Annotated in this window: 63 protein-coding genes and 3 pseudogenes (1 of these 66 only partly in view); 25 read left to right on the top strand and 41 right to left on the bottom strand. The window is 50.9% G+C overall.

Translation table 11 applies throughout. The features are described from left to right. The 6 genes from ACQG22_RS24000 to ACQG22_RS23975 all read right to left on the bottom strand — a co-directional run. Window positions 1-923, bottom strand: the 5' portion of a protein-coding gene (locus ACQG22_RS24000) for a type II toxin-antitoxin system HipA family toxin (RefSeq protein ID WP_000088044.1). Its footprint begins 403 nt before the window's first position; the window shows 923 of its 1,326 coding nt (coding positions 1-923); its start codon is at window positions 921-923; its stop codon lies beyond the left edge, outside the window. 4 nt (window positions 924-927) lie between these two features. Continuing rightward, entirely contained in the window at window positions 928-1,221 is a 294-nt protein-coding gene (locus ACQG22_RS23995; RefSeq protein WP_012477377.1) for a helix-turn-helix transcriptional regulator, read from the bottom strand. A 400-nt stretch (window positions 1,222-1,621) separates the two neighbouring features. Then, the gene (locus ACQG22_RS23990) at window positions 1,622-3,010 is read right to left on the bottom strand and encodes a hypothetical protein (RefSeq protein ID WP_000083579.1); all 1,389 of its coding nucleotides are present in this window, start codon (window positions 3,008-3,010) and stop codon (window positions 1,622-1,624) included. A 4-nt stretch (window positions 3,011-3,014) separates the two neighbouring features. After that, the gene (locus ACQG22_RS23985) at window positions 3,015-3,512 is read right to left on the bottom strand and encodes a membrane protein (RefSeq protein WP_000340139.1); all 498 of its coding nucleotides are present in this window, start codon (window positions 3,510-3,512) and stop codon (window positions 3,015-3,017) included. A gap of 202 nt (window positions 3,513-3,714) precedes the next feature. Beyond that, a complete protein-coding gene (locus ACQG22_RS23980) occupies window positions 3,715-4,371 on the bottom strand; it encodes a trypsin-like serine protease (RefSeq protein ID WP_000462754.1) in 657 nt (218 codons plus the stop codon). A 658-nt stretch (window positions 4,372-5,029) separates the two neighbouring features. Then, window positions 5,030-5,422 (bottom strand): hypothetical protein, encoded by a 393-nt coding sequence (locus ACQG22_RS23975; protein ID WP_000341066.1) that lies wholly within the window; start codon window positions 5,420-5,422, stop codon window positions 5,030-5,032. Between the two features lie 920 nt (window positions 5,423-6,342). Between ACQG22_RS23975 and ACQG22_RS23970 the strand changes: the two genes are divergently transcribed. Together ACQG22_RS23970 and ACQG22_RS23965 are read left to right on the top strand one after the other, a co-directional pair. Next, a complete protein-coding gene (locus ACQG22_RS23970) occupies window positions 6,343-7,329 on the top strand; it encodes a hypothetical protein (RefSeq protein WP_000211823.1) in 987 nt (328 codons plus the stop codon). Next, window positions 7,326-9,086, top strand: coding sequence for an ATP-dependent helicase (locus ACQG22_RS23965; RefSeq protein WP_031942310.1), 1,761 nt, complete (start codon window positions 7,326-7,328; stop codon window positions 9,084-9,086). Before ACQG22_RS23970 ends, ACQG22_RS23965 begins: the two co-directional genes overlap by 4 nt. Window positions 9,087-9,267: 181 nt before the next feature. Here the strand turns inward: ACQG22_RS23965 and ACQG22_RS23960 are convergent, their stop codons facing one another. From ACQG22_RS23960 to ACQG22_RS23915, 10 genes are all read right to left on the bottom strand, one after another. Beyond that, window positions 9,268-10,272, bottom strand: coding sequence for an IS110-like element IS4321 family transposase (locus ACQG22_RS23960; protein WP_000427623.1), 1,005 nt, complete (start codon window positions 10,270-10,272; stop codon window positions 9,268-9,270). A 78-nt stretch (window positions 10,273-10,350) separates the two neighbouring features. Continuing rightward, on the bottom strand, window positions 10,351-10,908 hold the full coding sequence (locus tag ACQG22_RS23955; protein WP_003100847.1) for a recombinase family protein: 558 nt from the start codon (window positions 10,906-10,908) through the stop codon (window positions 10,351-10,353). Next, window positions 10,902-11,273, bottom strand: coding sequence for a hypothetical protein (locus ACQG22_RS23950; protein ID WP_021243030.1), 372 nt, complete (start codon window positions 11,271-11,273; stop codon window positions 10,902-10,904). Before ACQG22_RS23950 ends, ACQG22_RS23955 begins: the two co-directional genes overlap by 7 nt. Then, on the bottom strand, window positions 11,270-11,770 hold the full coding sequence (locus ACQG22_RS23945) for a hypothetical protein (RefSeq protein WP_003100856.1): 501 nt from the start codon (window positions 11,768-11,770) through the stop codon (window positions 11,270-11,272). Before ACQG22_RS23945 ends, ACQG22_RS23950 begins: the two co-directional genes overlap by 4 nt. Further along, complete coding sequence (locus ACQG22_RS23940) at window positions 11,767-12,093, bottom strand: hypothetical protein (RefSeq protein ID WP_003100858.1); 327 nt, start codon at window positions 12,091-12,093, stop codon at window positions 11,767-11,769. The genes ACQG22_RS23945 and ACQG22_RS23940 overlap by 4 nt, the downstream gene beginning before the upstream one ends. A 254-nt stretch (window positions 12,094-12,347) precedes the next feature. After that, window positions 12,348-12,704 (bottom strand): cupin domain-containing protein, encoded by a 357-nt coding sequence (locus tag ACQG22_RS23935; protein WP_000215515.1) that lies wholly within the window; start codon window positions 12,702-12,704, stop codon window positions 12,348-12,350. Next, a complete protein-coding gene (locus tag ACQG22_RS23930) occupies window positions 12,694-13,095 on the bottom strand; it encodes a HepT-like ribonuclease domain-containing protein (RefSeq protein ID WP_001293886.1) in 402 nt (133 codons plus the stop codon). Before ACQG22_RS23930 ends, ACQG22_RS23935 begins: the two co-directional genes overlap by 11 nt. Continuing rightward, entirely contained in the window at window positions 13,092-13,382 is a 291-nt protein-coding gene (locus tag ACQG22_RS23925) for a nucleotidyltransferase family protein (RefSeq protein ID WP_001247892.1), read from the bottom strand. The genes ACQG22_RS23930 and ACQG22_RS23925 overlap by 4 nt, the downstream gene beginning before the upstream one ends. A gap of 444 nt (window positions 13,383-13,826) precedes the next feature. Beyond that, on the bottom strand, window positions 13,827-14,831 hold the full coding sequence (locus ACQG22_RS23920; RefSeq protein ID WP_000427614.1) for an IS110-like element IS5075 family transposase: 1,005 nt from the start codon (window positions 14,829-14,831) through the stop codon (window positions 13,827-13,829). 78 nt (window positions 14,832-14,909) lie between these two features. Next, the gene (locus tag ACQG22_RS23915; protein WP_010981353.1) at window positions 14,910-15,344 is read right to left on the bottom strand and encodes a mercury resistance transcriptional regulator MerR; all 435 of its coding nucleotides are present in this window, start codon (window positions 15,342-15,344) and stop codon (window positions 14,910-14,912) included. Window positions 15,345-15,411: 67 nt separating this feature from the next. Between ACQG22_RS23915 and ACQG22_RS23910 the strand changes: the two are divergent. The 5 genes and pseudogenes from ACQG22_RS23910 to ACQG22_RS23890 form a co-directional block, all read left to right on the top strand. Further along, window positions 15,412-15,627 (top strand): annotated as a pseudogene (locus ACQG22_RS23910) (mercury(II) reductase); the annotation flags it as partial. A 14-nt stretch (window positions 15,628-15,641) separates the two neighbouring features. Then, entirely contained in the window at window positions 15,642-16,280 is a 639-nt protein-coding gene (merB, locus tag ACQG22_RS23905; RefSeq protein WP_000761850.1) for an organomercurial lyase MerB, read from the top strand. Window positions 16,281-16,391: 111 nt separating this feature from the next. Further along, on the top strand, window positions 16,392-16,757 hold the full coding sequence (merD, locus tag ACQG22_RS23900) for a mercury resistance co-regulator MerD (protein WP_031942307.1): 366 nt from the start codon (window positions 16,392-16,394) through the stop codon (window positions 16,755-16,757). Next, the gene (gene merE, locus ACQG22_RS23895) at window positions 16,754-16,990 is read left to right on the top strand and encodes a broad-spectrum mercury transporter MerE (RefSeq protein WP_005413392.1); all 237 of its coding nucleotides are present in this window, start codon (window positions 16,754-16,756) and stop codon (window positions 16,988-16,990) included. Before merD ends, merE begins: the two co-directional genes overlap by 4 nt. 132 nt (window positions 16,991-17,122) lie before the next feature. After that, entirely contained in the window at window positions 17,123-17,326 is a 204-nt protein-coding gene (locus ACQG22_RS23890) for a DUF3330 domain-containing protein (RefSeq protein ID WP_005413391.1), read from the top strand. Window positions 17,327-17,364: 38 nt separating this feature from the next. On the opposite strand, the gene ACQG22_RS23885 is transcribed toward ACQG22_RS23890, so the two are convergent. From ACQG22_RS23885 to ACQG22_RS23870, 4 genes are read right to left on the bottom strand one after another with little or no spacing between them, the layout of a single operon-like run. Beyond that, window positions 17,365-17,979 (bottom strand): recombinase family protein, encoded by a 615-nt coding sequence (locus ACQG22_RS23885; RefSeq protein WP_010981357.1) that lies wholly within the window; start codon window positions 17,977-17,979, stop codon window positions 17,365-17,367. 60 nt (window positions 17,980-18,039) lie between these two features. Further along, the gene (locus ACQG22_RS23880) at window positions 18,040-19,257 is read right to left on the bottom strand and encodes a TniQ family protein (protein ID WP_011405615.1); all 1,218 of its coding nucleotides are present in this window, start codon (window positions 19,255-19,257) and stop codon (window positions 18,040-18,042) included. Continuing rightward, window positions 19,254-20,162, bottom strand: a complete 909-nt coding sequence (locus ACQG22_RS23875; protein ID WP_000393453.1) for a TniB family NTP-binding protein — start codon at window positions 20,160-20,162, stop codon at window positions 19,254-19,256. The genes ACQG22_RS23880 and ACQG22_RS23875 overlap by 4 nt, the downstream gene beginning before the upstream one ends. 2 nt (window positions 20,163-20,164) lie before the next feature. After that, on the bottom strand, window positions 20,165-21,847 hold the full coding sequence (locus tag ACQG22_RS23870; RefSeq protein ID WP_010791757.1) for a Mu transposase C-terminal domain-containing protein: 1,683 nt from the start codon (window positions 21,845-21,847) through the stop codon (window positions 20,165-20,167). Between the two features lie 149 nt (window positions 21,848-21,996). On the opposite strand from ACQG22_RS23870, the gene ACQG22_RS23865 reads away from it, so the two are divergent. Both ACQG22_RS23865 and ACQG22_RS23860 read left to right on the top strand, forming a co-directional pair. Next, window positions 21,997-23,001, top strand: a complete 1,005-nt coding sequence (locus ACQG22_RS23865; protein ID WP_000427623.1) for an IS110-like element IS4321 family transposase — start codon at window positions 21,997-21,999, stop codon at window positions 22,999-23,001. A gap of 111 nt (window positions 23,002-23,112) precedes the next feature. After that, window positions 23,113-23,658 (top strand): 3'-5' exonuclease, encoded by a 546-nt coding sequence (locus ACQG22_RS23860; protein WP_306307854.1) that lies wholly within the window; start codon window positions 23,113-23,115, stop codon window positions 23,656-23,658. Window positions 23,659-23,660: 2 nt separating this feature from the next. Here ACQG22_RS23860 and ACQG22_RS23855 read toward each other — a convergent pair whose 3' ends face one another. Next, entirely contained in the window at window positions 23,661-23,915 is a 255-nt protein-coding gene (locus tag ACQG22_RS23855; protein ID WP_000880375.1) for a hypothetical protein, read from the bottom strand. Between the two features lie 140 nt (window positions 23,916-24,055). Continuing rightward, a pseudogene (locus ACQG22_RS23850) lies at window positions 24,056-24,276 on the bottom strand (type I restriction-modification system subunit M N-terminal domain-containing protein); the annotation flags it as partial. A 625-nt stretch (window positions 24,277-24,901) separates the two neighbouring features. Between ACQG22_RS23850 and ACQG22_RS23845 the strand changes: the two are divergent. Then, window positions 24,902-25,243 carry a hypothetical protein gene (locus tag ACQG22_RS23845; RefSeq protein WP_001151572.1) on the top strand — a complete coding sequence of 114 codons (342 nt, stop codon included), beginning with the start codon at window positions 24,902-24,904 and terminating at the stop codon, window positions 25,241-25,243. Window positions 25,244-25,334: 91 nt separating this feature from the next. After that, window positions 25,335-25,526, top strand: a complete 192-nt coding sequence (locus tag ACQG22_RS23840) for a DUF7706 family protein (protein WP_000398479.1) — start codon at window positions 25,335-25,337, stop codon at window positions 25,524-25,526. Window positions 25,527-25,766: 240 nt separating this feature from the next. On the opposite strand, the gene ACQG22_RS23835 is transcribed toward ACQG22_RS23840, so the two are convergent. From ACQG22_RS23835 to ACQG22_RS23800, 8 genes are all read right to left on the bottom strand, one after another. Continuing rightward, a complete protein-coding gene (locus ACQG22_RS23835) occupies window positions 25,767-26,222 on the bottom strand; it encodes a hypothetical protein (RefSeq protein WP_000374058.1) in 456 nt (151 codons plus the stop codon). A 90-nt stretch (window positions 26,223-26,312) separates the two neighbouring features. Continuing rightward, a complete protein-coding gene (locus tag ACQG22_RS23830) occupies window positions 26,313-27,554 on the bottom strand; it encodes a vWA domain-containing protein (RefSeq protein WP_001053340.1) in 1,242 nt (413 codons plus the stop codon). 428 nt (window positions 27,555-27,982) lie between these two features. Then, a complete protein-coding gene (locus ACQG22_RS23825; protein ID WP_000301247.1) occupies window positions 27,983-28,558 on the bottom strand; it encodes a TerD family protein in 576 nt (191 codons plus the stop codon). Between the two features lie 68 nt (window positions 28,559-28,626). Then, window positions 28,627-29,205 carry a tellurium resistance membrane protein TerD gene (gene terD / locus ACQG22_RS23820; RefSeq protein WP_000116680.1) on the bottom strand — a complete coding sequence of 193 codons (579 nt, stop codon included), beginning with the start codon at window positions 29,203-29,205 and terminating at the stop codon, window positions 28,627-28,629. 48 nt (window positions 29,206-29,253) lie between these two features. Then, window positions 29,254-30,294: a tellurium resistance membrane protein TerC gene (terC, locus tag ACQG22_RS23815; protein ID WP_000255079.1), complete on the bottom strand. Its 1,041-nt coding sequence runs from the start codon at window positions 30,292-30,294 to the stop codon at window positions 29,254-29,256. Window positions 30,295-30,316: 22 nt separating this feature from the next. Continuing rightward, window positions 30,317-30,772, bottom strand: coding sequence for a tellurite resistance TerB family protein (locus tag ACQG22_RS23810; protein WP_000007449.1), 456 nt, complete (start codon window positions 30,770-30,772; stop codon window positions 30,317-30,319). A gap of 22 nt (window positions 30,773-30,794) precedes the next feature. Next, a complete protein-coding gene (locus ACQG22_RS23805) occupies window positions 30,795-31,952 on the bottom strand; it encodes a TerD family protein (protein WP_001054786.1) in 1,158 nt (385 codons plus the stop codon). Then, entirely contained in the window at window positions 31,952-32,533 is a 582-nt protein-coding gene (locus ACQG22_RS23800) for a tellurium resistance-associated protein TerZ (protein WP_000254137.1), read from the bottom strand. The genes ACQG22_RS23805 and ACQG22_RS23800 overlap by 1 nt, the downstream gene beginning before the upstream one ends. Window positions 32,534-32,853: 320 nt before the next feature. On the opposite strand from ACQG22_RS23800, the gene ACQG22_RS23795 reads away from it, so the two are divergent. From ACQG22_RS23795 to ACQG22_RS23735, 13 genes are all read left to right on the top strand, one after another. After that, a complete protein-coding gene (locus ACQG22_RS23795; RefSeq protein ID WP_012695441.1) occupies window positions 32,854-33,912 on the top strand; it encodes an ATP-grasp domain-containing protein in 1,059 nt (352 codons plus the stop codon). 9 nt (window positions 33,913-33,921) lie between these two features. After that, window positions 33,922-35,064: a phosphoribosyltransferase domain-containing protein gene (locus tag ACQG22_RS23790; protein WP_001280115.1), complete on the top strand. Its 1,143-nt coding sequence runs from the start codon at window positions 33,922-33,924 to the stop codon at window positions 35,062-35,064. Next, the gene (locus ACQG22_RS23785; RefSeq protein WP_001040058.1) at window positions 35,057-35,830 is read left to right on the top strand and encodes a hypothetical protein; all 774 of its coding nucleotides are present in this window, start codon (window positions 35,057-35,059) and stop codon (window positions 35,828-35,830) included. Before ACQG22_RS23790 ends, ACQG22_RS23785 begins: the two co-directional genes overlap by 8 nt. A gap of 1 nt (window position 35,831) precedes the next feature. Beyond that, the gene (locus ACQG22_RS23780; protein ID WP_001585166.1) at window positions 35,832-36,911 is read left to right on the top strand and encodes a cysteine protease StiP family protein; all 1,080 of its coding nucleotides are present in this window, start codon (window positions 35,832-35,834) and stop codon (window positions 36,909-36,911) included. Then, window positions 36,911-37,867 (top strand): HpcH/HpaI aldolase/citrate lyase family protein, encoded by a 957-nt coding sequence (locus ACQG22_RS23775; protein ID WP_031942304.1) that lies wholly within the window; start codon window positions 36,911-36,913, stop codon window positions 37,865-37,867. Before ACQG22_RS23780 ends, ACQG22_RS23775 begins: the two co-directional genes overlap by 1 nt. A gap of 10 nt (window positions 37,868-37,877) precedes the next feature. Next, window positions 37,878-39,086 carry a DUF4236 domain-containing protein gene (locus ACQG22_RS23770; protein ID WP_011152964.1) on the top strand — a complete coding sequence of 403 codons (1,209 nt, stop codon included), beginning with the start codon at window positions 37,878-37,880 and terminating at the stop codon, window positions 39,084-39,086. A gap of 17 nt (window positions 39,087-39,103) precedes the next feature. Beyond that, entirely contained in the window at window positions 39,104-39,571 is a 468-nt protein-coding gene (gene terW, locus ACQG22_RS23765) for a tellurium resistance protein TerW (protein ID WP_001176767.1), read from the top strand. Between the two features lie 462 nt (window positions 39,572-40,033). Beyond that, complete coding sequence (locus ACQG22_RS23760) at window positions 40,034-40,672, top strand: vWA domain-containing protein (RefSeq protein WP_001253657.1); 639 nt, start codon at window positions 40,034-40,036, stop codon at window positions 40,670-40,672. A gap of 22 nt (window positions 40,673-40,694) precedes the next feature. Further along, on the top strand, window positions 40,695-41,336 hold the full coding sequence (locus tag ACQG22_RS23755) for a TerD family protein (protein WP_000116681.1): 642 nt from the start codon (window positions 40,695-40,697) through the stop codon (window positions 41,334-41,336). Further along, window positions 41,336-41,974 carry a vWA domain-containing protein gene (locus ACQG22_RS23750; RefSeq protein WP_001253658.1) on the top strand — a complete coding sequence of 213 codons (639 nt, stop codon included), beginning with the start codon at window positions 41,336-41,338 and terminating at the stop codon, window positions 41,972-41,974. Before ACQG22_RS23755 ends, ACQG22_RS23750 begins: the two co-directional genes overlap by 1 nt. An 84-nt stretch (window positions 41,975-42,058) precedes the next feature. Beyond that, on the top strand, window positions 42,059-43,099 hold the full coding sequence (locus tag ACQG22_RS23745) for a TerY-C metal binding domain-containing protein (RefSeq protein WP_001253656.1): 1,041 nt from the start codon (window positions 42,059-42,061) through the stop codon (window positions 43,097-43,099). Further along, window positions 43,099-44,736, top strand: a complete 1,638-nt coding sequence (locus ACQG22_RS23740) for a PP2C family serine/threonine-protein phosphatase (RefSeq protein ID WP_000081060.1) — start codon at window positions 43,099-43,101, stop codon at window positions 44,734-44,736. The genes ACQG22_RS23745 and ACQG22_RS23740 overlap by 1 nt, the downstream gene beginning before the upstream one ends. Before the next feature lie 25 nt (window positions 44,737-44,761). Beyond that, a complete protein-coding gene (locus ACQG22_RS23735; RefSeq protein WP_001284318.1) occupies window positions 44,762-46,261 on the top strand; it encodes a helix-hairpin-helix domain-containing protein in 1,500 nt (499 codons plus the stop codon). A gap of 165 nt (window positions 46,262-46,426) precedes the next feature. Here the strand turns inward: ACQG22_RS23735 and ACQG22_RS23730 are convergent, their stop codons facing one another. Then, window positions 46,427-47,509 (bottom strand): hypothetical protein, encoded by a 1,083-nt coding sequence (locus tag ACQG22_RS23730; protein WP_001232447.1) that lies wholly within the window; start codon window positions 47,507-47,509, stop codon window positions 46,427-46,429. Window positions 47,510-47,869: 360 nt separating this feature from the next. Beyond that, entirely contained in the window at window positions 47,870-48,082 is a 213-nt protein-coding gene (locus ACQG22_RS23725; protein ID WP_001285422.1) for an Hha/YmoA family nucleoid-associated regulatory protein, read from the bottom strand. Window positions 48,083-48,251: 169 nt separating this feature from the next. Between ACQG22_RS23725 and ACQG22_RS23720 the strand changes: the two genes are divergently transcribed. Beyond that, entirely contained in the window at window positions 48,252-49,427 is a 1,176-nt protein-coding gene (locus ACQG22_RS23720; RefSeq protein ID WP_000795949.1) for a tyrosine-type recombinase/integrase, read from the top strand. Window positions 49,428-49,728: 301 nt separating this feature from the next. Here ACQG22_RS23720 and ACQG22_RS23715 read toward each other — a convergent pair whose 3' ends face one another. The 9 genes and pseudogenes from ACQG22_RS23715 to ACQG22_RS23675 all read right to left on the bottom strand — a co-directional run. Further along, window positions 49,729-50,634 (bottom strand): hypothetical protein, encoded by a 906-nt coding sequence (locus tag ACQG22_RS23715; protein ID WP_001198595.1) that lies wholly within the window; start codon window positions 50,632-50,634, stop codon window positions 49,729-49,731. A 9-nt stretch (window positions 50,635-50,643) separates the two neighbouring features. Continuing rightward, a complete protein-coding gene (locus ACQG22_RS23710) occupies window positions 50,644-51,606 on the bottom strand; it encodes a DNA replication terminus site-binding protein (RefSeq protein WP_000119428.1) in 963 nt (320 codons plus the stop codon). Window positions 51,607-51,696: 90 nt separating this feature from the next. Then, window positions 51,697-52,143, bottom strand: coding sequence for a hypothetical protein (locus tag ACQG22_RS23705; protein WP_000549069.1), 447 nt, complete (start codon window positions 52,141-52,143; stop codon window positions 51,697-51,699). A gap of 16 nt (window positions 52,144-52,159) precedes the next feature. Then, a complete protein-coding gene (locus tag ACQG22_RS23700; protein WP_000107167.1) occupies window positions 52,160-52,696 on the bottom strand; it encodes a hypothetical protein in 537 nt (178 codons plus the stop codon). 73 nt (window positions 52,697-52,769) lie between these two features. Continuing rightward, window positions 52,770-53,027, bottom strand: a complete 258-nt coding sequence (locus tag ACQG22_RS23695) for a hypothetical protein (RefSeq protein ID WP_001371933.1) — start codon at window positions 53,025-53,027, stop codon at window positions 52,770-52,772. 7 nt (window positions 53,028-53,034) lie between these two features. After that, window positions 53,035-53,625, bottom strand: a complete 591-nt coding sequence (locus ACQG22_RS23690) for a hypothetical protein (RefSeq protein ID WP_369706997.1) — start codon at window positions 53,623-53,625, stop codon at window positions 53,035-53,037. A gap of 44 nt (window positions 53,626-53,669) precedes the next feature. Continuing rightward, complete coding sequence (locus ACQG22_RS23685) at window positions 53,670-53,945, bottom strand: hypothetical protein (protein ID WP_001004201.1); 276 nt, start codon at window positions 53,943-53,945, stop codon at window positions 53,670-53,672. A gap of 263 nt (window positions 53,946-54,208) precedes the next feature. Next, on the bottom strand, window positions 54,209-55,165 hold the full coding sequence (locus tag ACQG22_RS23680; protein WP_000149830.1) for a hypothetical protein: 957 nt from the start codon (window positions 55,163-55,165) through the stop codon (window positions 54,209-54,211). Window positions 55,166-55,336: 171 nt separating this feature from the next. Next, window positions 55,337-55,521: pseudogene (locus ACQG22_RS23675) on the bottom strand (hypothetical protein); the annotation flags it as partial.

The following is a 55,521-nucleotide window of genomic DNA, read 5'->3' as shown; positions in this document are numbered from 1 at the left end:
ATCCAGAAAACTATCTGCGTCATAAAAAACTGCGCTTTGTCACGCTCAGCACGGTCTGAATTACTCAGAACTTCCATAATTTCCGATATACCTGGCCCGCCGTCCGCCTGATATTTTCGTAATGGCGAAATGCCCAGGGCCTGACACATATCCTCCTGGGGTAAACGAATGATCCATTGTCCGTTTCCTGACCATTTTCGGTCAAAACGTTCTACCACCAGCGCTTTCTGATCTTCAAAGTGAGCAATCTGCGTTCTTGCCACGGGGAGCCCGTACTGTTCGAGAAGTACCGAGCAGAGCCATTCATTTTCAACCGACGAGCGCATGTCGGCTTTCATGTTCCCCACAAGTCCGAGCGGTAGCTTGAATATATGCGTCGTTGGTGTATTACCCTCCGGCATACACCACCGATCTTCATGCCACAGTAGGGCTGTTTTCTCCTGAGCACCGGCAATAGATAAACGTAAGTCGTCGTTATCTTCTGGCCTGCCCGGTAGCAATGTCTCCGTGGTATTACGCAAAGTTGCCGCAATTTCTGATTCAGTAAGCGGGTGATACTTCACGGAATATAAATCTGTGGGTTCATCTCCGTCATGAAGCAGCTGTATCGCGCCCACGCAGTCTTTTCCCAGCTCCGTCAGAAGATCAAAAGGCTCCAGGCTATCGGCCTTGTAACGCATTGCCAGACGTCTGCGTATGCCTTCGCTGTCCGGGAGTAAATTATCAAAATAGTCACGTACCACATTTCCACGCCAGACCTGGTTCCCGGGAGTAAAAGGAAGGGACAATGACAGCGGCCTTCCCTGTTCGTCTGCACTCCAGTCAGGAAGGTATTGTAAGCTGTCTACCCCTTTACTTTTTTCCCAGTATCCGACTTTGATTCCGTTCATCCAGATTGCCAGACGCTGCTGTTTCCGGCTCATATCGTTACCATTTCTCCTGTCGTGCAGGTGAGTTTGATTTAAGCATTTCTTCCGTCTGCTTCCCCTCTGAAGAGGCGGTTGTCGAGGAGAAGCTGATTTTTACGCCCAGGATAGAAAACACCTTGAATAGCCGTTCAATGCTCGCACTGGCAGGGTTGGCTTCCAGACGTGAGTATGTCTGTTGAGTGACCCCTAACCTTTCGGACAGGTCTTTTTGCGTCAGGCCATTCGCCTTGCGAAAACCAATGAGCAAGGGACGCAACTGGTTGAGCGTGTTTAACGGGTAATCATTATTGATCATAAGCTGGCCTCAGTAGTTCCTCTGATACACCTTGTACGCTGTTTTCTAAACATACACCCTAAAAGCTGTAATATCAAATTAACAGCCTAAAAGCTGTTAAATAGAGAGTACAACCTTTAGGCTGTTACTAAGTGGCAGCATAAATCTTTATGAGGTTTGATATGAGAGAACTATCAATAATAAGCCGTTACGCTCGTACAGCATCCGGTAAGAGAGCTGACAGATCAGGATCATCGGTAAACGAGAAGCGGAGTATCTTATGGCCCTGTTGTGAGCTGTATAAATAACTACGAGCTACTCTCTGCCTCGGGGAGGAGGCAGAGAGAGTATTAAAAGCAAAGGCAGACATTTTTAGCAGCTGGTGGGCTATGGGGTTCCGGAGGTGCTCCGGTGAATGTTACTTGACTGGCAAGTTTCCTGCTCTGATGGTCAATGCCTCGATGCTGTCTATATTGTTCTGAAGCCGTTCCAGTTCTGCCTTTTCAATACCGGCCCAAAGCTTTAAGTGTCGCTGATAAAGGGACCACTTGAGTGAGTGAAAACCATTCCAGGCCAACCCCATCCAGGAGGCGTAATTCGCATTGAGAATATTGCCGGTGATATACATTTTACCTGCGTTAACAGCACTGGAAGTTCCATAACCCAGGGCAAGCATCATCCGGAAGCGTGGATTTAGCCGCAACGGCATGGTATCCAGTAAGGTCTCCCCAAAAGCTCCTTTTCCCAGCGATACCTGTTTCGCCACATAGAAAACCCGCATCAAAACTTCCATTATGCTCATCGGAATACTTGTCACGATAAACTGACGAAAGTCATACCCGTTGACATACATGTACTCTATTTGTTTGCCGAAGTTAGAACTCCCCACAGGGATCCCCTCAAGCATACGAAGTAGCCCCATAAAAGGAGCCGGTAACCCCATGCCACGGTTTCCTTTTGCTGAGGGGGCATTAACATCCGATGCCAGGTGTCCAAACATTCTGGCGATGAGCCTGAAAATATTGGTTTCGTCTGTAACGCCTTTACTGGAAGGATAAACCACGATCTGTCCATTCTGAACCACCGTACAGGTCCCGTTCAGCATATCCTTTATACCGAAAATAATGCCCAGTACGGGATCGTGTGACAAAGCTCTTAAGCGGTGATTTGTGGGAGACAAAACGCCACCGGCCGCACCCACTAAATCGCTGCTGATCGAACTGTCTGGTGCCCCTATAGGGAACAAATCTGAGAGTTTTGTACTCAGGTCCTCCGGCAAAATGGCATTGAAGGCTTTCTGCACCTGTTTATTGAAAATACCATCCACTTCTGCCGTAAAGCTCACCGTAGGTTTTGGCGGGGCTCTGACGCAAAGTAAATCCAGCATGGATGCTATGAGCCCGCATCCGCAGGCAATAGCATAATCCCAGGCGTCGAGTGCGTAGCGATCATTAAATTCTTTAATATGATTCTGGATCCGGGCATCTACAACAGCCAAGTCATCCGTGGAGAGTATTGTGGCCAGTCCAATATCACCGCATACACGCTGGTTAGCCTCGCTATATATAGTCTTGAGACCAGTAGAATGCATGGCAGTATCTGAAGGGGTCATTTCTCGCAGATGATGTTCTTTAAGCGCCAGATGCTCCGCTTCATCAAGTTCAGTGCCGCTGATTAGCCCGGTCAACTGTGCCTTAAGGCTCTCTATATCACTGTTAATTGTCTCGTGAGCGTTCGCGATATCCTGACCACGGAGCTGAATATAACGGATGGCCCTGAACTCATCATCATAAGGAGACTGACTCATGTGTTTACCTCACCGCGACCAGGCTACCTTTTGGAGCTTTCTTAGTAAGCATGTCGATTGTTGCCTTGATGCCAGCAATTTCTGCCTTAAAATATTCCGCATTCGACATCAACCTTTCCTGAACTTCGTAGAGCTTTTGGATGGCCTGACTAAGGGCGGCTGTCAGTTTCGCATTTTTTTTGTGTTTCACTATCGCGTACCCGCCAATCCCTAACACAGCTACAGGTGCGGCCAATACCGCAATGCCTGCAACCATACCGCCACCGACGATAGACCCTGCTGTAGCGAGCCCGGAGGTTATGCCTGCTGCTGACACTCCCGTTGTACCAAGCGTATAGAGAGCACCGAAGGAAGCCGCTGCGCCTACGCCTGACCCCGCCAAAGCTGCTGCGCCCTCAGTAATACCCGGGAACTTATTTTCAAGCGCCTGAAGAGCACTTGTAACTTCATCCATTGCCTTCTTGCGAATTTTTTCGAGCTCTTCAGTTTCGGTAGCGTCCATTACAGGCCTCGTATTCATAACTTGCTGTGTGATAGGTGAAAAAGAGCACCATAAAAGTGATGAAGAAATCATGACTTACTATTGTGGCACTTTCGAGTTCATGTTTGTCAGTTTCAATGCTGTTGCTGTTAGTAAGGGCAGACGCCATATCGGGCAGACCCAAAATAACTATCGTGCCAGCGTCATTTTGGAACTGACTTTGCTAAAAATCAGTAGCGGACTGAACAGACATGTGTGGATTTGAATCTGGGCAGGTTCCAGACATTATTCCAACCAGACTTCCAATGACAAAATGCTCGTCATTCTCGGAGACGACATAGGGTCCACCAGAGCAACCATCGGTGTTGAAATGTGCTATTACAAAGCGAGTTGTGAGATGTTGGGGAGAATGATTTGAGCAATTTAAAGGCCAAATGCCTGAAACTTCACCAGGGAATGTCGAAATTGTTGTCTCATTCATTGGATATCCGACACCCAATGTACCCATGCCAGCTGCGGGAGCCAGGACCTTAAAGTAACTACTTACAGGCTGTTGTATTCCAGCTGGTAATACGATTTCTGCACTGTCAACAAACGGAATGCCGTCTTTAAAGTCTGCCCTGTCATTAGCCTCATTGAGAATGAAATCGACTAGAACAGGCTCTTCGTTCACCAGTCCTTGATGGTTAAGAAATTTGACGTAAAGTTTAAGTGTATTGCTGACGGGATAAATTTTTCCAAGAGCATTGGTAACAACATGGGCTGCGGTGAGAATCTTTTGCTGCTGACCATTATCGAAACCAAACGCAGTTGCTTCGAGATGGCTACTAAAATGAGGATCATTGCTTACATAGATTTTACAAACGTAGTTTTCAAACATTATTTCCTCCTTTTGCCGGTACCTAATCAGTTACACGGCTGCATGTTATAAACAACTAAACTCGCTTCCTGATATTTGAGTTTGTATGTTTTGCCAGGCACCAGCTCACCTCTGAAACACGGTTAGTCTCCTCCATGACATGGTTATGGCGATGGTCAGAAACTGTTATCGACGAAAGGCTGGAATTCCTTTAATGGCATTATCCATTTCAAGTCGTATGTCCTGAACGGGAGCGTATATTTTTATGATTCCAGATCTTAACCCTGAAACATTCCCCGTATCAAAACTGACCCGTTACAGATAAGTCACCACCGGTGCTGTCGATTAATTTAGTGAATTGCATGTCCTCATCCCATAAAGGGTAGGGCCTACCCCCGGCATCGAGCAAACCTGACCACCCTGCCCTTATTAAGACCCCACATGCGGCAATGGTGCCCTGTCCACGCCGCCCGCGAACTTTGAGGAAATGGGGAGAAAATAAAAAGAAAACAAAAAGTTATCGGCTGAAGTACCGGCGCAGATCGGGAATCAGGCGAAGCCTGACAGCACGTTAGGGCCTGGCAGGGGGCTTGAGGGATGAGGACATGCAATTGTGATAACCTTCCCGCCACGGGGTCGGTTAAATTCGTATCCTGCCGGTGCAATTCCAACGGCCGCGTTACCAGTTCGCCGGGTAGCATGGCCAGCAAAGCCAGGCATCGAGCACCCGGGTTTCACTGACGGCCGCTGCATAGACGCCGGTATCCGGGAAGAAATAAACCGGGGTGGCGTTGTTCAGCTGGTCGCCTTCATCGGCCAGAGCGCCGATCACCTCATGAGGCTTAAGCAGCATATCCGTTAAATATTCATCCGGGTGGATGGCATTCAGCGATATGGCCATCTCCAGAAATTCATCCAGGGTATGGCGGGTACGATACCCCCGGAAAACCTCGTATGAAGGCGTGACGCATTCACCATCCAGGGAACAGGCATCGTAACCGGCCAGCTGCTCTTCGGTGAGTCCGGAGGCATGCTTTGCCACAAGATTCGTAAATTGCTCTTTATCGTCCATCACAATCCTTACGCTGTAGGGGCCTGTTTGTGTTATCACTGCTTCCGGTTTTTACTTCGCACAACCCGGCAGGTATCCGGTCGCCCGGGCGTCCTTTGCGGTCTTGTTCGCCCTTCGCCTGAATTACGTCAAATCCCTTTCACTACCCGGCCGCAGGGTGACACCTCCCCTTTTCTCCGGAAGCGAAAGAGGAAGAACAGTTTAACAGCCCGGATCCTCAATAATTTTCGCGTAACGGACTAAATAACCGGTTTATGCAGCTTCTGATAACCACAGACCGCGATAGAATAAAACGTCTGGTGAGGAACCGGAGTGTTATGTAAGCGGGGGGTTTAACTGGGTATCTGTGTAGTCCTATTTAGCCAGATATCCCGAATAAAAACCTCAACGATTAGGTAAACGAAATGGATGGATTCTGGTCGATGTTCTGTTTGTTTGTCGTGGTAGTTTCACTGCATAAAGCCCTTTCTGTAGCAGCAGCACGAGCAGACGCAGCAAAATTAAATATGCTTCTCAGAATGAGAAAGTTTAAAAAGTAGCTTTCAAGACATCTGAGAATTCTTTTAAATCCTCAGAGGAAGTTATATGTTTAGGCTATTTGCAAACTAAGGTTGGAATTCCATCATTCTAGCCTTAGATCTTTGATCAAGTGAAGTTGCTCACTTGGTTGGATTTTACCGTTTCCTGACGGCTTTTCAGAAGCGAGGGCTGGTTGGAATGCCTTCCAGCTAGAAGTCTTGCAGATGCTCTCCGGGCATTAACTCATTGTCGAATCTGCACCAGTATCACTAGGTTGTTGAGCGGGCGATTAGCTTTTTCACTGAGCCGCTGTACACTCGACTGCTTCAAGAAGCACTACTTACCATTTGCCTGCCGTAAGGTCTGTTCTTAGCTGGATTTTTTTGGGAGGATACGCAGTCATGACAACTCAATCCAGCTCAATACAATACGCTTACGCGCTAGACGGCGAGGGCACCCTCACGCACATTGGCGCTGCCCTGCGCTCACATACTTACACCTGCCCAGGTTGTAAGAGCCCCCTGACCCCGGTAATGGGCGAGTTCAACGCTAAGCACTTTCGCCATTCGGAAGAATGCTGTGCCCTTGAAACCTATCTTCACAAGTGCGGCAAAGAAGCATTCTTCTATCGCTACCAACAAGCTCTCAGCCGTGAAATGCCTATTAGCCTTGAGCTGGAGCGCCGGGTTGCCTGTAATGGTTCTCGTTTAGCCTTGGTTAGAGACGAAGCACGTCAGTGCGTAAAATCCGTGCCTGCACGCTACAACTTGACTCAATTTTTCGATCAGGCAGAGCTGGAAAAACACGATAAGGTCACAGGGCTGCGACCAGACGTGATGTTGTATGATACGACTGGCGAAAGGCGTTGCTACGTAGAGATTTGTGTCACACACCCCTGCTCTCAAGACAAGATCGAAGCCGGTATCCCGATTCTTGAGTTTAAGGTCCAATCTGCCTCTGATATTCAGATGTTGCTTACCGGGGCCTACTCGATCAAGGAGAAGATCCTGAGAGTATTCAACTGGCTTCCCCCGTTTCAATCTGTGGACACCTGTAGCGGCGTCTGCTCAGTAGGTAACGTGGATATGTCTGTCTGGAGTTTAAGTGGTTCCGGCCGACTCAACGAACAAACGATGCCGCTCGCTGAAGTGGATTTAACAATCAATTCTGACGTGAACACATGGCCTAGATCGTTAGGGGCCGCTGAGCTGGCTGATAACTTACGAGCTTTTATCCGTCACGCCGATCCTCATTCACTATTTCCCAACTGCATTATGTGCGAGCAAGCAGGCCGATGGGAGGATGGCTATCTGCAATGTCACAGTAAGGCAAAGATCGTTCCCTACACCGAGGCCCGTCAGTGCGCCAATTACAAGGTTAAGGCATGACCAAAAGACTGACTTGGGAGCAGAAAAGTATTGTCAGCCATGACACCGGACATGCGTTGGTAAAAGCCGTACCTGGTAGCGGGAAAACAACCACACTTGTAAAGCGCGTTGAGCGGCTGGTCAAGACGGGAACTGATCCTCGCTCCATTCTGATCCTGATGTACAACAAGTCGGCGCAGGTGAGCTTCACGGAGAACTTGAAGACGGCACTGATGTCGAGCGTGATTCCAGAAATCCGCACGTTCCACAGCTTGGCCTTAAAGATTGTTGGTTACGGAGAACGCCAACAGATAATCAAGAAGAAAGACCTCATTACTCCAAGCGACTACCGCTATGAGCAACTGGTAAAGCAAGCCTACCGCTATGGCTTTGACCATGAGGCGAATTATATTGACCCCAATGAAATTGAAAACTTCGAGCTGTTTATTGCTCGCTGCCGGGCGGCGGCCGTAACTCCTGTTGATGCTGCCAATGATCCAACGTTCAGCAACATCAAACGGGAGTTTATTCACGCCTATGGCCGCTATTGTGAGCTGCTGGAGGAAAACAGTCTGCGAACCTTTGATGACTGTTTGATTGAGGCTGTCGCACTGTTGCGTAATGACAGCAGCCTTGGTGCCCACTTCAAGCACATCATTGTTGATGAATATCAGGACGTTAACCTGATACAGCATGACATGACCCGCTTGCTATCTAAGTCGGATACGTCGGTTATGGCTGTTGGTGATGTTAACCAGTGTATTTATGAGTGGCGTGGTGCTCGACCAGACTTTATCGGCGGACTGTTTGAAAGGCACTACCCGAATACGAAGGTGTTTCAACTGTCATGCACGTTCAGATTTGGCCATGAGCTTTCCTTGATGGCTAACTCGGTAATTCGGCGCAACTCTACAAAGCTGACCAAGCTTTGTGTCAGTCATCCTAGCACCCCCAAAACAGAGGTCAGATTGCACTTTGATAACTGCCTATCCAAGGTGCTATCAAACCTCTCGGTGAGCAGTGGAACACAAGCCATATTGTCCCGCACTAAGGCGAACCTTGCTGAGGCGGAAATTGCTTTACGCCTGTGTGGGCTACCTTATCGCTACCTCAATGGTTCAAGCGCATTACACACCCGCACCGAAATCGGGATACTGGTAGTTGGCGTCTTGCTGTCTGTGTACGGCGATCTGCGGCTACTGGAAAACCATCCCAACAAACAAGCGATTGTTTACGGCTTTCTGAAGGAGGCTGGTTTTAGATGGCAGAAAGGGCAATTCAAAGCGGCGCTCAGTGGATTGATGGCTCCGCACGCCGACCTATGGTCTGCTCTAGGTCAGTTATTCGAGGGCGCACAATACCAAAAAGATCGGCTGGGCAGGCTCGCCACTATCTGCCAGAAAGACGGAGAGGAAACGCCTGCTATCGATGTGTTACGACGCCTGAGTATGGAGGGTTTCATTGATAGTGTTGGCTCTGAGGGTGTAACTCGCACTGGATCGAACGACCAGCAACGAGGGGTCGTGAGGATCGGGGAGCTACTTGACTCCAGTAAGATCGATTCCCGCACGTTTTTAAACCTTATCTTGAATCCAGGCGAGGCTGCTACTGACTGCGATCCCTTCATCCTTTCCACACTGCATGGTTCCAAGGGGCTGGAGTGGGATAACGTAATACTGATCGGGGTCGTCTCAGAAAACGGAATCTATGGTCACTCCCGTTTTTGCAACACCGATTTTGACGACAAGTTGGCTTGCTTGAATCTATCCGGCGTCTGAATGGGATTTTATTCCCGCGCCTTGATGAGTTCCGCGCCTGATGAACCTCCAGAAAATATACGGCTTCAATGAGCCTTTCCGTTTTACAGGTTCCTCAACAGGCCGGTGGGCCGTTAGTATCATCAATATCAGTATTCGCAAAACCAGATCAGTAATTCTTTAAACCGGTGTATTTCTGCCGTTATGCTACATAAGTTTGCTGTCGTGCCGTTAGGGCCCAGGCTATTCTGGCCAGCTTGTTTGCCAGAGCACAAGTGACGACAAAGTTGCTTTTCCGGCACAGTAAATCCCTGACCCAATCGGCCAATTTGCCAGACTGGTGTTCCAGTTTTTGTATGAATACCCTGGCACATTGAACCAACAAAGTTCGGATCTTTTTATTACCTCGCTTACTAATTCCCAGCAATGTCGTCCTACCTCCCGTGCTGTACTGCCGAGGTACAAGCCCTGTTGCCGCCGCAAAGTCACGGCTGCTGGCGTACTGCTTCCCGTCGCCAATCTCAGTTGAAATAGTACTCGCTGTCAGTGTTCCGACGCAGGGAATGCTCAGCAAGCGCTGTCCAACCTCATCTTCGTCCAACTTTCGTTTCAACTGGGATTCCAAATCTTTAATCTGCTCAACAAGATAGTGATAATGCTGTTGTAATTTCAGCAATAACTGGCTGAGGTAAAGAGGCAAACTATTATCCTCAAGAATGGTACTCAGTCGGCTAATAACGGCAGCTCCTCGGGGAACGCTAATGCCAAATTCCAGCAGAAAAGCATGCATTTGATTGGTTGTTTTTACCTTATCCTGAACCAGGGATTCACGGACACGATGCAGAGCCCGCATTGCCTGCTGAGATTCCGTTCTGGGCTGCACAAAACGCATAGACGGACGCGATGCAGCTTCACAAATAGCTTCGGCGTCGACAAAGTCGTTTTTATTGCTTTTAACGAACGGGCGGACAAATTGTGGTGATATCAGCTTTGGGGAATGCCCCAACTCTTCCAACTTGCGTGCCATAAAGTGAGAACCGCCACAGGCTTCCATTGCGATGGTTGTAGCGGGGCATGTCGCCAAAAATTCGATCAACTTTGGCCGGGTAAATTTTTTACGGTAAACAGCCTTCCCGCGACGATCCTGGCAATGAATATGGAAAGAGTTTTTACCCAGATCGATACCAATGAGCGCAATGTTTTCCATGATAGTTCTCCGAATGAAAGCCTGTCCTCAGCATAGTACCGGGAAGGAGGGAGTGACCATCTCATTAAATAAAGCACGCTAAGCGTGCGTGGAGGCTGGCACCCAGCGGTACAGCGTCGGAATGGACACGCCGAGGTTCTTGGCCACGTCCTTGGGCGGCACCCCGCTGGCCAGCAGCTTCTTGGCCGACTCGATCTTGCTGTCGGTCATCTTCGGCTTGCGGCCGCCTTTGCGGCCGAGCTGCTTGGCGACTTCCAGCCCGGCGCGGGTGCGCTCGACGGTCAGCTCGCGCTCCATTTCGGCAAGGCTCGCCATGACGTGGAAGAAGAACCGCCCGGATGGTGTGCCGGTGTCGATGGAGTCGGTGAGGCTCCTGAACTGGACACCGTGCTTGTGCAGATCGCCGACCAGATCGACCAGTTGCTTGACCGACCGGCCCAGCCGGTCGAGCTTCCAGACGACCAAAGTATCGCCTTCGCGCAGCATTTCGAGCGTCTTGGCCAAGCCAGGCCGGTCTGCCCGCGTGCCACTCACCTTGTCCTCGAAGACCTTTTTACATCCGGCCTTGCTCAAGGCTTCGCGTTGCAGCTCCAGGTTCTGATCCTGCGTCGAGACGCGCGCATAGCCAATCAACATGGCTTGTCTCGCGCCCGGTCGATGCGTTCCTGCATCGCCTGCATCACTTCTTCGTGGGTGTACGATCTGGCGTTGGCGTCGGTGGCTTGCCGCAGGGCTTCCTCAACCTCGCGCGTCATCCGCTCGTAATCCTCCGGCCACAGCGCTTGCTCCATGCGCAGCGACGCCTGACTCAGCAGGTGCAGCAGGCTGAACAGCCGCATGTCGTTGGTGGCGACGATGCGCTCCCGAATCTGCTCCTGAATAGCTTCGCTAGCCCGATGCGCTTGTGGTGTGGCAGTCCCCTCGTAGTCAGCGGGGAATTCCGCTTCCTCGGCAATCCTTGCCCAGGCGCTGGCCAGCGCCTCGATGGTTGACGTGCTCATTTCCGCCGCTCCTGTGCTCTTTGGCGAATCAACCGGCCAAGGGGCCTCGACGCGAAAACCAGCAGCATCACGCCTATCGGATACCAGGTCGAGAAGACCACCAAGGCATCGAAGGCTGGCCGTCCGGTGTTGGTAGGCAGTACGGCGGTCACAGCCATCAACCCGCCGACCGTCCAGATGATGCGCCACACGTAGGGCATCACGCGGGGCACGTAGCCGTCATCGAAAGCGGTCTGGTAGTAGCGGCGCAGGCCGCGCTCGGCAAGCGCCTGGCGCTGCCGCTCCGACAGCGCATCCGTCCGGCCATACCAGCGCCGGAATGGTGGACAGCGCAGCAGCAAAGGGGTGAAGAGGATCATCACCGCCACGATCGCGACACCCCACGCCATGACGGCGCCGGCATCGGGCCGCTTGGCGTTCTCGATCACGGGCGCGAAGACGCCCGGAGCACCGATCATCCAGAACAGCGCAATGTGCTGATGGAAGGAGAGCTTCATTTGCTCATCCACTTGCGCAGCAGGCGCTTTTTCAGGGAGGCGCGTTCTTGCGGGTTGCGTCCCTTGTGATTGGCGATGCGATCCGCCGTGGCGGCCTGGCGCTTGACGGGCCAGTAGGAGCGGCCATCCTTGCCCATCGACCAGACGCTGCTGGCCTGGTTTTCCAGCAGGGGCAGATGGGCGCTCAGGGCTTCGGGCGACGCGCTGGTCAGCGCCGTGCGCTCACGGGTGCGCCAGCGCTGATGCCAGAGCTTCTTGTCCTCGCGCTCGCTGCCGCAGGTCGTGTGCCCGACGATGGGTGTTTTGCGGCGGCTGCGGCTCATAACGTAGTGGTCTCCAAGAACATTCAGGACTGATCCCAGGCGTCGATGGTCAAGACCTGATCGGCAGGACAGGCGGCTACGCGGTCGGGAACTGGATGGTGTTCAGTCTCATGCCGACCCCATTCGATTGATCGCGTCGCTTGCGGCACGCTGCGACGCAAGGAGGTTTGCGACCTGGTTTAGCAGCCGTGTCCGCTGCATGTCTGTTACCTATCTCCCCGACCGCTCATTGGACCAACTCCAGAGATTGGGCTCTATCGCTCAGCCAATACGAAACCGGCATTGGCTGATGCCACAACCGAGACTAACACAAATGGCTCGGTACCTGTATTTCGCGCCCCGTGCACTTGGCCCGGTCTTGCCACGGCTATCTCACCTTCCCTGAGGGCACGAACAATCCCATTGCCCTGAAAGTAATCAGCCATTCCCGACAAAACAGTCCACGTGTCTTGGCCGTGAGGATGAATGTGAGCCGCAATTTCCTGCCCGGGATGGACATGCCAAACCACGATAATTGAGTCTCGGGTTTCAAGCACAACGGAACGAATAGGCTCGCCTTCGGACGGCTGAACATACTCGGCTACAGAAAATATTCTCGATTCAACAGTCATCGGAGATCCCTCTTTCACAGTTGTCGTTACGGTCTTCATCGTCGGCATCCTGACGCACGGCGGGCAATTGCTGGAGCAACGCCGGCAGCCATTCCTGTACCGTCTCCCACACCACATCGAGGTTGATGTCGAAATAGCCGTGAGCCATGCGATTACGCATATTGCGCATGCTGCGCCACGGCACGTCGGCATGCGCCTGGGTGAACTCGACGTAGCCATCCATCACCTTTGTGGCCGCCTCGCCGATGACGATCAGGCTCATGATGACGGCCTGCTGGGTGCGCTTGTCGGCCAAGAAGTCGTCCTTGGCCATCCCTTCCACGAAGCTGCGCGCATCGGTTGCGGCCTGCTGAATGTGGTCGAGGTAATCGGGCAGGCGGTTCTCGCTCATATCGGTTGCGCCTCCGCGAGCACCTTGGCCCGGAACTTCGGCGGCAGGTCGCCGGGAGTCAGCAGATCGACGTCAACGCCGAGCAGCGATTTCAGTTCTTCTTCCAAATCGCCCAAGTCCAACAACGTGGCACCGGGCAGCGCATCGACCAACAGGTCGAGGTCGCTGCCATCCCGGTCGGTGCCATGCAGCACCGAGCCGAAGACGCGCGGGTTCGCGGCGCGAAAGCGGCCTACCGCTTCACGCACTGCGCTTCGCTTCATGTCAAGCACAACAGACGGTCGCATGCGCATCCTTTCTTATCGAAACTCGTTGAGATGATATGCAATCAAGAATAGAATTTCAAGAACTATTTTCGAGAATCGCAATGCCTTGATTCCCGTGCCGCGCCTGTCATTTTCAGAAGGTGACTGCACGGAATATCAAGAGTCGGCTGCACAGTCTTTTCTGATCTGTGGTCGTCTCAGAAAACGGAATCTATGGTCACTCCCGTTTTTGCAACACCGATTTTGACGATAAGTTGGCTTGCTTGAATCTATCCGGCGTCTGAATGGGATTTTATTCCCGCGCCTCGATGAGTTCCGCGCCTGATGAACCTCCAGAAAATATACGGCTTCAGCGAGCCTTTCCGTTTTACAGGTTCCTCAACAGGCCGGTGGGCCGTTTGTATCATCAATATCAGTATTCGCAAAACCAGATGAATGATTGTTTAAACTGGTGTATTTCTGCCTTTATGCTTCGTAAGTTTGCTGTCGCGCCGTCAGTGCCCAGGCTATTCTGGCCAGCTTGTTTGCCAGAGCACAGGTGACGACAAAGTTGCTTTTCCGACACAACAACTCCCTGACCCAGTCGGCCAACTTGCCAGACTGGTGTTCCAGTTTTTGTATGAATACCCTGGCACACTGAACCAACAAAGTTCGGATCTTTTTGTTGCCCCGCTTGCTAATCCCTAACAATGTCGTCCGACCTCCCGTGCTGTACTGTCGGGGTACCAGCCCTGTTGCCGCCGCAAAGTCACGGCTGCTGGCGTACTGCTTCCCGTCGCCAATCTCAGTTGAAATAGTACTGGCAGTCAGCGTTCCAACGCAGGGAATACTCAGCAAGCGCTGTCCAACCTCATCTTCGTCCAACTTTCGTTTCAACTGAGATTCCAGATCTTTAATCTGCTCAACAAGATAGTGATAATGCTGTTGTAATTTCAGCAGTAACTGGCTGAGATAAAGAGGCAAACTACTGTCCTCAAGAAGGGTACTCAGTCGACTAATAACGGCAGCACCTCGCGGAACGCTGATACCAAATTCCAGCAGAAAAGCATGCATCTGATTAGTTGTTTTCACCTTATCCTGAACCAGGGATTCACGGACACGATGCAGAGCTCGCATTGCCTGCTGAGATTCGGTTCTGGGCTGCACGAAACGCATAGATGGACGTGATGCTGCTTCACAGATAGCTTCAGCATCAACGAAGTCATTTTTGTTGCTTTTAACGAATGGGCGGACAAATTGCGGTGATATCAGCTTTGGAAAATGCCCTAACTCTGCCAGCTTGCGTGCCATAAAGTGAGAACCGCCACAGGCTTCCATCGCGATGGTTGTTGCTGGGCATGTCGCCAGAAATTCGATTAGCTTTGGTCGGGTGAATTTTTTACGGTAAACGGCCTTCCCACGATGATCCTGACAATGAATATGGAAAGAGTTCTTACCCAGATCGATACCAATAAGCGCAATGTTTTCCATGATGGTTCTCCGAATGAAAGCCTGTCCTCAGCATAGTACTGGGAAGGAGGGAGTGACCATCTCATTAAATAAAGCACGCTAAGCTGTGGAAGCCCCTGCCAAGCTCGTTCCACCTTGCAACGACGCAATCAGCGGACACGAAACATTCCCCTGCCGCGAATGGCAGGCGCACACCAGGTCAGACAGCACAGCCTCCATGCGCGCCAAATCGGCCATCTTCTCGCGCACGTCTTGGAGCTTGTGCTCGGCCAGGCTGCTGGCCTCCTCGCAGTGGGTGCCATCGTCGAGCCGCAGCAACTCGGCGATTTCATCCAGGCTGAAGCCCAACCGCTGGGCCGATTTCACGAATCGCACCCGTGTCACGTCCGCCGCGCCATAGCGGCGAATGCTGCCATAGGGCTTGTCCGGCTCGGGCAACAAGCCCTTGCGCTGATAGAACCGGATGGTCTCCACGTTGACGCCGGCTGCCTTGGCAAAAACGCCAATGGTCAGGTTCTCCAAATTATTTTCCATACCGCTTGACTCCGTACATGAGTACGGAAGTAAGGTTACGCTATCCAATTCAAATTCGAAAGGACAAGCCGAGGAAGGTAGCGGACGACTCATTGGGGTACAGGCAGTGGCCCCGGAAGCGGGCGAGCTGATCCAGACGGCGGTGCTCGCGATCCGTAACCGCATGACCGTACAGGAACTGGCTGACCAGTTGTTCCCCTACCTGACGATGGTCGAGGGGCTGAAGCTCGCGGCGCAGACCTTCACCAAGGATGTCAAACAATTGTCCTGCTGCGCAGGATGAAAGGAGATGGAACCATGAAGCTCGCCCCATATATTTTAGAACGTCTCACTTCGGTCAATCGTACCAATGGTACTGCGGATCTCTTGGTCCCGCTACTGCGGGAACTCGCCAAGGGGCGTCCGGTTTCACGAACGACACTTGCCGGGATTCTCGACTGGCCCGCTGAGCGAGTGGCCGCCGTACTCGAACAGGCCACCAGTACCGAATATGACAAAGATGGGAACATCATCGGCTACGGCCTCACCTTGCGCGAGACTTCGTATGTCTTTGAAATTGACGACCGCCGTCTGTATGCCTGGTGCGCGCTGGACACCTTGATATTTCCGGCGCTGATCGGCCGTACAGCTCGCGTCTCATCGCATTGCGCTGCAACCGGAGCACCCGTTTCACTCACGGTTTCACCCAGCGAGATACAGGCTGTCGAACCTGCCGGCATGGCGGTGTCCTTGGTATTGCCGCAGGAAGCAGCCGACGTTCGTCAGTCCTTCTGTTGCCATGTACATTTCTTTGCATCTGTCCCGACGGCGGAAGACTGGGCCTCCAAGCATCAAGGATTGGAAGGATTGGCGATCGTCAGTGTCCACGAGGCTTTCGGCTTGGGCCAGGAGTTTAATCGACATCTGTTGCAGACCATGTCATCTAGGACACCGTGATCGGATATCGACCCAATGTTCTACGGCACCGGCATCGGATTCGCAGCGCGCGGATTGAACTCGGCGAAACGGTATATGCATTGCCGTGAACCGACCAAAAGGAGGTGTTCGATGAACGCCTACACGGTGTCCCGGCTGGCCCTTGATGCCGGGGTGAGCGTGCATATCGTGCGCGACTACCTGCTGCGCGGATTGCTGCGGCCAGTCGCCTGCACCACGGGTGGCTACGGCCTGTTCGATGACGCCGCCTTGCAGCGACTGTGCTTCGTGTGGGCCGCCTTCGAGGCGGGCATCGGCCTCGGCGCATTGGCGCGGCTGTGCCGGGCGCTGGATGCGGCGAACTGCGATGAAACTGCCGCGCAGCTTGCTGTGCTGCGTCAGTTCGTCGAACGCCGGCGCGAAGCGTTGGCCAATCTGGAAGTGCAGTTGGCCGCCATGCCGACCGCGCCGGCACAGCATGCGGAGAGTTTGCCATGAACAGCCCCGAGCGCATGCCGGCCGAGACGCACAAACCGTTCACCGGCTACCTGTGGGGCACGCTGGCCGTGCTGACTTGCCCCTGCCACCTGTCCATCCTCGCTGCCGTGCTGGCCGGCACAACCGCCGGTGCATTCCTTGTCGAGTATTGGGTCATCACGGCGCTCGGTTTGACCGGCCTGTTTCTTCTGTCACTGGCGCGGGCGTTGCGGGCATTCAGGGAAAGATCATGAGCGCTTCCCGGCCGGATGGATGGACTACGGCGGAGGGCCCAAGCGTTCGAGCGCGGGCAAGGCTTTCTGTTCGCAAAGCCGATGCCGGCGGCGGCATTCGCCGTCTTCGTCAGTCAATGGAGGGGTGCCACCATGAATGCAAATGATCCGACCGCCACCAGTTGCTGCGTGTGCTGCAAGGAAATTCCGCTCGATGCCGCCTTCACACCGGAAGGCGCGGAGTACGTCGAGCACTTCTGCGGGCTGGAGTGTTATCAACGTTTCCAGGCGCGGGCCAGCACTGCGACCGAAACGAGCGGCGAACCGAACGCTTGCGGTTCGCCGCCGTCAAATTGAGACAAACCACGCTTTCGCTACGTCGCCTCATGTCGGCATCAAATTCGGCTGAGTAGCTTCTCGCCATCTGGACGTAGCTCGCCCTTGGGTGAAATATGCCGATACAGGGTCTGCCGCGTGATGCCAAGTTCCTGGCACAGGTCGCCGACCTTGGTCTCTGACTGCCCCATTGCCGCCATCGCCAGCCGCAGCTTGGCGGCGGTCATCTTGAACGGCCGGCCGCCTTTCCGGCCGCGTGCCCGTGCTGAGGCCAGGCCCGCCACGGTGCGCTCGGCGATCAACTCGCGCTCGAACTCGGCCAGCGCGGCGAAGATACCGAAGACCAGCTTGCCGGCGGCGGTCGTGGTGTCAATGGCCGCGCCGTGCCCGGTCAGCACCTTGAGGCCGATGCCGCGTCCGGTCAGGTCATGGACGGTATTGATCAGATGGCGCAGGTCGCGCCCGAGCCGATCCAGTTTCCAAACGACCAACGTGTCGCCTGGCCGTAGTGCCTTCAGACAGCTCGCCAGACCGGGACGATCCTCGCGTTTTCCGGACGCTTGGTCTTCATAGAGATGCGCCGGATCAACACCGGCCGCGACCAGCGCATCGCGCTGCAAGTCCGTCGCCTGGGAGCCATCCGCCTTCGATACTCGCATGTAGCCAATCAGCATCTTGTACCTGTCACATATACGTTCGATTATGTGACAGTTTGCATCGGGAAGCTCTGCACGTCAAAATTTGTCACTTAACCCGTCATTCTGTCTAAGGCATGCAAAGGGTAGGCTAGGCTCATAATGTGACAGAAATTCCGGGGGGATGCCTTCCTTCGCGAAGGTGGCGCGCAACTGTTCCAAGGAAGCGGGGTCGCGCCGACCATAGGAAGCCAACGCGAACAGCGAGCGTGCCGTCTCGGGGTTGTGTCGTGCTTCAATGATGGCCTCATCAATGGCCTGGATTGCACGCTGCCAGTGATCGACGGGTTCGGGCTTCGGCGCTTTCGCCGGCAGGCCACTGGTGAACCCGGTTTGGGGCTCGGACCAGAATAGCTTTGCGTGCTCGCCTGGCGGGCTTATATCCCTCACCTCAATCAAGCTGATTGCCGTTGCCGCCGCCTCCAGCATCTGCAACCGTACTGCCGGGTTCAGGGTTTCATACGGTCGCCACAGACTTTGCCCAGCACGCAGCGGATGCCCGCAGCATTCCCAGATTTGGCGGAGATACCCCGCGTAGGTGCCGCACGTCGAAAGCGGGGTGTTCAGCTCATCGAGCAGCGTGCGTAGCAGCCTAAACCACAATCCGGCGTGGATGCGTCGGCGCGGCAACTCCACGTGGCCGGTCGTCAGTGCCTGCCAGGTACGCTGGTCCATCGCCGCAATCGCGTCGCTGGCAGTGCGCGGTTCGGCGTCGGCGTTCTCCCAGCCGAGAAACCGCCCTGGCACGCCCCAATAGGATTCCAGCCAGCAGCCATGCAGTGGGCAGCTCAGCATCAGGGGCAGCTTCCACGCGAGCAGTACGGCTTGGTTCTCCGGATCGTTCAGACAGAGCGGGCAGGCGCGATGTATCGGCTGGCTGGGCAGCCAGGCACGCCAGCTCGTGATGGATCGCGTCCTACGGCGGAGTTTCGGCAGCAGCACCGAGAGCTGGAACGCATAGGTTTCCAATGCATCTGGAATCTGATCATCAAGGCTGTCCAGTAGCCAAGGCACCCAGCCGGCGAAACTCATGCAACGCAGCCGGTCCGGCTCGATGCCGCTCCGCTGGGAGAGCATCGCCAGCAGCGCCAGTGGTGGCGCGGTGTCCAGGTCATCAACCTGGCCGTGACCAAGATCGTGCTCCAGCAGCTCGGACACCTCCATGTGATAGCAAAGGGCCACGCGGTTGAGCCACGAAGACAAGGCTTCGCCTTCCCTGGGAGCCGGATGCAGTGGCCAGTGTGGCGCTGGCTTCACATCAGTTCCCGCTCGAATTGCCGCCGCCGCTCGCTGGGACCGGTGTAATCGGCCATGCTGAGCGTGCGATGGTTGATCGCTTCCTCACCGCTCTCCACGGCAGCGACGGCCGCCGCCATCAACAGGTGCGCCAGCTCGCCGATGGTGCCCTCGCTGCGCGTGAGCAGGTAGCGGGCCATATCCAGCGTGGCAATCGACGAGGGTCGCCGCAGCGGGAGCGAAGCCGCGAAGCTGGCCAGCAGTGAGCAGCAATCGTCGTTGGCCTCCCACACCGGCAGCATCATCGGCTCGAAGCGGTTTTCCAACTGGTCGTCCGAGCGGATCGCCAAGTAGGCATCGCGTGTGCCGACCCCGACCAGCGGGATGCGCAGCTCGTTGCCGAGGAAACGCAGCAGGTTGAGGAATTCCCGGCGGTTGACGCTGTTGCCGGCCAGGACGTTGTGCAATTCGTCGATCACCAGCATGCGCACGCCGACCTTGCGTAGCAGTGCCAGCGCCAATTGCTCCATTTCCGGCAGCCGTGGGCGCGGGCGCAATGGCGCGCCCATCGCGGCAAGTAGCGCGACGTAGAAGCGGATTACCGACGGTTCGGATGGCATCTGCACGACCAGTACCGGAATGTGCTCCTGGTCGGCGTCGGAGCTGGCCGGGTGGGTGCGGCGGAATTTCTCGACGATCATCGACTTGCCGTTGTTGGTTGGACCGACCAACAGCAGGTTGGGCATGCGTTGTTTGTTCGGCCACGCATACAGGGCTTCCAGCCGATTCAGCGCCTCGACTGCTCGCGGATAGCCGATCCAGCGGTCAGCGCGAAGGCGATGGATGCGTTCGTCCGCCGGAAGACGGGCCAAGCCCTGGGCCACCGGCATCAGGTGGGACAAGTCGATGATGGGATATTCTTCCACGGCTACCACTCCTCAATCTGGTCGAACGGTTTGGCAGGTGGCTGGTTGTCTGCCTGCGGGTCAGCCATGTCCGCGTCCGGTGGTGGCGTGGTTTTGAAAAGAACTGCCGTTGCCTTGAGATGCTGGCGTCGATCCGCGTCGCGCCGCGCCTTGCGCGTAGCTTTCTGCGCGGTGGACACGATTTCGCGCATCTGGCCGATCATGCGAAACAGCGCCGACTCATCCACCTGTTCGCGCCCTTGCTGCCGCAATTTCGCCAGCGCCTGTCGTTGTTCCCAGAGGGTGACAGCCGGGTGCGACAAGGTGCGGTATGGAATTTCCAGATAGTGCTGCCCCTCCGGCTCCAGCACCCAAATGCGGCTGATGTCGCGCGGGTCGCGCCGGATCAGGAACGCAGGCAAGCGGTCGCGCCGAGCTATCCACGGCTTGAGCGCATCGGCGTAGTAATGGATGTGGTCGATGACGAAGCCGGTGCGGGTCAGCGTGCGGCGGATGATGGGCAGAAAATCGACCAGAAAAGCCGTGGTGCGAGTGATGACGGTTGGCACGCCGGTCCGCGCGATAGCTTCGGCCCAGCGCGCTGCCGGCGGCTGGAGCAGGCCGTTGTGCACGGAGCCGTGGTAGGTGCCGACCGCCAATGTGAGCCAGCGCTCCAGCTCACGCAGCGTCAGGGCGGCCTTGTTTTCGGAATCGTAGTCGCCGCGCTGGTCAGGGTTGGAGAAGGTCGTCCCTGGCAATTCGTCGTGGATCATCTGCATCGCCGTGCCGATGATCCGTTCCACGATGCCGCCGTAGTGCGGCTGCCCGAGCGGGCGATAGTCAAGCCGGATGCCATGCTGCTCGCAGCCTCGGCGTAGCGCTTCGCTCTTGAACTCGGCCGCGTTGTCCAGGTAGAGCAGCCTGGGCTTGCCGCTCATCGGCCACTCCATTTCTATGTTCAGACCCTCCAGCCAGGGACGCTTGTCGCAGGCGACATGCACAAGGCACAGGCCGACCGAAACAGATGACGGCGCTTCCAGCGTGACGACCATGCCGAGCACGCAGCGGGTAAACACGTCGATGGCGATGGTCAGATACGGACGGCCAATCGGTTGCCGGTCGCGCTCGTCCACCACGATCAGGTCGATGACCGTGTGATCAATCTGCACTTGTTCCAGTGGCGCGGTCACGGCGGGAGGCTCACCACCGACACCTTGCAGGCTGCGGGACGCATCCTGACCTTCCCGGCGGCGAGTGGCCTTGAGCGGATCGAGGCCGGCGATCCGCAGAGCCACGGTGTTGCGCGCCGGCGCCCGCAGCTTTTGCGCTTTGCAAGCCTGCGCGACCTCGCGGTGGAACGCTGCCAGGCTACGCTTCTGCTTGGTCAGGAAGCGCTTTTGCAGCAACTCGCGGATGATGCGCTCAACTGATTCCGGCAAGCGTCCCTTGCCTTTTCCGCCGCCGGATCGGCTGCGAGCCAGGTCCGTCACAAGCCCAGCACCTTGCCGGGCACGGCGGATTAGGACATACACCTGCCGCCTGGACAGGCCAAGCGCGTGAGCAGCGGCATCGGCGGCTTCATGCCCGACCACATCAAGCGCTGCCAGCGGCCCGATGATTTCCGCCCGTTGCCGGGCCTGCGCCCAAGCCGCATCGGGCAGGGTGGCCACGCCTTGCTCGGCAATCAATGATGTGTCTGACGCCATGCTCACACCTCGCTTTGGTGCACACGAGTATTGAGCATAGTCGAGATTGGTGCAGATGACTTCTGATATTGCGTTGTCAGGAGTCGCCTGCACATCTGGCGTTACGCCCCGTCAATTGGTGCAGTCGTCTTCTGAAAATGACAACTATCATGGAAAACATTGCGCTCATTGGTATCGATCTGGGTAAAAACTCTTTCCATATTCATTGCCAGGATCGTCGCGGGAAGGCTGTTTACCGTAAAAAATTTACCCGGCCAAAGTTGATCGAATTTTTGGCGACATGCCCCGCTACAACCATCGCAATGGAAGCCTGTGGCGGTTCTCACTTTATGGCACGCAAGTTGGAAGAGTTGGGGCATTCCCCAAAGCTGATATCACCACAATTTGTCCGCCCGTTCGTTAAAAGCAATAAAAACGACTTTGTCGACGCCGAAGCTATTTGTGAAGCTGCATCGCGTCCGTCTATGCGTTTTGTGCAGCCCAGAACGGAATCTCAGCAGGCAATGCGGGCTCTGCATCGTGTCCGTGAATCCCTGGTTCAGGATAAGGTAAAAACAACCAATCAAATGCATGCTTTTCTGCTGGAATTTGGCATTAGCGTTCCCCGAGGAGCTGCCGTTATTAGCCGACTGAGTACCATTCTTGAGGATAATAGTTTGCCTCTTTACCTCAGCCAGTTATTGCTGAAATTACAACAGCATTATCACTATCTTGTTGAGCAGATTAAAGATTTGGAATCCCAGTTGAAACGAAAGTTGGACGAAGATGAGGTTGGACAGCGCTTGCTGAGCATTCCCTGCGTCGGAACACTGACAGCGAGTACTATTTCAACTGAGATTGGCGACGGGAAGCAGTACGCCAGCAGCCGTGACTTTGCGGCGGCAACAGGGCTTGTACCTCGGCAGTACAGCACGGGAGGTAGGACGACATTGCTGGGAATTAGTAAGCGAGGTAATAAAAAGATCCGAACTTTGTTGGTTCAATGTGCCAGGGTATTCATACAAAAACTGGAACACCAGTCTGGCAAATTGGCCGATTGGGTCAGGGATTTACTGTGCCGGAAAAGCAACTTTGTCGTCACTTGTGCTCTGGCAAACAAGCTGGCCAGAATAGCCTGGGCCCTAACGGCACGACAGCAAACTTATGTAGCATAACGGCAGAAATACACCGGTTTAAAGAATTACTGATCTGGTTTTGCGAATACTGATATTGATGATACTAACGGCCCACCGGCCTGTTGAGGAACCTGTAAAACGGAAAGGCTCATTGAAGCCGTATATTTTCTGGAGGTTCATCAGGCGCGGAACTCATCAAGGCGCGGGAATAAAATCCCATTCAGACGCCGGATAGATTCAAGCAAGCCAACTTGTCGTCAAAATCGGTGTTGCAAAAACGGGAGTGACCATAGATTCCGTTTTCTGAGACGACCCCTGATCGGGCTGAATGAGCAGGAATTTCCTGGCGGCAAACCCGATGATGTTTACAGCGTTCGCACATCGATGAACACCCCTCCGGCCGAAGAGGAAATCGAGGAGGAACGTCGGCTGTTTTATGTCGGTATCACTCGCACAAAACAGCAGCTAAATCTGGTGGTCCCTCTTGATGAAGGGCTTGCGCGGTGGCTCAAAAACCGCTGGGATAGCACCCCGAAGAAGTCACCGATAGCTACTCGCTTCGTCTATGAGGCTGGCTGGACTGCTTGTGCGGTTACCAGTGATGCGATCTATAACAGCACGGTAGAGAAACAGAAGGCTGACTTCAGCAAGTTTCACCAATGGTATCTAAGAGATCTTCAGCGGCTAAAAGTCTAGGGCTACCGATACTTTTCGATTTCAGACAGGTGCTCGTTATCCAGATCAATTGTGGCTTTTCTTTCAGAAGCGAGCTTCTTCGCTCGCTTTGCATACTGAAGCCCCTTGGCTGGCTGCTCTCCGCGTAGGATCTGTTCAGCCTGCTTGCTCGTGCTGTGCCCCAGAAAGCGTTCGTACTGCTCGTCAGATACCTCAGTGCCGATCAGTCGTTCGATCCAGCCGCTTTTCGGCGGGTAACTTACGCCCAGCGCAAGCAACTGCCTTTTCTGTACCCACTATTTCCGGCGCGGCCGGCTTCAATCAAGGCTTTGGTTAGAACTACAGCCATTTGGGGACTCTCATACACAAACCTGAACCATGCGGGTCTGATTGGCGGTCAAGATAGCAGCGCATCGAAATCAACACTGAACTCTGCTTCTAAGAACTCAATCGTGGCTGGTTGGCTATCGAGCGATGCTTCCCGTGTAGACTCCAGTGCGCACTCCAATCGACGCAGCAGAGTAAACGGCAAAATGATCTTGCCGAAGTCGGTATGCTTGAAATCCCCCCCCACAGGTCTTCCGCGTTCTTCCAAATGAAATCAGCTTGCGAAGCAGCCGAACCTACGAACTCTGCCATCTTGGCCTCCAACCAACTTTTGCACGAAACGGCACATCTTCCAAAAGAGGGTTGTCAACCAAGTTTTGCACAAAACGGACTTTGATCCATTTCTAACTAAAATCTACAATCCAACCTCAGATTGCAAATAGCCTATGTTTATTACAGATGGTATGGTTCGTGTTTTTGTTTATTCGATGGCAACTGTACTCTTTCTGCCGCTTGGCTTGTTGAAAAGCACGTGGTGGTTTTCACCATTGTTTGCGATAGCTGCTATTGATTACTTAATGTTTCTGCGTCGACAAGGCTAGTTGCTGAACCTCATACCTCAGAGCAATCTGTATGTTTTTTACACCACTGGTTAAAAGGTCAGGCTACGTTCCTGACGTTTTTTAAAAAACAGTTTTATGTTTGATGCGTTACTGGTCTGTCTGGTAACCCAGTGGTACATTACCATTATTAAGGCTGGCTGGCGGTGGTGCATCATGCTTAAACGACCCTCTCTGAGCGTACTTTCCGACAGTCCTGTGCACCGCACCACTTACCCGGCAGGCCTATGTCTTGGTTATTCTTCGTTGTACCTTTTTCTTCAGCTTTATCCCTGACATGTCTGTCTGAACAGTTCTAAGCAAACCGGAATGTTGTCATGGCCAAAGTACAAGGGCTCTTTGTTGGATACCGAAAATTCGCTGTTGATCGCGACTGGCTTCGTCAGCAGGAAGAACAACGTTATCGGGATCGCCAGCGACAATTTGATGAATGGTCCAGGAAATGGGTCACTGTAACCAGGCTCAAAGAGACTCGTTTATGGACTGACGGAGCCATCAGGCGATGGTTGGGTGAACCTCAGCAGCAGGGTAAATATAAAGTTTTCCCCGTTGAAGCGGTTTTGGCTGCTGAGAAGTTGAATGAGTTTCGGCTCTGGCTTAAACCCCGACTGGAAAAGAAACGTGCCCAGCACCACCACTTTTTAATTCCATTTCTGTAAAGTAGAAACAACGGCAGTTCCGGCCGCATTCAAGGCTTCGGCATCTGGTCAGAAATAAAGCGCCATTTTTCAGTATAAGGGAGGTTAGATAGTGGAAGGTATTGAGACACTGAGTTTGCAGCTTGATGAGAATGAAACTATGGCCCTTGCTCAATTAGTTAAACGTCTGAGCTGGAGCGATCTTCGTGGCTGTGCTGTGAGTGACGAAGAAGCCTGGGTAATGAAAAGCGCAATTGAAAAATTACAACAGGCGTTAAGGGAAGAAGGTTATGCGCCTCGATGAGGCTGGCTTCGTTCTTTATTCCGATAACAAATTTGCTTAAGGACTAACTATGAGCCAGCACTGGTATGAGGTGAAAAGCAATCAGGGAATTGTTCAGGTGATTGTTGGGAGAAGATATTAATGTAATGCGTTTCTGCATTACATCAAGCAGATTAGCTTTTTCTGGTCAAAATAGACGATGTGATTTTTCTTTAGCCGAAGTCCATCCGCTCCCCACGCAACCGGTAAAGGTTCGCAGGTTTAATAAAGATAGGTTTCGTATCTCCCTAAGGGTGGGATAGGTAAACTCATAATGGCATCTGTGTTTACTATGTAAGTATTCGGGTAAAATTCATCTAATACAGTAAAGTTTAGTTTCTTACAAAAGCTTAATAAATATGGGTTTTTCACGTCTTCTATTACAACATCGCACCAGGGATTCGATTCACAGCAAAGCTTCAGAAAAGACTTAAACCATCCCTTGTTTTGTATTTCTTCCGGAAGCCGTACCACATGTATGGTCAGACAATCTCCATGATAACGATTAGTACTTTGTCTAAGCCCTACAACAATCCCCTTTTCTTGAATCTGTACACCTGCCTGATGCTCTTTCATGTCGGGCGTATAGTGCCTTGCTCTGTTTAACCAGGCCACCAGCTGCTGAGCCGTACTTGGTGATTCTTCAGCTATCCATTTCAGGTACTTGATGCGGTCCATATGCGCCTCCCTGTACGATTTCCAATGAACAAAGGCTCTACAGTATTAAGCTGCTGTAGAGCTCATTCAACCAAGCTCAAACTGTGCGTATTAAAGGATGCCTAACCTTTTTGTTTCATCGATCCACGGTCTGAATTCTTCCAGTAGATTATCATATAACTTTTCATCGCTAATCGAACCGAAATCATCCATGGCAAAGAAGTGGGTGTTATCAACCCGGCGGTCAGTAAAGTCATCCAGATTTTTGAGGATACCGTAGCTTGAACCACCCAGGCCGACAAACTTCCAGAAGATGGGGTAGTTGGCAGAACGCCGGATTGCATCTTTAATCGCCCGGGTCTTGCTGATCCCGCCATCGGTAATAAATACAACATACACCGGGATTTTCGAGTCCTTAAAGTAGTCGACTATTTCTTCCATCACAGGAGGCTCGTTGTTTGTCCCTCCGAGGCCCGGCAGGTTCTCCCAGGCTGAACGCTTTCCAGCCCCGCGAATGGACTGAATATATGTGTCCAGGTTGTCCAGTGTGACGTTTGGATACTTCTTATGCTTCTCTCCAAATCCCCAGACATCCATTTCACCGTCGTCGTCGAACTGGGCGGCAAGAACGGCGATGCGGTCCAGCACAGACTGAACGTTACCCTTACTGAACTGGCCACTCATTGAGCCGGATGCGTCAAGTACAAATGCAACCGCTGCCTCAAGGGTGTCCAGTTTATTTTTAGTAAGACTGACCGAGGCTTTTTTAGCGAGGCTTACAAGGCGCGGAGATCTGGTTTCCAGTTTCTTTTCCAGACTGATACGAGCAGGCTTTGCTGGCTGCGGAGCTGGCTGTGCGACATCAACGCCATAGCTAATGGCCAGAGGCTCAAGACCACCGTTGAAACCCTGCCCGAGCGCACGAAGCTTCCAGGCGCCATTGTGCCGATATACTTCACCCAGGATAATTGCTTTCTCACTGCGGCCCTGAGTCTCAGCCTGGAACTCAGCGATTCCTTGAGCCTGCATGCTCAACGAACTGAGCCCACTGATGGTATCTTCACCATCAATGACAACTGTGATTGCAATTTTACTGATGTTCGCAGGAACACGATCCAGTGCTATCTCAATGCTGGACTGCTGAGAACCGGTAACGAGCTTTACTGCCCCTTCAGGAGAAGACAGATTATTGTAAAAGATAAAGTCAGAATCGCCGCTGACCTTTCCCTGAGCATTAAGCAGGAACAGGCAGGTATCGGGTTCGCCTTTAAAGCCGGATTTGGTAGGGTACTGAAGATTCAGCCTGATCGCAGATTGCTGAAGTGGTATGTTTTGTCCGGATTGTAGATTCACATTAACTCTCCTGATTTTTGATTATTTTAAAGCGCAGCGTTTATATAGGTTCCCCTGGCTTAGTTCAGGACGCTGGATTTCTGGTGAGGCGTATATATGGTGTGACACCATATTTCATCACGTTGAAGTTTCTATACCTGTTGAATTGGAATTTCCATTGGTCGGGTATTTTATCTTCCAGAACCCGTGCCTTCATAAGTCGCAAACGTAACATATATCAGAGGGGCATGCTGTTGATATAAGGCACGGAATACAGGCTTTAACCAGCAACCAGAGAAAAATCCGTTTCCTGCCTTTAAAAGGCTCACGTCAGAATTAACATCTCTCTGCTTTCTGAGATTCCCGAACCCTTTCTGCCCCCCCCCTCCTGATAGCGGATCGCAACCAAAAAAAACCCCGGCATTGCCGGGGTATGATTCAGCGTTATTTTAGATGTTAACGCCGTGCTGGGAGGCAAGAGCCGCCAGGCCACCGGCAAAGCCCTGACCGACAGCTTTAAACTTCCACTCAGCGCCATGACGATACAGTTCACCGAAGACCATAGCGGTTTCGGTTGAGGCATCTTCAGACAGATCGAAACGGGCAATTTCCGTGCCGTTGTCGTTGTTGTAAACGCGCATGAAGCTGTTGCTCACCATGCCGAAGTTTTGTTTACGCGCTTCTGCATCATAGATGGTAACGGCAAACACCAGTTTTTTGATATCTGCTGAGACTTTGGTCAGATCGATTTTGACCTGCTCATCGTCGCCGTCGCCTTCACCGGTACGGTTGTCGCCCTGGTGCTCTACCGCGCCATCAGGGCTGGTTTTGTTATTGAAGAAAATGAAATGCGCATCTGACAACACTTTACCGTCTTCGCCTACTGCGAACACGGAAGCGTCCAGGTCAAAACCCTGACCATCGGTTACACGGGCATCCCAGCCTAGGCCAACCATAGCAACATTCATGGTTGGTGCTTCTTTGGTCAGAGATACATTGCCGCCTTTTACGAGAGAAACTGCCATTTTTAGCTCCTGCAAACAGTTGAATGAGGGCTGCATTAACAGCCCCGGGTAGAAAAGTTACTTTTTGATCAGGACGCGTTAATGCCGTACTGAGCACATACAGATGCCAGACCACCAGCATAACCCTGACCTACTGCGCGGAATTTCCACTCACCATTGTGGCGATACAGCTCGCCGAACAGCATGGCAGTCTCAGTGGACGCATCTTCGGTCAGATCGTAGCGAGCAACTTCAGTCTGGTTATCGTCATTAACCAGACGAATAAACGCACCGGATACCTGACCAAAGCTCTGGCGACGAGCCTGAGCATCGTGGATGGTCACAACGAAGATGATCTTGTCAACTTCAGACGGGACGGCGTCCAGTTTAATTTTCAGCGATTCATCATCACCATCGCCCTCACCGGTGCGGTTATCGCCGGTGTGCGTTACGGAACCGTCGGATGACGTCAGGTTGTTATAGAAGATGAAATCTGAATCGCCGCGCACTTTGCCGTTTGAGGCCAGCAGGAATGCTGAAGCATCCAGGTCAAAGTCCTGACCGTCTGTTGAACGCGCATCCCAGCCAAGGCCCACCAGGACGTTTTTCATTGACGGAGCTGCTTTACTTAGGGAGACGTTCCCGCCTTTGGAAAGAGAAACACTCATAAAATAACCTCTTCGATTAGTAATTGTTCAGGTTAACACTTAAGGGGATTAACTCCCCTTTTCCTCAGATTCAGGTTTGCCCGGGAACATGACGCTTGCGAGAATGCCCAGCGCCAGTACACCCAGTACAACATACAGGCTGGTTGTTGCCGCGATGCTGTAACCATGATGCCAGATGTGATCGGTCGCATTCAGGCCGAGTTTTGCCGCGATGAAGAACAGCAGCACGATAACGGCCTTCTCCAGATGAACCAGGTACTGTTTCAGTGCCTCAAGGACAAAGTACAGAGTACGCAGGCCCAGGATAGCAAACATCATGGCACTATAGACGATAAGCGGTTCACGACTGACGGCAATGATTGCCGGTACCGAGTCAAACGCGAACATTACGTCCGAGAGTTCAACCACAGCCACACACAGGAACAGCGGGGTCGCATACAGCGCCGCTTTTTTACCACGGCCAATGGTGACATCGCTGTTTTCTGGTTTCGCCAGTTCAGCATCCACTTCCTTCTGGTTAAGCAGGAAGGCATGCCCTCTGAGCTTCGGCCAGATAGGGAAGAAGCGTTTAACCATGCGGTAAGCCAGATGCTGGGAGTAATCCTCAATTTCATCATCGTCATCACCGCTTTTAAGCATCATGACCGCTGTCCAGGCAACGATAATAGCGAAGACAACTTCAACATACGGCCCCAGACTCAGCAGGCTCGTACCGATGGCGACAAAGATGCCCCTGAAGACAATGGCACCAATGATCCCCCAGTAGAGAACACGGTGGCGATAACGATCCGGAACGGCGAACCAGGAGAAGATGGCCATCATGACGAACAGGTTATCGACCGACAGCACTTTCTCCAGCGCATAACCCGTGACAAACAGACTGGCAACCTCAGCACCGTGGTGGATATAGAGGAAACCGGCAAATGCCATCGCAACCACAACCCAGAATACGGACCAGAGCGCCGCACTCTTCAGCGAAATAGGCTTGTCATCACGGTGCATAAACAGGTCAATAAAGATGGCACCGACTGAAAGCGCAATAAAAACAATGACCGTTTCAGTCGGGAAGCCGATGTGTGTGGAAACCATATTTTACCCTTAGGGATGTGGATCAGAGGCCAAATTCAGCCGGGTCGAAGCCCAACGCGATAGCGATCTCGCGGGAGGCCAGTTTCTCGTCCTGATCGAAGTTACCGTCACTTTTCGCAACGGCAATACCAACACGTAAGGCCAGCTGAGCGGCCTCAGGCTGATCTTTCAGCGCCAGGATGTATTTCATGGTTTCGCCCTTGCCGATTTCAACATCGAAATCGAAGCTTGAAACCAGTTTATTGAAGAACTCAATCACCTCATTGGTATCGAAGACCTTCAGCTCTTCTGAAGAGCGCAGAAAGCCCATCATTTTCTGCTTTTCTTCCGAACTTACGCCGTCACTCGATACGGCAATACGGGCACATACAGCAACGGTGCCCTGCATGAATTTTTTGTTTTTGAAACGGCCAACCTGGCGGGTCAGTTCGTCACGGCCTGAGTTAATGGCACCTTTAACTTTGTCGAAAAAGCTCATACCTGTTTCCTTTGTTGCTGTGTTATTTAGAACCGGCGCTCCAGCGAAATCCCCAGCCAAATGCCCGGTCCATTTCGTCCTGGCCTTTGAAGTACTGGTTAATTCGCTCGACTTTAATTGCGCCGTTTTCGTTTACGAGTCTGGCAATGGCGCACAATGTGCGACGGTTTTCACCTTCGGTCAGGCGGGTCTCAATGGGCGGTTGATCCGGCACATGAATGGTGACCACACCATCAGTCTTGTCCCAGCTGGGAACACCTTCATAAATAAAGGCGTAAATCAGCACTTCGCGGATATGCTTCCATTCACGTCCATTGATATGCAGCCACTCGCCGTCTGATACATCACCCGTCCGGTCATCGCCCTTGAGCTGAACATACGGTTCATCGCGATAATCACCGAATGCATTACCGAGCGCCTGAATGACCGATTTATACCCGTCCTGAAGCTCAACAAAGGCCCCCAGATCCAGGTCGATTCCTTTGGAGCCGAACATGCCTGCAAAGCCTGATTTGCCGCTGCCCCGGTGCCAGTTCAGGTTGATCCGGATTTCACCGAAGTTATCCCGTTTGGTCAGGCTGATTGCAGGCTTCTCTTTTGTCAGCGATACCTTGCTCAGGCTGATTTTTGTCTCAACTGGCGGAGGGGTTACAACCGGAGGAGTCGGGGCTGCGGGAGCCGGTTCGTCGGCAATATTTACGCCGAAATGCTCTGCCAGCGGTTTAAGTCCACCGTTGAACCCCTGCGCAACGAAGCGGAATTTCCAGTCATTATTACGACGGTAAAATTCACCCAGAATTAAGGCTGCTTCCTGACGGCCGCTCAGTTCGACACTGCCGCTAACCAGGCCGGTAGCCCCTTGCTCCACGTCGATGGAAAGATTACGAAGACCGGACACCGTCTGCCCACCGTCACAGGTCACGGTGAACGCAATTTTCTGGACATCAGGTTTCAGCCGGTTGAGCGCGACAGTAAAGGTTGAGTACTGGCCTTCACTGACCAGGCTGACGGTACCATCATCGTTACGTGGCTGACCATAAAACACCATGTCCGCATCACCCTGCACCTTCCCGTCGGCATACAGGCGAAACGCCGAAGCATCCACCTGGCCGCCCGAGGTGATCCGGACCCGCAACTCCTGGGCTGGAACGGGGGCATTGCCCCCCGGCGTCAGGTTCATTAGCGAATAACCGCTGAAACGATATCGGAGTGCATATCGTCAATTGTGCGGCCGCGACAGGCATGGCCAAGGGCGGTAAAGTCCCAGTTGCCGTTATTACGGCGCAGCGAAGAAATAACGATCCCGGTATGTGAGCCCTGCTCAGTCAGCTTGTAGCGAGCCAGCTCTTTGCCGGTTTGATCGACAACGCGGCAGAACGCGTTTTCGACGTCATTGAACGACTGACCACGGAAGCTGTTTACCGTAAACGCCAGGTATTCAACGTTTGCAGGCAGTCGGGAGAGGTTGACATTAATCACCTCATCGTCACCGTCACCTTCACCGGTCAGGTTATCGCCACTGTGCACAACAGCGCCGCAGGTGGATTCCAGTTTGCGGAACCAGATGGTGTCAATTGTTTTACCGGTGCTGTCCATTAATACGCAGCCAGCATCGAGATCGATTGAGTCGTTGCCTCCAAACAATCCTCCAAGAAGACCTTTTTTCTTAACCGGATCCCAACCGAGACCGAAATGAAGCTGGCTTAATGCAGATGATTCTTTGCTGAGTGATACCGTCTGGTTCTTAACTAATGAAACCATGTTTTATTCCTTAAAATGGTAATGACCGAGACAATCAAAGGTATATTTAGTAACTGACGAAGAAAATCATATCATGATGAAGTTCTCTGACAAGGGAAATTTTGGTAGTTTTCTGTAAAAACACAAAAAGAAATCCTTTTCAGGGTGTTAATTTTCTAAGTTTAATTTAAATATCAATGTGTTATCAGGAATCCAAAAAACCTGACGCACTCCATAACCACAGGAGTTATAAATCATATTATGATTGACATGTAGCTTAGACACTCATAGACTCACTTCTCAATCATAAATTTGCATGGCGTTCCGGATAATTAAAAAAAATGAACAAGAAAATTTGGTTTATGGAAGGTTTATCCTCCCAGCGAGATATTATTCAGGGGGTAAAATCATTTGCAAAAAAAAATAATTTTGCCATTACCGTTTTTGCCTCCCACCGTAACGAAAGAAATGAAATCCTTTCCGTTGCCGACTATTCTTTGACTGAACCTGAAGATCCTCAAAAACGTCTTCAGTTTATCCAGGAAACCATTCAGTCCTACGGCATCCACCATATTCATACTGGCCGTAACAGCCAGTGGTTTGAAGAACACCGTTCAGCCATTGAATCGACCGGTGCCACCCTTACTACCGGTGCAACGGGCGTCGACTGGTTAACTCTGGCTGACGAAAAAGTTACTTTTGCTCAGTTTATGGAGCAAAAGGGTCTCCCGGTCGTACCATCCTGGCGGGTGAATACGCTGGCAGAATTAAAAACACACCTCGCGGCCCCGCCGTTCACTGACAGCCCGGTATGCGTGAAGCCGGTGACGGGTATCTATGGCATGGGATTCTGGCGCTTTGATGACAGTGCTTCGCCTATGGCCGTCTTTAATCATCCCGAACATCGTCTGGTCAGTCCGCAACAGTATATTGCAGCAGCATCAGCTGCTGAGTCGTTTAAACCCCTTGTTTTGATGCCGTACCTGCCAGGCCCGGAATTTTCCGTCGATATCCTCGCGGATAAGGGCGAAATACTCGCAGCCGTGGGACGCCGTAAGGAAGGGGTTATCCAGTATCTGGTAAACGAAGGAAGCGCCTGGGAACTGGCGTGTGACTGCGCCAGGGTTATGAAGGCCGACGGGCTGGTGAATGTTCAGACGCGAAACGATGTGAATGGCAACCCGGTGCTGCTTGAAACCAACATGCGTCCGTCAGGGGGGGTGGGTTATACCCTTCACAGCGGGGTGAACCTTCCTGGGTTATTTGCTGCCTTTAAGCTCGGTCTGATGTCTGAAGATATGGTGCGCCAGAGCGCTAAAAACACCTTTTCTCCGGTTGCGGTGAGATCCATTACGGATGTAATTGCATACCCGGAATCACTCTCTAACCTTCTGAATTAAGGCGTATTTATGTCTGATATCCTCGAAGATATGATTTATCGCCGTACCCTCTCATGCGGTACGATTCAGGTAACCCGCGACCAGGGTGAAGTTTCGCTCGATGACCTGTTTGACATCGCTGAAAGACGTAACCCGAAACGCGCCTTTCTGTTTGTCAGCAAAGTACTCGGCAGGCACATTCCCGTGCCACCCTCAGTCATGCGGCAGGCCTACAGACAGCTTGCCAGCCAGTTCCCCTCGACACTGACAGGACCCGTACTGTTTATCGGTATGGCTGAAACCGCCGTTGGGCTTGGGGCCGGTGTATTTGATGAAGTGCGCCACCAGCATCCTGAATCTGTCTATCTGACCTCTACCCGTCACCCGGTTGATGGCACGTTGCTTTGCGAGTTCAAGGAAGAACACAGCCACGCCACCGATCATCTGATCTATCTGCCAGATGATGAAGAGAAAAGACGTCGTGTTACCAACGCACGAACGCTGGTTTTGATTGATGACGAGGCAACCACCGGTAATACCTTTATTAACCTGCTTTCAGCCCTGCGTAATACCGGCAAGCTTCAACATATTGAACAGGTTATAGCCGTTACGCTTACCGACTGGAGTGGCAAAGCCTTGTCCGAGCGCAGCACCTTACCAGTCACTTCGGTTTCTCTTGTAAGCGGTAAGTGGGGATGGACCCCATTACCTGATGCACCTGTCCCGGACATGCCGAAAGTCAACGTAACTTCACGAGGAGAATGGGACATCCAGGGAAAACAGTCCTGGGGCCGACTGGGGATGCTCGCACCTGCGGCCGATCTCGGCCATGAGGTCTCCGTCCACAAGGGGGAACGTATTCTGGTTCTCGGGACCGGGGAATTCGTCTGGGAGCCGTTCCTGCTTGCTGAACGGCTCGAAGCTGCCGGAGCACAGGCATTTTATGGATCGACCACCCGCTCCCCTATCGCCGTTGGTTATGCCATTGAGTCCGCCATTTCCTTTACGGATAACTACGGGCTGGGCATCCCCAATTTTGTCTATAACGTCGCCCACCAGCAGTTTGACCGCATTCTTGTGTGTACTGAGACACCCGCAGAAAGTATTGACACGCAGCTTCTTAAAGCGCTGGCTGAGGTTGCGGCCGTCGTGGAGATTGTTACCTATGAATAAACCCGTTGTTCTGAGCGACCTTGACGACACGCTCTTTCAGACCCGTCGTAAAATGGTGGACGAGCTGGCCCTGGAGCCATTCCGTACCGGTGCCGTTGATCGCACCCTGAATCCACGAAGCTTTATGACGGAAGAACAGTCCATGTTGGTGGACTGGCTCCTGGAGCAGGCTGAACTCATACCCGTTACCGCACGGGGAACTGAAGAAATCAGCCGCGTACGGATCCCTTTCCACTCCTGGGCAATCACCACTCACGGGGCCGTCATTCTCACGCCAGAAGGCAAACCCGACGAGGAGTGGAAGGCCCATATGCTCGGCCAGCTGGCTCCCTATCAGGAAAAGCTGACATCGATGCAGCGTCTGATCACTGAAATGATGGACGCAAAAGGGATCAATGCCTGGGCAAGGCTGAACTTCGAATACGGTGAAACGGCGGTTTATATGGTGATGAAGCACCGCGACAGCACCCGCCTTGACGAGCTCAATGCCATTGCAGATGAGATAGAAACGGTGTTTCCGACCGAGGGCTTCTACATCCACCGCAACAGTAATAACGTGGCCTGGCTTCCCACCGCGGTTGAGAAAGGGCTGGCAGTCAGATGGCTTCTTGAAAAACTTCGGGCTGAACGCGGAGTCTTCCCCGTAATTGGTCTGGGCGACAGCCTGAGCGATCATCGTTTTATGAAACTGTGCAGCTGGTTTGGCATCCCGCGTCAGAGTCAGTTTGCAGATGCCATTTCACAGCGAATTTTTGGAGAAAATTAAAATGCAGCCACATGACACATTTACCGGCTCATACCAGCCCGGTGACGTGGAATTTCTGCTAAAGCCGGTAGTCATTGAGATGACGCCGGTTGAGCAAAAAGAAGAGCTGATTCAGTCAGGGAAGAAACATTATTCGGACATGCTCAGTCAGGAGCCAGCGCCAACACAATGGCATCTTGATTTGTTTCACCGGGCGCTGGATCGGGGCGCAGAGAGACTTGCAAAAGAAGTCACACAGCTCGCTATTGCTCTGGCCGAACGCTTCGGTGATGAGCCCATTGTACTGGCCAGTCTCGTCAGAGCTGGCGTGCCGCTCGGCGTTATGCTGCACCAGGCCCTGCGTGACATGGGGAAAACCTCATGGCATTACGGTATCAGCATTATCCGGGATCGTGGAATTGACGGTGCAGCCCTCGACGTCATTGAAGAGCGCCATGGTACCAGCGGTATTGTCTTTGTTGACGGATGGACAGGTAAAGGCGCAATTACCGGAGAGCTTGTACGCGCACTGAAAGATCGCCCGGGCTATCCTGAGCAGCCGCGACTGGTTGTCCTGGCCGATCCCTGTGGCTGCTCCTGGCTTGCAGCCAGTGATGATGACTGGCTCATTCCTTTTGGCATCATGGGTGCGCCGGTATCAGGCCTGATCTCCCGGTCAGTATGGTCCTCTGAAGGATTACATGGGTGCATGGTTTGCGAGCATCTCAGTGAATTCGAATGCAGCCGGATGCTTGTCGATACCGTCGCCCATTTCCGTAAGAAGTTAACCCCGTCATCCCTCGCTACCCTGAGCTGGAATATGGAGTCAGCCCGGGTCTTATGGCAGACAAGTCGCGACGTTATCGCGTTCCTGGCCGATGAATTTAAAGTGGACAGCGTCAATCGTATTAAACCCGGTATTGCTGAAGCAACCCGGGCTGTATTACGTCGGGTACCGGACCATGTATTTGTGCGTTCTATTGACGACCCGGACGTTGCCTTGCTTGTAGGGCTTGCTCGTGAAAAGGGAATAGTTGTTACAGAAATGGGGGGAACCCTCGGCCAGTATCGGGCTGTAACCATTATCAAGAAGGTACTCTGATGAAAAATCGTCTTTCTCCCTGGAATCTGGGAGCCACGCTATACATGCCTGCAACACGGGAAGATATTGCTGATGCCGTCCTGCACGGGAAAATCCCGGGTTTGCGCTCTCTGGTGATTTGCCTGGAGGATGCTGTCAGTGAAGCAGACATCCCCATCGCCCTCAAAAATCTGGAGCACCTGCTGCACGAGCTCAGTAACAGCATGCGTAGCCTGGGTAAAAATGACTGGCCTCTGGTGTTCATTCGCCCCCGGCATGCCGACATGGGCAGATGGTTAAAAGCGCATTATGATCTTTCCGCTGTCGATGGGTTTGTGTTGCCGAAATTTACCCTCAGTTCGTTAGCTGAATGGTGGGATATCATGGGCGGGACTCACCTGTGCATGATGCCAACGCTGGAAACAGAAGACGTCTTTGACGTGGTTCAGATGCGCGAGCTGGCCACTCGCCTGGTGGAACATCCCTGCCACGACCGCATTATTGCGCTTCGAATCGGCGGCAACGATCTTATGAACGTTGTGTCGCTTCGCCGCCCCCGGGACCTGACGCTGTATGACAGCCCGATGGGCTACGTCATCAAAATGCTCGTTTCAGTCTTCGGCCCGCGTGATTTTGCCCTGACCGCGCCCGTATGTGAGCATATTGACGATCATGCCGTTATGGCCAGAGAGCTGGCTCTTGATATGGCACATGGGCTTGTTGGGAAAACGGCCATTCACCCGGGTCAGATAGAGGTCATTCAAAACGCGCTGATGGTCACTCAGGGTGAGTATTCTGACGCTCTGCGGATCCTGAACTCTACCCAGGCCGTGTTTAAGTCGCAGGGAGCAATGTGTGAACCCGCCACACATCGCCGCTGGGCGGCTGGCATTCTGGACAGAGCTCGTTTTTATGGGTTACAGAACGAGCAAAGCGCTGATGGAATCAGATTACTTACCGTGACCCAGCATCATTAAGGAAATCATAATGGGGTTCAGGTTCAGAAAGTCGATCAACATTATTCCTGGCGTTCGCCTCAACCTGAGTAACGGTGCACCGAGCCTGAGTGTCGGGCCGAGAGGTGCTTCCGTTTCTTTTGGTAGCCGGGGGACCTATGCCAATCTGGGCTTGCCCGGTACCGGGCTGAGTTACCGTACCCGGCTTGACCGGGCCGCGCGTTCCGGAGGTGGAAACCGGACGGCAACCGACCCGGGGCTCAGACAGGCGCTTGAGCAGGAAGCCGCTGAACTCATGTCAGCGGTAACCGCAATCCGTAATATTCACGAGCTGACGCCGGATCCAAAAACAGGCATCAGCTGGGCAGAGCTGGAAGCAGTATACCTGCATAACAGAACGTCGCCTTTTCAGGTTCCGGCACCGGTGCGTCCAGAAAAGCCAGACTACCTTGCATTGCCGGAAAAGCCTGCCGAGAGCGAAGGCATTAGTTTTCTGGGTAAATGGTTTGAATCGGAATCAGCTAAAGCTGAGCGCCACGCCGAAAATCTTCGCCGGTGGCAGCAGGAGCTGATTGATGTGGAGCGTGAGAATACCCTTCGACAGCACCGGTACCAGCAACAACGGACGGCCTGGGCCGAACAGTATGCAAACTGGAAGTTTGAAGCAGAAGAACATGAAAAACGGCTCGCCACGGCTCAGGCAGATGCCCGGCAGCAGTTCCGGACAGACGCCGCGTTTTTCGAATCATACCTGGCGGGTGTGCTGGCAGAAACTGAATGGCCGCGTGAAACGATTGTTGCATTTGAAGTAAAGCCGGAGCTATCAGCAGTCCTGCTGGACGTTGATTTAGCTGAGATTGAAGATTTCCCTGATAAGATTTACGGCGTTAATGCCCGGGGCACGGAGCTGACGGAAAAAGCCATGACGCAAAAAGCCGTACGCGAAAACTATGCCCGCCACGTCCATGGCTGCTTGTTCCGCCTGGTCGGTATCGTTTTACATACGCTACCTTTCGACAACGTGATTGTGTCAGGCTTTACGCAACGGGTCAGTAAGCGGACCGGCTATCTGGAGGATGAGTATATCCTGTCCTGCAAATGCACTCGCAGCCAGATGTCGTCAGTAAATTTTGCAGGCATAGAACACATTGATCCGGTTGAAGCGTTAGGCGATCACCCGGTTATTCGAAAGATGAGCAGTACCTTCATTTTTCAGCCTATTGAACCACTAACCCTTTAAGCAGGCTAAATCTTACGATGCAATTAAATACCAGACAGGCCCGGATTTTTAAGCTTGCCAACTTACTGGGCACCGGCAAGCCCGTTTCCGCTGCCGACATTATAACCAGTCTGGAATGCTCAGAGCCGACATTAACCCGGGCCCTCAAAGAGCTACGCGAGTCATATTCTGCGGAGATCAAATACAGCAAGGCAGGTCATTCCTACCATCTCGTTAATCCGGGCCAGCTGGATAAAAAGACCCTTCGCCGGATGAATGAAGCGCTCGCACAGAATGCTGAACTGAAAACCGGTGAGTCTACAGGGAAGGTCGTACTCGATAAGGATAAAAAAACAGCCGTGTCCTTATCGCTACGCATGCGGATCTTAAGAAAAATTGACCGTCTGGCTGCGCTGAGTGGCTCGACCCGAAGTGAAGCGGTAGAGAAGCTGGCTCTGCACTCCGTTGACGAACTGATAAAAGAATACAGCGCTAAAAAGTCCTGACGCTAAATCTCAGACCGGGGTGAAAACCCCGGTTTTGTCATATTTTACCTCTGTATTGGCGTGACGTAGTTTTGATCTATTCTCCTCCCGCAATGCCAGCAGCGCCTTACTGACTACAAAACCTGGTGTCTTGACATCCTCTTGTGCTACACATCAATCTTTGGGCGTTTTACACTCCATTCATGCAGATCTGTGATGTATGATGAATTTCATACATAAGACAGTTTATTTGTCCGAGTTTTTTCAGAAATCTTATATTCCAGTCCGGTCTGAATTATTTTTCTGTTGATAAGAGGCCATTCACATGTCGGTAATTCTATGGTGGTTAACTTATTTCTTTAATGCCGCTTCTGAGTATTTAATCTCCACCCGACAGATGTCGTGCCGTTTTATCAAATCAACAAACCCTGGCCTCTTCCTGAAACTACTCTCCTCTTCCGATCTCTTAAGAAGGAATTACATTTGAGACGCTTACCCGTATATCTGCTACTCGACACGTCCGGCTCTATGCACGGAGAGCCTATCGAAGCGGTTAAAAATGGCGTTCAGACGCTGCTTACCACGCTGAAACAGGATCCGTATGCACTCGAAACGGCTCACGTGTCAGTGATCACCTTTGATTCTTCAGCCCGACAGGCAGTCCCCCTGACAGACCTCCTGAGTTTCCAGATGCCAGCACTAACAGCCAGCGGCACCACGTCTCTTGGCGAAGCGCTTTCCCTCACGGCCAGCTCCATTGCCAAAGAAGTACAGAAAACGACGGCTGACACTAAAGGTGACTGGCGTCCCCTTGTATTCCTGATGACGGATGGAAGTCCGAATGATGACTGGCGTAAAGGCCTGAATGACTTTAAAGCGGCCAGAACCGGCGTTGTTGTGGCATGTGCAGCCGGGCATGATGCCGATACCAGCGTCCTCAAAGAAATCACTGAAATCGTGGTTCAGCTCGATACAGCTGACAGTTCGACGATTAAAGCTTTCTTTAAATGGGTCAGTGCGAGCATTTCGGTAGGCAGTCAGAAAGTGGAGTCCAGCAAAAAAGAAGTGATCGGTCTTGAAGACCTGCCACCGCCGCCGCCAGAAGTAAATGTGGTCTTATAATTTTATTGATTAAGGGGATATCATGTCTGTCAGTCTGAGCAAAGGCCAGGGCGTAAGCCTGAAAAAAAATGAATACGATCTCTCGTCCGTTACTATCGGCCTCGGTTGGGATATTAATGAGGAAAAGAAAGGTTTTCTCGGCGGGATCTTTGGTAAAAAAGAAGAAGAATACGACCTTGATGTGATCGCTTTCCTGTGTAATTCAGCCGGAAAGGTGACCGATCTCGGCAATGTGGAAAATGGTAAACCAACGCTTGTGAATGGCGATATCATCTTTTTCAACAGCCTTCGCCATAAGTCAGGCAATATCTGGCTGACGGGCGATAACCGAACCGGAGCCGGTGACGGTGACGATGAGCAAATTATTGTGCGCCTGAATTCCCTTGACGCTCAGTACGAGAAAATTGTGTTCATCGTTCAGATCTACAATGGTGAAAAGCTCCAGCAGCACTTTGGTAAAGTTCAGAATGCCTTCATCCGGGCAGTAGATGCCCGTAATATTGAAATGGCACGATTCGATCTTTCTGGCGGACCCGCCTTCGCCAGCCAGCGCTCCATGGTCTTTGCCGAGCTGATACGCGAGGCTACAGGCTGGAAACTCAGGGCAATTGGTGAGCCTTCAGAATCAGATTCGTTTGTCTCGCACCTGAGGAATTACATGTGATGCGCCGCCTGCCTGTTTACCTTGTTATCGACACATCCGGCTCGATGCGCGGTGAGTCAATCCATTCCGTTAACGTTGGAATTCAGGCGATGCTTAGCGCTCTTCGCCAGGATCCCTACGCCCTCGAAAGCGTTCATATCTCCATTATCACCTATGACAATGAGGCGCGTGAGTTCATTCCTCTCACGCCGCTGGAAGACTTCCAGTTTTCTGACATCGTTGTGCCAAGCGCAGGCGGGACGTTCACCGGTGCTGCCCTTGAATGTCTGATGCAGTGTGTTGAACGGGATGTACGTCGCTCAGATGGTGATACCAAAGGAGACTGGCGTCCTCTGGTATTCCTGATGACTGATGGAACCCCTTCTGATGCCCTGGCGTACGGTGAAGCGGTAAAAGCGATTCGCGGCCGGGGATTCGGATCCATCATTGCCTGCGCCGTTGGTCCTAAAGCAGGCCATGAGCACTTAAAACAGCTCACCGATAAGGTTGTGTCTCTGGAGACGCTAGATTCAACCGCGTTTGCAGGTTTCTTTAAATGGGTATCGGCCAGCGTGTCTTCCGGCAGCACAAGCGCGGGGATTAATAACGGAACTGATACCCTTCCCCCTCCTCCACCAGAAATCCAGCTGGTGCTCTGACAGACAGAAAGGTGCTGTTTCCGGGCAGCACCTTTCTGTACAGCAACGTTTTCTGCTGGCCGTACCAGCCGTACGAGGAAAATTATGAGACGCCTTCCCGTGTTTTTTGTCCTGGACTGTTCAGAGTCCATGATTGGTGAAAACCTGAAAAAAATGACTGATGGTCTGCAAATGATCGTCGGAGATTTAAGAAAGGATCCACACGCACTTGAAACAGCCTGGGTCTCGGTAATCGCATTTGCCGGTGTAGCCCGTACGATTGTACCTCTTCACGAAATTGCCTCGTTCTACCCTCCCCGCCTTCCCGTTGGCGGCGGTACGAGCCTTGGAGCTGCATTGCGTGAGCTGACCGTGCAAATTGATACCCAGGTCAGAAAAACCACTCATGAGGCTAAAGGCGACTGGAAACCCGTCGTGTATCTCCTTACCGACGGACGTCCGACTGACGACACAACCGCAGAAGTGAAGCGCTGGAAGGATCACTACGCGAGTAAAGTGAATCTCATTGCCGTTGGCCTGGGGCCGTCAGCGGACCTGAATATCCTGCGGCAACTGACAGAGAATGTCATGCTGTTCACCGAATCTCAGGAAGGGGACTTTACCCGCTTCATCAAATGGATCACGGCCTCGGTTACGGCGCACAGCCGCAGCGTCGGGGACGACAAACAACCTGAGCTCAGCCAGACTGAATACATAGTCCGGCTGGCCAAGGACGAGCCAGTAAAAGCGTACGACGAAAACTGCGTTACGCTTACCGGCCGTTGCAGCAAGACCCGTCGTCCGTACCTGATGAAGTATGAACGGCCACCAGCAAGGGTTTCCGGGCTCGATTTCAGTCTGAACCTGAACAGCTTTAATATTGCCGGATGCTATCCCATCGATGAGGACTATTTTGCGTGGTCAGATGCCACCGCTACCGGTTTGCAGGTAAATACCAGCGAACTGCATGGCGTACCGGGTTGCCCCCACTGCGGTAATGCCAGTGCGTTTGCCCTGTGCTCATGCGGAAAGTTGCTGTGTATTGACGGCCCGGATGACGTGATCTGCCCGTGGTGTGAAACAGGCCTGTCATTCAGCAATGATGGCGGAAACACTAACTTCGACGTAAACAGAGGGAGAGGTTGATGTCGCAAAATGCTTTACTTGAAGAGAAGATTATCCGCTTAGTTCTGTCTGAGCTGGGCCACCCTGTTGAAGGTGAGCGGCTTTTACTTCTATCGCAGGACCCATCCCTTACCGAAGAAATTATGCGGCTTAAAGAGCGGATTGAGAGCCTTGCACAGGGTTTATCTGCGCGGGTTAGCGAAGGTGATAACGACGCAGAGATTGCCGCCTCGTCAGCATCCAGTCTTTCCGATCAGCAACAAACGGTCGTAAGTGTTGCTGATAACCCGGGCATTGACGCTACCGATACATCAGCACTGCAACCCCTGCCAGAAAATGAGCCTCATCCTCCGTTCTGGAAGCTGATGCCTTATTACGAATTTGATAAACCAGCACAGAGGGAAGACGAAAACCTGTCTTCCCTGGTATTAAAACCCGGGCAGATACCGACAGGCCAGCAGCGGGCCAGCTTAGCTGTGCCACCTGCCGTTCCCCCGAGAGCTAAAATAACGATCCCCAACGCCCGCGCAGGCGAACGTTTCTCTTCGCCGGTTGCTATCGTTCTGGGTGAGGGCCAGCAGGCTACTGTCAGGGACGTTGTCTTTCCCCGGAACATTGGCCTGTCTTTTGACAAAGAACAGGAGTTGCTGACAGGTACTCCCACCGAAAGCGGCGATATAGAGCTTTCAGTAATCTGGTCATGCACGTCGCACGACGAATGTGAAACAAAACAGCTATTTATAATCAATCCCGATCCGAGAAGCCTGTGGAAGGTGGTAGAGCCACCAGCAGACGCTCCCTACCCTAAGTCCCATCTGGACGCTGCTGGCCTGGTCAGGGGTGATATACGTATTGCTGCCGCCAGTCGCCGGGGACGCTCTCATGAGCATGCCGGAAGCTTCAGAGATGACGACTTCTACATCAACCACTGCCAGGAAACAGGATGGTCTGTCATGCTGGTCGCAGACGGAGCCGGTAGTGCGGTAAATTCCCGGGAAGGCTCCCGGATTGCAGTCAAAACGGCTGGCGATTACCTTTTAAATCAGCTCAGTGGTGTGAAAGGCGTCCATTTAAAGCAGCACATCACGGCGTGGGAAGGGAGCGATCAGCAGGCAACAATAAACGCCATGCTTCATCATTTTAAACAGGCAGCTACGCTCGCGGTCAACAGTATCCAGAACGAAGCCATTTGTGCAGAACAACCTGTGAAATCCTATTCAACAACCCTTCTGGCAACTGTAGCGCTACGAACTGATAACGAGCTGTTTGCGACTGCATTCTGGCTTGGTGATGGTGCGATAGGTGCATACAGCCCTTCCGGTAAAGTCAGGATACTGGGAAATCCCGATAGCGGAGAATACGCAGGACAAACCCGTTTCCTTGACCAGAGCATTATCGCAGACCCCTCGTTTAGCGGCCGCATCAGCGTGGGTAAATGGAATGATGTATCTCACTTGATCCTCATGACAGACGGCGTCTCAGACCCTCTGTTTGAGACGGATAATGGGCTTCGCAGTGACGAAAAATGGACCCGTCTCGTTGATGAGCTCAACCCTGTCCTTACAGACGCCAGTATTGCGCCTGAGAGGTTAGGCGACTGGCTTAACTTTTTCTCCACAGGGAACCATGATGACCGCACTATTGCGGTGTTGTGGTAAGGGATACGCTTTTTCGGTGATCAATATGGCAAATATCGTTACGTGCAAAACAAAGGACGGCGAAACAGTCCAGTATGTTGACGAGGTAATTGGTTCGGGCTCGATGAAGGATGTTTACTTTTCGCCTGATAAATCATACGTCGTCGCTTTTTATCATAAACCGCAGAACGAGCAGGCCCGGGATCGGATTGATATGATCACCGGACGCTACAGGCAAAACATTTTTGGCCAGTCCGGAGGTGAATACTGGAAGGACCTGTTTTGCTGGCCGACCCATGTTGTTGAGCATGGGCATAAAATCGGCATCGTGGTTCCAACCTACAAAAGCTACTTTTTCTTTAAATACGGCTCTAAAAACGATGATTTTCTTGGCATAAAAGGTCGTGAAAAGGAAGGCAAATGGTTTGCCAGCGCCAGCAACCAGAACAAATTTCTCGACCCACGTGAACGAGGCAATACGCTTACCTATCTCAAGGTCTGTCTGCTGCTGACAAGAGCCGTCAGAAGGATGCATGCGGCAGGTCTCTGTCACAGCGATCTAAGCTATAAAAACGTGCTTATCGATCCAGAAATGGGACATGCCTGCATCATTGACGTAGACGGCCTGGTTGTCCCTGGAAAGTATCCTCCCGACGTGGTGGGCACCCCGGATTTTATCGCTCCGGAAGTGGTGAAAACCAGTCATCTTTCCAAAGAGGATCCGAACCGCGTATTGCCAAGCATTACTACTGACCGTCATGCGCTGTCGGTGCTTATCTACATGTATCTGTTCTTCCGTCATCCGCTACGTGGCGGAAAAATACATGACATGTCGGATGAAGTACGTGATGAGACCTTATCTATGGGTGAGAAGGCACTCTTCATTGAACATCCGACAGACAAAAGCAATGCAGTCAAAGTCAGTCAGCTATCGTCCTTTTCACTGCCCTGGGCTGACCCGGAGAAAATTCCTTACACCATCATGGGCCCTTATCTGACACCTTTGTTTGAGCGCGCCTTTATAGATGGCTTACACGATGCCACTAAACGCCCGACCGCCGATGAGTGGGAAAGCGCCCTGGTTAAAACAGTCGATCTGATACAGCCCTGCCAGAACAAGGCGTGTGAACAGAAATGGTACGTTTTCTCGGGTAAGACAAAGCCGGTTTGTCCCTACTGCGGTACGCCATACAAGGGTAAATTACCGGTTCTAAATTTATATTCTTCCCGAAAGGAAGGCAGTTATCGTCCTGACGACCACCGGTTGATGGTGTGGAGCGGGCAGTCAATCTATGCGTGGCATGTGAATCGCCTCATTGCGCCAAATGAGCGTACAACCGATTTGCAAAGGAAACGAGTTGGGTATTTTGTTTTCCATAACGATCAGTGGTGGTTAGTAAATGAAGGCATAAATGGGCTTATGTCATTACCGGATAAACGACAGATTGCCATTGGGGAAAAAATTGAACTGACGAATAACGCTCAGTTTGTTCTGTCAAAGGAGGAAGGCGGCAGGCTGGTCGTCGTTCAGTTAGTAGAAAACTAACGGACGCCCATAACGACTAAAACGTTCTGGCAGCATACTGAACCTGTTTAATGAATCACTATATTAAGCTGTGTCAAATTTAAGCTGCCAGAAAAACTGACTGTCTGTGCCGGATATGCGGTACACCTCCTGCGGCAAGGGTTTAATGCGCAAAGCCCAATTTATTTATAAGAGTGAATAGTTTTGTGGCTCTACCCTGCCGCTCTCCTTTCCTGTGTCATGGTTTTTAACATCTGAAATACTGACATTGTTAAGCCGGTGATTGTATAAGGCGATGCGGACAATCTCATGAAGATATTCAAGTTCGTTTTGTGTCAAGGACTGGCCTTCCTGGGTTTTTGAAATCATTTCCTGCCAGCAGATCAGTCTTTCGTAACTGACATGTTCGCTGTTTTCCAGGCAGTGCAACCTGAAATAGCGAAGGAACAAAGGAAATTCATCGGTCTGAGCGATGTCATAAGCCCGAACCGTTAACCGACACAGACATACAATCGTATCCTGCTGTAACCTGACTAACGCGTTATGACTGCCCGGAAGGATATCAGGCAATTTCATCTTACAGTCAGCAAGGCGCTGAAGAAGAGGCCCTTCCTCTGAAGGCTCCCGTCCCCGATACTCCTGAAGAGGTTCAGATTCAAGTTCATGCATTAATGGATGATATAGCCATTCCCGGGAACTGGTCTCATCAATGATCAGGCTTTCAATGCACTCACTGTATGTTGTTTTACGTCGCCCGAGCTGCACCTGACTGATTTCATATTCAATATCTGGAAGATCGATACGCAATGCGGCAACTCTTTCGGAAGGATGAAGGTGGTCAAAGGTTAACTTCGCAGAAATGCTACGATCCCTGTCCAGAAAGACGGCCACACATAAATCATTAACCTTTACGAACAGATCAGCTGTGCCTCCGAACATACTGCCGCTTCCAATAACCTCATTCAGTGAAACCGGCCCACCATCGTCGCCAGCGAGAAGATTTGGGAAACCAAGAACCTGGTGCTCGTTGATGACTTCAATAATTTTTCCCCGGATGGCTTCCATCAGACCATCACAGTCACCGGCTACAGCAGTACTGTGTGAGAAATGCCAAAGCTTGACCTCCCCCTGCTTTGCTAACAGATCAGTTTTGCAAGCGGGGCAGATGCAGTTACAGTCGATACCCCGGCTGACCTCTGTAATATCTAAAAAGAGTCCTGATTCTCTCTGGAGTCCAAATGGAATACCAAATGTGTAACTCTTACGCATGGCTGCACCCCGTTTTTGATAATTATTCAAACTATATCCGAAATAACGGAGGAGGATTTCTGTAAAACGAATTAAAAGAAATGATTTTTTAGTTTTCCAGATTAATGTTTGACAAGAATCAAATGAGAGCCTTACAAATATGGAGAGAGAAGTTTAGGTAAAGTAACTTTTATCACAACTTCTAAAATTAAGGAGAATATCGGATGTATTTAGCAGTGGGCTTGGCTTATGATTAAAGTCTTTCTCCGAACTTAATAAGAAAGTTAAAAAGACAGGCTATTACAGTGCCTTTAGCCCCGAAAGGGGCATAAACTATTTTCAAATCCAGACACAGTCTTTTTGTTGTGCCAATATCAATAATTACTCGCGAACAAAGGTCCACACACTCGCAGGAACTTTGTCATATAACTTTTTCATTGTCAGTTCAGCTTTACGATGATCATAAGCACCAGAAATTTCAAGAGAGGCGACACCCGAGTTTTTTTCACATAACCTTTCAAATACTTTTTCGAGCGTTTCGAACGAACTACACTTACGGAATTTCATTAAATAAGACTGCTTTGTGTCAGACATAATCAACCTTCTTTAGACAGGCCTCAACTGGCCAGGGATAATCTTAATATCATTTTTCACTTAAGCCTAACGATTTCACAACCTTTTTCGTTGTTTCCACCCTGTTCATAACCAGGTACATGAGTGCTAAAATGACTGTAAATAAAACCAGTGTATCCCGGTGAGCAGGATGAAGAATCAATCAGTGATCAGACAGTTTTCGGAAAGCGAATTGCATCAGCAGCTGGAAACGTTCGGCAACCATGATAAACAGCTTTCACGCTTGATCCGTTACTTTTCCCATCTGAGATACAACACAGCTAAAACCTATCTGCACTGGCTACGAGTATGGAACGAATGGTATCAGGCGAATGCCCGGTTGCATACAGACTGGCCAGTAAGTTCGCTCCCCGTGTCTGAGGAAGCTCTGCTGGCGTTTATGGGGCATCTTGAAGGCAAATTGTCACGAAGCAGCATAAACAGCTGTCTTCAGGCCTTAAACAGTATCCATAAAAAAGGGCTTAACCTGCCCGGGATTATTACGTCTGAAGCATGGTACATGCTGGAAGCCTTAAAACAATCGGAAGCCCGGAAGCGAAAGACGACTAAACAGGCAACTCCCTTTCTTATTGGCGATCTCAAGGCTCTGATAAAGTTACGCAGTACTACAAACTCAGTTCGTAAGCTTCGTGACCTGTGCCTGATCTGGACAGGCTTTGAAACACTGCTCCGTTCATCCGAAATTCGCCGTATACGTCTGAAAGATCTGTCTCTGGATAGTATGACCGGTGAATTTAACCTGACGGTATACCGTACAAAAACGAACATCAGTACACTTCTTACCTACCGGCTGACACGTCAGTTAACTAACTGCCTCTTGAGATTGATGAACCTTGTGAAAATGGATCAGCACAGTCATCCGGATGAATACCTTTTCCAGGCCGTAAATTTCCATGATACAGGCTATATGCCACCCGGCTGGAAGCTTCGGAGTAAAGGGAATGAGCTATCTGAGCTTCTTAAACGGCATAACCTGCCCTACCGTGCTAAACAAAGTCTTCTGAACGATGAAGATGAGGAAGACACTGTGGACGATGCCGGTATGCTCAGCAAAAATTCCCTTTTACGGGCATTTAAAGAAATGTGGAATGAGCTTTATCCAAATGAGACTAAAACCCGTTACTGGACAGGGCACAGCGTTCGTGTAGGCGGTGCGATACAGCTGGATATTGAAGGTTACTCGCTACCACAGATTATGGAAATGGGGAACTGGTCGAATGAAGAAATGGTTATGCGCTACATTCGCAATATTGAAGCTGGTAAAAAAGCCATGATCAAGCTTATGCGAAATGCCTTTGATGAATAGCGCCCTCACGGGCGCATAACTTTATTTTTTCTTGAACGGGTTAAGTCTGGTGAGATTAGAGAGTGCCCCTCCCGGAGGCAAAATTCCCGTCCTTTTATATTTGTACACGCCATTTAATTTCATTGTCTGGATTCCAAGATTAATAAGCGTGACAAGTTTAAGGGTATACAGGAGTGTAAATTGGGGAGCAACCTGAATAAAAACTAATAACAAGCCTGCACACATTACACGTAGCCATGCCGCGTACTCCATGCTCAGCGGACGCTTGAAATAGAATCTTTCGAGCAAATCAACTGTCTTATTACTGATCCACGCCGCCGCCACTGAGAGTAACAACACGATGCACACCATAATGCCCAGTTCCATTTTCACTCCCTTCTCTTTTAGTCTGTTTAAGTTGAGGCTTAGCCACAGTAGTTTTGTTTTTTGCTTTTTTCTTAGGTTTGGTATGGTGAAACAGAAAACAATCCACCATTACCCAACCATTTTTATATCGAGCCACCAGCATCTTCTGGCTGGGGTAATGAGCATGAAACAGCATTTTCACGTCCATGGTGCCCATCAACGACTGTTTGCGCTTTAGCTCATCCTCAGCCATCTGAAATTCTTGTAAGAATTCTGAAGACAGACGCTGACGCAGAATTCTTATGGCACTGGAGTTTTCATCATTCTTTGCCAGGTGCCCGAAGCGTACAAGTGCCTTGTGGGTTATCTGGATGGGTCCCAGATGAGAGCTGAGCTGTTCGTACTGCCAGAAGTAGGTCAAATCCACCTTAACCCAGCTGATGCTGTCCAGCAGAGCCTCGTTCATGATGGTTCCGGACATAGGTACCATTGTCAGCCTGGCCAGACGCATATGTATGTAGTCCGTAAGCAACCTCAGCGACTCAGGAACGTTTTTATTGAGTAGGAGATGCTGAAGCACCGGGGTTGCGGTCTGCCAACACAGATTGCGCCCGTCAGGCAGGAAAGCAAACTTTTGATCGTCAGGCGCAGAGTTCGAAGCGTTTTCCTTACGAAGCAAAAAATAATGGCCGCACAGCAGCTCTGCTCTTACCTGGTCCTCGTCAGGGTCATGTCGGGCTTTACTTAGATCAACGGTTAGCACAACGCGGTTAATCGCATCAGCGTGATATTTTTTTACCCAGACGCAGACACGATAGAGACGCTCATCGATTTTCTGGCTGGCTGTGGAAATCCATTGCATTGTTGTTCCTTAATTTTCGGGGCTGACAATGAAAATGCCCAGCTCAGCCCCCGGCACGAGTTCTGTATATTTCAGGCTCAGCTTCCGTTGGTTGGACGGACCCTGGCTGTTTTCAGGAGCCCAGTCAGAGAGCGTTTTTAATTGAGGTATGTTGCCTGCTGCGAAAATGGGCAAGGATGCTTTTACTACTGAATAATCAGTCTCAGCATATTTATTCCCGTTTCGTTCCTGCCCTTCAGGCCTAAATGCAAAAATGTGAGCAATCGGAACAGGGAAAGAGTTAGTTCGACAAAGGCGATAAGATTCGCCCTGCTTCAGTGGGTGAAATTCAAGACGGTGTAAAGCCTTATCGATATTAGACACGACATTCAAATTGGTAGTTGCTACATTTTTTACTTCTGAGGCTCTCCTGCGCTCCAACAAACTCACAAGTTGCTCTGCTGTTTTAACTTCCTGGTTTCGGTTTAGCCGCCATGAAAAAGTAACTTTTTTAAGCTGGGACTTGATGAAAAGGATATTTCTTGTTGAGTGCATAGCGACAAGGCCCGGGAGCTTCTTGTGCACTTTATCAAAACGGACATTCTTTTTATTATCGATACGCCTCATTGCCGCAGCAAAATCATTTTTTGCTTCGTTTATAGAAGTGATCAAGCTTTCGAGAAGATCTGCTCTTTCGGGGACAATGATTAGACCCGGGTATTTAGTGGTTACTTTGGTGGAATCATGACTTAATGACTCTATGTCATCCACACAGATGTCAGTAAGTGCCTGAATAATTTCCTCAACCGAAGCATCGTCTTTAATACTAACCCTGATGGGTTTAACCTGCTTCAAGCGCTCTTCTGTTCTAGATACGGTGGAGACAGTCATCAGGTTTGCCATCATCGGGGGGGTGTTCGAAAGAAAACACTTGAGCGAGTCGATGCGTTCCAGAATCTGGTCACGAAAATAGGGCAAATCGTCATAACTCATACGTTTCTCCAGGCTCATGTTATTTCCAATCAATTTTGCTGCCCAGGCTGACCTTGCAGAACATAAATGTCATGTAAACCTCTAAAGAAGTCATTTTGAAACAGCTTTCACAGCATGCGATTTATGTTCGATAGGGCTCATGAACAAAGGATGATAATGGAGACGCCATGGATAGTGGATAGTCTTACCCACCTGGGTGATCCGATTGAGGCGAAAACGACCATTTATACAGTCAACTGACCAAAGCCCGGGAGAAACTAACCTCTTCCAGCGGTAAAAAGAGAAACCTGCAACACAGAGGTCATGCTCCAGGAAATGTTGAGTTTCGACGACGCGAACTTTTATCAAAAACCCCAGCATTGGCGAAAACCAGATCAACAACCATGTTGGCGGCAGGATGACTTTGTTCAGGAGATGATCTGTCATAAGCAAGGCAGATAACATCAGAAAACTGATAGTCAACCACAGGGCCATCCAACCGGCCCATACGCGGCTCTGACAGGGTTTCCATTCGAGAAGAAAAAGTTTTTTATGCATTCTGCCCCGCCTAATTTTAATGTATTGCCGAAGTATGCTGCATCATGATGGTGGTGCGGGGAAAGATTTCAAACTTCCACAATTCTGAAGCCGTGTTCCAACCATGAAAGATCCCGTCTCCACAGCGAGTGTTAAAAGCAAGAATTTCATCCCTGACCTGGTAAGCGAGCACTTCTGGCATATCAATAAACTCAGGTAAGGAAAGAAGAATTCCATGGATAACTTCTCCGGTTAACTTACTCATAACCTCTTCCTCAGACAGGGCAGCGTCCGGGAACAAACACAACGGAAGTGAAAAACAACATAGGTCAAGACCAATAGCAGCCCTTCCTGCGTCGTAGCCTTCTTCATTAACGACAAAACGAAAGAATTTTTCTGTCTCACCCCGTAATGATGACGGTCCTTCAGACGGAACTTCAATACCACTGAAGACTTTATCGGTCCAGTTGGTAAAAGGACTGGTGAAAACCCAACAAATTAAGGATAACGCCAGCTCTTCCTTAAACATACGTTCAGTGCCGGTAGTTCTGGAAAGTTGCTTTTGAGTACTCATGTTTTACCTGTTGCATGAAATTATTGATGTTATATAAACACAACCGGCATTTTATCTAATAGGTTTGAAAACACTAAAAATCGCAAATGCTGGTACCTTTCTGTTTTAAGAGATTTTCAAGGTAAAGTGAGGCTAGATCAATTGGCTGGTTCTCTTCAAGACAGGCTCGCACAAGATCTTCAATAGAGACCGAATCAACCCCCCTTCCCTGTAAAATTTCTTTAGCAGATGCCAGCGTTTTATGAACGCTTCGACTTAGTTGTAATCTGACTTGTGTGCGGGTATCAAAAAGACAATCTTCTGTGACACTTTGTGAAACGGTTCTACTCATTGAAAAATCACTCCATTTCTGGGATCGAATGAAAATTAACAGCTATAGATGTATCAGGTTTCCCATTTTCTACGATACTCAACCACGTACGCGCTGAGATTTGTTGTTCACAGACGAGTATGTAACCTGTTCCCTGTTGATGATGTAGCTCAAGAGCTTTTAGGATAGGCTCTGAATGAGGTCCGAGAGCATCACGCGTGTGAATAAGCGTTTGCTCTGGCAATACGTTGCTAAGCATAGACAGCAGAACATTACGCTCATCCTCATTATCCGACAAAACAAGAATTATACGAAAACCCGTTTTTATACGAAATCTGATTTCTGAAACTAACTTTCTTAATCTTAATTTATATATGACCAGGCGGAATCGAGTCATCAGTAAAGAGACCACTGTGAAGATAACGATTACTGCGCCATATTTTGACCTGTAGAACCACCAGTTAAGGCCTCCAGCAACTATCAGGATTAACATTAAAATTAAACTCCCATAGAAAAAAAGTGCTGGGTAGCGAGTTGTCTTTCCTTCAATTAGTGCTGAGGCAAATATCAAAATGGATATTCCGTAAATTACCCAGTCAAAAATACTTTCTTCAATCATTCTTTAGTGAACATCCTTAAAAGTGGAAATGTAGGTTTATGGGTTTATGCATTTTCCTGATGGCCTTGACAACCAAGGATTTCACAGAAATTGTCACAGTGTGAAGCTGTAACAAAGCGCTCTCCACGTTCGAATCGCTCAACCAAATCCTTTCTTACTTCACTTCCAGGTTTCTGGAAGATGTACTCAAGCTGGAGATCCTCGGCCGTTGAAAGTAGTCGTTCTATGCTGAAATCAACATGGTAAAAGCAAAACTGATTATCAACCGGGGGAAAGTTGCTTTTGGTACTGTTCTCGTTTTTGGATTTTAGTTCATTCATGAGCTCTCCTTGGTTGAGAACAGTATACAAATCTCTTTAGGGATTTTTTTTCGTTAATAGCACTTTTTTGAGTTTAAAGAGTATGTTCATACCAGAGCATTAGAGGCTACGAAAAGGATAATGGAATTAGAAAGATAGATTTTAAGTGGTGATGTAAGGTGGGATAGGTAGAAGAGGAGTAGACGCTTGTAAGCGAGGCAAAAAAAAGGCACGGAAACCGTGCCATAAGAGTATGTGAGAAAAAATCAAAATCAGGGAAAGAATCAAGCAGCTTGTGAAACTGAATCTCCAACTGCAAGATTTAAATTTCTTAGGTTATCGAAAACTTCAGATACTAAGTCATTACGGTCGTGGATTTTAATCCGCCCACCGGTTAACTCTGAAACATAAACGGTATGGCAGAGGTCAGTAACCACTTCGCCGTATTCATCAACGACTTCCAAAGATGCAATCATCGGAATATAAGAAGCCGCAGCATAGCTCTCATAAATACTTATTATGGAGTCATTGTTGCGTCGAGAAATTACCCTACCAGAAGGTAAAGCCTCATCTTCCATATAGCAATCAGATAGGTCCTCACAGAAGTCATTTTCTTTAAGTGAAATATTAAGGGTCAATTCACTGTTGATAGAGCGTGAATAAGAATATTCACTCAGTTTATAGCAAGCCAAACTTATATCACTAAAAGTTTCATAAGCTTTATAGAGGCTCGATGTTATAGACTCAGATACAAATGTTATTAGTCCAATAAAATGAGTATCCCAGAACTGTTGCAAAGCAAAACGGGCAATCATAACCTGACCATCAACCTGCATCAGTCTGTTATATTCATCCCGGTCATAACCTTTCGACTGAGAAACATCATTAGACATGCTAAGAACTTCACTACAAACATCATCATATTCAAAACGGCTAGTTGCAAAGTGTTTTCCTGAAATCTCAAGGTACTGACCAGAGACTGCGTCAAACACCTCAAGAAAGTAACAGAGTCGAGATTTTAAAGATTCTCTGTTTAAAGCTTCTATTTCATTCTCAGAGATACTATCGACATATAAATCAACAGCATTCTTGAGTTCAATAGCTTTGATATTACAGGTAAAAGAAAGCTCGTCACTTTGACAATGGCAAACACTTAATACTATATCCGCCTCATCAAAATCTATGCCAAGATAGCTCAGAACTGCTCGGACATAGTTTTTATCATCAGATGAATGTGTCATATACACTACCTCAAATTTGAGAGGAAGTGCCCCAGAAGGGAAGCGACTTCCCCACTGGGTTAGATAAAAGTTTGGTTAAGCTAAAAGAAGATGCCAGCGACAGATTTTACATTGTCATAGACAAGTGTCTTCAGCCAACCAAAGTTACTTTTTTGGACTGAAGCAAAAGGATCATTGAGACGCGTTACGAAAATCGTCAAAAGCTTCAGTTATTAGTAATGTGCGATCAGTTACTCTGTATCGGTCATTACTTTCGAGAGATACGTAAGTTGAATGCGAAGAATCACAGACAACACGCCCTCTTTTATTGATCAATCTTACTTCCATCATCACCGGCACATTGATAATTGAAGCAA

Source organism: Enterobacter cloacae complex sp. 309I3, from assembly GCF_050031595.1.
GTDB lineage: Bacteria > Pseudomonadota > Gammaproteobacteria > Enterobacterales > Enterobacteriaceae > Enterobacter > Enterobacter cloacae.
This window is presented reverse-complemented; position numbering and strand designations above follow the sequence as displayed.

Coding starts and splice junctions, on each gene's coding strand:
- ACQG22_RS23890 (WP_005413391.1), top strand. CDS start 17,123: ATGAATGCAAATGATCCGACCGCCACCAGTTGCTGCGTGTGCTGCAAG.
- ACQG22_RS23680 (WP_000149830.1), bottom strand. CDS start 55,165: ATGACACATTCATCTGATGATAAAAACTATGTCCGAGCAGTTCTGAGC.
- ACQG22_RS23835 (WP_000374058.1), bottom strand. CDS start 26,222: ATGGACCGCATCAAGTACCTGAAATGGATAGCTGAAGAATCACCAAGT.
- ACQG22_RS23730 (WP_001232447.1), bottom strand. CDS start 47,509: ATGCGTAAGAGTTACACATTTGGTATTCCATTTGGACTCCAGAGAGAA.
- ACQG22_RS23805 (WP_001054786.1), bottom strand. CDS start 31,952: ATGAACCTGACGCCGGGGGGCAATGCCCCCGTTCCAGCCCAGGAGTTG.
- ACQG22_RS23690 (WP_369706997.1), bottom strand. CDS start 53,625: ATGATTGAAGAAAGTATTTTTGACTGGGTAATTTACGGAATATCCATT.
- terC (WP_000255079.1), bottom strand. CDS start 30,294: ATGGTTTCCACACACATCGGCTTCCCGACTGAAACGGTCATTGTTTTT.
- ACQG22_RS23825 (WP_000301247.1), bottom strand. CDS start 28,558: ATGGCAGTTTCTCTCGTAAAAGGCGGCAATGTATCTCTGACCAAAGAA.
- ACQG22_RS23845 (WP_001151572.1), top strand. CDS start 24,902: ATGGCCAAAGTACAAGGGCTCTTTGTTGGATACCGAAAATTCGCTGTT.
- ACQG22_RS23965 (WP_031942310.1), top strand. CDS start 7,326: ATGACCAAAAGACTGACTTGGGAGCAGAAAAGTATTGTCAGCCATGAC.
- ACQG22_RS23785 (WP_001040058.1), top strand. CDS start 35,057: ATGAATAAACCCGTTGTTCTGAGCGACCTTGACGACACGCTCTTTCAG.
- ACQG22_RS23940 (WP_003100858.1), bottom strand. CDS start 12,093: ATGAGCCGCAGCCGCCGCAAAACACCCATCGTCGGGCACACGACCTGC.
- ACQG22_RS23725 (WP_001285422.1), bottom strand. CDS start 48,082: ATGTCTGACACAAAGCAGTCTTATTTAATGAAATTCCGTAAGTGTAGT.
- merB (WP_000761850.1), top strand. CDS start 15,642: ATGAAGCTCGCCCCATATATTTTAGAACGTCTCACTTCGGTCAATCGT.
- ACQG22_RS23945 (WP_003100856.1), bottom strand. CDS start 11,770: ATGAAGCTCTCCTTCCATCAGCACATTGCGCTGTTCTGGATGATCGGT.
- ACQG22_RS23720 (WP_000795949.1), top strand. CDS start 48,252: ATGAAGAATCAATCAGTGATCAGACAGTTTTCGGAAAGCGAATTGCAT.
- terD (WP_000116680.1), bottom strand. CDS start 29,205: ATGAGTGTTTCTCTTTCCAAAGGCGGGAACGTCTCCCTAAGTAAAGCA.
- ACQG22_RS23920 (WP_000427614.1), bottom strand. CDS start 14,831: ATGGAAAACATTGCGCTTATTGGTATCGATCTGGGTAAGAACTCTTTC.
- merE (WP_005413392.1), top strand. CDS start 16,754: ATGAACAGCCCCGAGCGCATGCCGGCCGAGACGCACAAACCGTTCACC.
- ACQG22_RS23755 (WP_000116681.1), top strand. CDS start 40,695: ATGTCTGTCAGTCTGAGCAAAGGCCAGGGCGTAAGCCTGAAAAAAAAT.
- ACQG22_RS23735 (WP_001284318.1), top strand. CDS start 44,762: ATGGCAAATATCGTTACGTGCAAAACAAAGGACGGCGAAACAGTCCAG.
- ACQG22_RS23980 (WP_000462754.1), bottom strand. CDS start 4,371: ATGTTTGAAAACTACGTTTGTAAAATCTATGTAAGCAATGATCCTCAT.
- ACQG22_RS23960 (WP_000427623.1), bottom strand. CDS start 10,272: ATGGAAAACATTGCGCTCATTGGTATCGATCTGGGTAAAAACTCTTTC.
- ACQG22_RS23985 (WP_000340139.1), bottom strand. CDS start 3,512: ATGGACGCTACCGAAACTGAAGAGCTCGAAAAAATTCGCAAGAAGGCA.
- ACQG22_RS23870 (WP_010791757.1), bottom strand. CDS start 21,847: ATGGCGTCAGACACATCATTGATTGCCGAGCAAGGCGTGGCCACCCTG.
- ACQG22_RS23795 (WP_012695441.1), top strand. CDS start 32,854: ATGAACAAGAAAATTTGGTTTATGGAAGGTTTATCCTCCCAGCGAGAT.
- ACQG22_RS23915 (WP_010981353.1), bottom strand. CDS start 15,344: ATGGAAAATAATTTGGAGAACCTGACCATTGGCGTTTTTGCCAAGGCA.
- terW (WP_001176767.1), top strand. CDS start 39,104: ATGCAATTAAATACCAGACAGGCCCGGATTTTTAAGCTTGCCAACTTA.
- ACQG22_RS23745 (WP_001253656.1), top strand. CDS start 42,059: ATGAGACGCCTTCCCGTGTTTTTTGTCCTGGACTGTTCAGAGTCCATG.
- ACQG22_RS23770 (WP_011152964.1), top strand. CDS start 37,878: ATGGGGTTCAGGTTCAGAAAGTCGATCAACATTATTCCTGGCGTTCGC.
- ACQG22_RS23775 (WP_031942304.1), top strand. CDS start 36,911: ATGAAAAATCGTCTTTCTCCCTGGAATCTGGGAGCCACGCTATACATG.
- ACQG22_RS23975 (WP_000341066.1), bottom strand. CDS start 5,422: ATGGACGATAAAGAGCAATTTACGAATCTTGTGGCAAAGCATGCCTCC.
- ACQG22_RS23955 (WP_003100847.1), bottom strand. CDS start 10,908: ATGTTGATTGGCTATGCGCGCGTCTCGACGCAGGATCAGAACCTGGAG.
- ACQG22_RS23790 (WP_001280115.1), top strand. CDS start 33,922: ATGTCTGATATCCTCGAAGATATGATTTATCGCCGTACCCTCTCATGC.
- ACQG22_RS23935 (WP_000215515.1), bottom strand. CDS start 12,704: ATGACTGTTGAATCGAGAATATTTTCTGTAGCCGAGTATGTTCAGCCG.
- ACQG22_RS23705 (WP_000549069.1), bottom strand. CDS start 52,143: ATGCATAAAAAACTTTTTCTTCTCGAATGGAAACCCTGTCAGAGCCGC.
- merD (WP_031942307.1), top strand. CDS start 16,392: ATGAACGCCTACACGGTGTCCCGGCTGGCCCTTGATGCCGGGGTGAGC.
- ACQG22_RS23865 (WP_000427623.1), top strand. CDS start 21,997: ATGGAAAACATTGCGCTCATTGGTATCGATCTGGGTAAAAACTCTTTC.
- ACQG22_RS23990 (WP_000083579.1), bottom strand. CDS start 3,010: ATGAGTCAGTCTCCTTATGATGATGAGTTCAGGGCCATCCGTTATATT.
- ACQG22_RS23970 (WP_000211823.1), top strand. CDS start 6,343: ATGACAACTCAATCCAGCTCAATACAATACGCTTACGCGCTAGACGGC.
- ACQG22_RS23885 (WP_010981357.1), bottom strand. CDS start 17,979: ATGCTGATTGGCTACATGCGAGTATCGAAGGCGGATGGCTCCCAGGCG.
- ACQG22_RS23695 (WP_001371933.1), bottom strand. CDS start 53,027: ATGAGTAGAACCGTTTCACAAAGTGTCACAGAAGATTGTCTTTTTGAT.
- ACQG22_RS23685 (WP_001004201.1), bottom strand. CDS start 53,945: ATGAATGAACTAAAATCCAAAAACGAGAACAGTACCAAAAGCAACTTT.
- ACQG22_RS23700 (WP_000107167.1), bottom strand. CDS start 52,696: ATGAGTACTCAAAAGCAACTTTCCAGAACTACCGGCACTGAACGTATG.
- ACQG22_RS23710 (WP_000119428.1), bottom strand. CDS start 51,606: ATGAGTTATGACGATTTGCCCTATTTTCGTGACCAGATTCTGGAACGC.
- ACQG22_RS23810 (WP_000007449.1), bottom strand. CDS start 30,772: ATGAGCTTTTTCGACAAAGTTAAAGGTGCCATTAACTCAGGCCGTGAC.
- ACQG22_RS23800 (WP_000254137.1), bottom strand. CDS start 32,533: ATGGTTTCATTAGTTAAGAACCAGACGGTATCACTCAGCAAAGAATCA.
- ACQG22_RS23925 (WP_001247892.1), bottom strand. CDS start 13,382: ATGCGACCGTCTGTTGTGCTTGACATGAAGCGAAGCGCAGTGCGTGAA.
- ACQG22_RS23750 (WP_001253658.1), top strand. CDS start 41,336: ATGCGCCGCCTGCCTGTTTACCTTGTTATCGACACATCCGGCTCGATG.
- ACQG22_RS23780 (WP_001585166.1), top strand. CDS start 35,832: ATGCAGCCACATGACACATTTACCGGCTCATACCAGCCCGGTGACGTG.
- ACQG22_RS23930 (WP_001293886.1), bottom strand. CDS start 13,095: ATGAGCGAGAACCGCCTGCCCGATTACCTCGACCACATTCAGCAGGCC.
- ACQG22_RS23950 (WP_021243030.1), bottom strand. CDS start 11,273: ATGAGCACGTCAACCATCGAGGCGCTGGCCAGCGCCTGGGCAAGGATT.
- ACQG22_RS23740 (WP_000081060.1), top strand. CDS start 43,099: ATGTCGCAAAATGCTTTACTTGAAGAGAAGATTATCCGCTTAGTTCTG.
- ACQG22_RS23715 (WP_001198595.1), bottom strand. CDS start 50,634: ATGCAATGGATTTCCACAGCCAGCCAGAAAATCGATGAGCGTCTCTAT.